This window comes from Vallitalea pronyensis (assembly GCF_018141445.1).
GTDB classification, from domain to species: Bacteria; Bacillota; Clostridia; order Lachnospirales; family Vallitaleaceae; genus Vallitalea; species Vallitalea pronyensis.
In genome coordinates this window covers 4,184,329-4,241,999 of record NZ_CP058649.1, presented here as the reverse complement: position 1 = coordinate 4,241,999, position 57,671 = coordinate 4,184,329, and the positions used below count along the sequence as shown (strand labels likewise).

47 protein-coding genes are annotated in these 57,671 nt (G+C 36.2%); 43 read left to right on the top strand and 4 right to left on the bottom strand.

All coding sequences use genetic code 11. The features are described 5' to 3' along the window. The first annotated feature begins 111 nt into the window (after nt 1-111). From HZI73_RS17730 to orr, 13 genes are all read left to right on the top strand, one after another. Nucleotides 112-1,074, top strand: coding sequence for an AEC family transporter (locus tag HZI73_RS17730; RefSeq protein ID WP_212694709.1), 963 nt, complete (start codon nt 112-114; stop codon nt 1,072-1,074). Between the two features lie 251 nt (nt 1,075-1,325). Then, the gene (locus HZI73_RS17725; RefSeq protein WP_212694708.1) at nt 1,326-3,557 is read left to right on the top strand and encodes an S-layer homology domain-containing protein; all 2,232 of its coding nucleotides are present in this window, start codon (nt 1,326-1,328) and stop codon (nt 3,555-3,557) included. Nucleotides 3,558-3,705: 148 nt separating this feature from the next. Next, nucleotides 3,706-4,206 (top strand): GNAT family N-acetyltransferase, encoded by a 501-nt coding sequence (locus HZI73_RS17720; protein ID WP_212694707.1) that lies wholly within the window; start codon nt 3,706-3,708, stop codon nt 4,204-4,206. A gap of 216 nt (nt 4,207-4,422) precedes the next feature. After that, nucleotides 4,423-5,061, top strand: a complete 639-nt coding sequence (locus HZI73_RS17715; protein ID WP_212694706.1) for a TetR/AcrR family transcriptional regulator — start codon at nt 4,423-4,425, stop codon at nt 5,059-5,061. A gap of 453 nt (nt 5,062-5,514) precedes the next feature. Continuing rightward, on the top strand, nt 5,515-6,747 hold the full coding sequence (arcA, locus tag HZI73_RS17710; RefSeq protein ID WP_212694705.1) for an arginine deiminase: 1,233 nt from the start codon (nt 5,515-5,517) through the stop codon (nt 6,745-6,747). A gap of 128 nt (nt 6,748-6,875) precedes the next feature. Further along, complete coding sequence (argF, locus tag HZI73_RS17705; protein ID WP_212694704.1) at nt 6,876-7,862, top strand: ornithine carbamoyltransferase; 987 nt, start codon at nt 6,876-6,878, stop codon at nt 7,860-7,862. A 639-nt stretch (nt 7,863-8,501) separates the two neighbouring features. Further along, on the top strand, nt 8,502-9,551 hold the full coding sequence (gene ord, locus HZI73_RS17700; protein ID WP_212694703.1) for a 2,4-diaminopentanoate dehydrogenase: 1,050 nt from the start codon (nt 8,502-8,504) through the stop codon (nt 9,549-9,551). Nucleotides 9,552-9,578: 27 nt separating this feature from the next. Next, nucleotides 9,579-9,905: a 2-amino-4-oxopentanoate thiolase subunit OrtA gene (gene ortA, locus HZI73_RS17695; RefSeq protein WP_246552200.1), complete on the top strand. Its 327-nt coding sequence runs from the start codon at nt 9,579-9,581 to the stop codon at nt 9,903-9,905. Beyond that, a complete protein-coding gene (gene ortB / locus HZI73_RS17690; protein ID WP_212694702.1) occupies nt 9,898-11,310 on the top strand; it encodes a 2-amino-4-oxopentanoate thiolase subunit OrtB in 1,413 nt (470 codons plus the stop codon). Before ortA ends, ortB begins: the two co-directional genes overlap by 8 nt. Further along, a complete protein-coding gene (locus tag HZI73_RS17685; RefSeq protein WP_212694701.1) occupies nt 11,310-11,690 on the top strand; it encodes an ornithine aminomutase subunit alpha in 381 nt (126 codons plus the stop codon). The genes ortB and HZI73_RS17685 overlap by 1 nt, the downstream gene beginning before the upstream one ends. A 2-nt stretch (nt 11,691-11,692) precedes the next feature. Then, nucleotides 11,693-13,894 carry a D-ornithine 4,5-aminomutase subunit OraE gene (gene oraE, locus HZI73_RS17680; RefSeq protein ID WP_212694700.1) on the top strand — a complete coding sequence of 734 codons (2,202 nt, stop codon included), beginning with the start codon at nt 11,693-11,695 and terminating at the stop codon, nt 13,892-13,894. 36 nt (nt 13,895-13,930) lie between these two features. Further along, nucleotides 13,931-15,301: a GlmL-related ornithine degradation protein gene (locus HZI73_RS17675; RefSeq protein WP_212694699.1), complete on the top strand. Its 1,371-nt coding sequence runs from the start codon at nt 13,931-13,933 to the stop codon at nt 15,299-15,301. Nucleotides 15,302-15,348: 47 nt separating this feature from the next. After that, the gene (gene orr, locus HZI73_RS17670; protein WP_330619575.1) at nt 15,349-16,425 is read left to right on the top strand and encodes an ornithine racemase Orr; all 1,077 of its coding nucleotides are present in this window, start codon (nt 15,349-15,351) and stop codon (nt 16,423-16,425) included. Between the two features lie 132 nt (nt 16,426-16,557). On the opposite strand, the gene HZI73_RS17665 is transcribed toward orr, so the two are convergent. After that, nucleotides 16,558-16,998 carry a MarR family winged helix-turn-helix transcriptional regulator gene (locus HZI73_RS17665; protein WP_212694698.1) on the bottom strand — a complete coding sequence of 147 codons (441 nt, stop codon included), beginning with the start codon at nt 16,996-16,998 and terminating at the stop codon, nt 16,558-16,560. 356 nt (nt 16,999-17,354) lie between these two features. On the opposite strand from HZI73_RS17665, the gene HZI73_RS17660 reads away from it, so the two are divergent. From HZI73_RS17660 to HZI73_RS17650, 3 genes are all read left to right on the top strand, one after another. After that, nucleotides 17,355-17,582 carry a DUF3892 domain-containing protein gene (locus HZI73_RS17660; RefSeq protein ID WP_330619574.1) on the top strand — a complete coding sequence of 76 codons (228 nt, stop codon included), beginning with the start codon at nt 17,355-17,357 and terminating at the stop codon, nt 17,580-17,582. A 291-nt stretch (nt 17,583-17,873) separates the two neighbouring features. After that, nucleotides 17,874-20,528 (top strand): calcium-translocating P-type ATPase, PMCA-type, encoded by a 2,655-nt coding sequence (locus tag HZI73_RS17655; RefSeq protein WP_212694697.1) that lies wholly within the window; start codon nt 17,874-17,876, stop codon nt 20,526-20,528. Nucleotides 20,529-20,669: 141 nt separating this feature from the next. Beyond that, on the top strand, nt 20,670-21,650 hold the full coding sequence (locus HZI73_RS17650; RefSeq protein ID WP_212694696.1) for a helix-turn-helix domain-containing protein: 981 nt from the start codon (nt 20,670-20,672) through the stop codon (nt 21,648-21,650). A gap of 435 nt (nt 21,651-22,085) precedes the next feature. Here the strand turns inward: HZI73_RS17650 and HZI73_RS17645 are convergent, their stop codons facing one another. Further along, a complete protein-coding gene (locus HZI73_RS17645; protein WP_212694695.1) occupies nt 22,086-22,769 on the bottom strand; it encodes a Crp/Fnr family transcriptional regulator in 684 nt (227 codons plus the stop codon). A gap of 238 nt (nt 22,770-23,007) precedes the next feature. Between HZI73_RS17645 and HZI73_RS17640 the strand changes: the two genes are divergently transcribed. Together HZI73_RS17640 and HZI73_RS17635 are read left to right on the top strand one after the other, a co-directional pair. Next, nucleotides 23,008-23,430 (top strand): DMT family transporter, encoded by a 423-nt coding sequence (locus HZI73_RS17640; RefSeq protein WP_212694694.1) that lies wholly within the window; start codon nt 23,008-23,010, stop codon nt 23,428-23,430. 32 nt (nt 23,431-23,462) lie between these two features. Continuing rightward, complete coding sequence (locus HZI73_RS17635; RefSeq protein ID WP_212694693.1) at nt 23,463-23,918, top strand: DMT family transporter; 456 nt, start codon at nt 23,463-23,465, stop codon at nt 23,916-23,918. A 144-nt stretch (nt 23,919-24,062) separates the two neighbouring features. Here HZI73_RS17635 and HZI73_RS17630 read toward each other — a convergent pair whose 3' ends face one another. Then, nucleotides 24,063-25,028 (bottom strand): calcium/sodium antiporter, encoded by a 966-nt coding sequence (locus HZI73_RS17630; RefSeq protein ID WP_212694692.1) that lies wholly within the window; start codon nt 25,026-25,028, stop codon nt 24,063-24,065. Between the two features lie 337 nt (nt 25,029-25,365). Continuing rightward, a complete protein-coding gene (locus HZI73_RS17625) occupies nt 25,366-26,247 on the bottom strand; it encodes a DegV family protein (RefSeq protein WP_212694691.1) in 882 nt (293 codons plus the stop codon). Between the two features lie 272 nt (nt 26,248-26,519). Here HZI73_RS17625 and HZI73_RS17620 point away from each other — a divergent pair, with 272 nt between their 5' ends. From HZI73_RS17620 to cas3, 25 genes are all read left to right on the top strand, one after another. Then, nucleotides 26,520-28,667, top strand: a complete 2,148-nt coding sequence (locus tag HZI73_RS17620) for a DNA topoisomerase III (protein WP_212694690.1) — start codon at nt 26,520-26,522, stop codon at nt 28,665-28,667. 53 nt (nt 28,668-28,720) lie between these two features. Continuing rightward, nucleotides 28,721-29,542, top strand: a complete 822-nt coding sequence (locus HZI73_RS17615) for a sugar nucleotide-binding protein (protein WP_212694689.1) — start codon at nt 28,721-28,723, stop codon at nt 29,540-29,542. 381 nt (nt 29,543-29,923) lie between these two features. After that, complete coding sequence (locus tag HZI73_RS17610) at nt 29,924-30,625, top strand: hypothetical protein (protein ID WP_212694688.1); 702 nt, start codon at nt 29,924-29,926, stop codon at nt 30,623-30,625. Nucleotides 30,626-30,878: 253 nt separating this feature from the next. Beyond that, complete coding sequence (locus HZI73_RS17605; protein WP_212694687.1) at nt 30,879-31,616, top strand: hypothetical protein; 738 nt, start codon at nt 30,879-30,881, stop codon at nt 31,614-31,616. Between the two features lie 60 nt (nt 31,617-31,676). Next, nucleotides 31,677-32,180, top strand: a complete 504-nt coding sequence (locus HZI73_RS17600) for a hypothetical protein (protein WP_212694686.1) — start codon at nt 31,677-31,679, stop codon at nt 32,178-32,180. 384 nt (nt 32,181-32,564) lie between these two features. After that, a complete protein-coding gene (locus HZI73_RS17595) occupies nt 32,565-35,045 on the top strand; it encodes a GH116 family glycosyl-hydrolase (protein ID WP_212694685.1) in 2,481 nt (826 codons plus the stop codon). A gap of 378 nt (nt 35,046-35,423) precedes the next feature. Further along, on the top strand, nt 35,424-37,199 hold the full coding sequence (locus HZI73_RS17590; RefSeq protein WP_212694684.1) for a bifunctional homocysteine S-methyltransferase/methylenetetrahydrofolate reductase: 1,776 nt from the start codon (nt 35,424-35,426) through the stop codon (nt 37,197-37,199). A 20-nt stretch (nt 37,200-37,219) separates the two neighbouring features. Beyond that, the gene (locus tag HZI73_RS17585; RefSeq protein ID WP_212694683.1) at nt 37,220-39,649 is read left to right on the top strand and encodes a homocysteine S-methyltransferase family protein; all 2,430 of its coding nucleotides are present in this window, start codon (nt 37,220-37,222) and stop codon (nt 39,647-39,649) included. 197 nt (nt 39,650-39,846) lie between these two features. Then, complete coding sequence (locus tag HZI73_RS17580; protein ID WP_212694682.1) at nt 39,847-40,272, top strand: MarR family winged helix-turn-helix transcriptional regulator; 426 nt, start codon at nt 39,847-39,849, stop codon at nt 40,270-40,272. A gap of 11 nt (nt 40,273-40,283) precedes the next feature. Next, nucleotides 40,284-41,093, top strand: a complete 810-nt coding sequence (locus HZI73_RS17575; RefSeq protein WP_212694681.1) for a transporter substrate-binding domain-containing protein — start codon at nt 40,284-40,286, stop codon at nt 41,091-41,093. A 9-nt stretch (nt 41,094-41,102) separates the two neighbouring features. Beyond that, a complete protein-coding gene (locus tag HZI73_RS17570; RefSeq protein ID WP_212694680.1) occupies nt 41,103-41,879 on the top strand; it encodes an amino acid ABC transporter permease in 777 nt (258 codons plus the stop codon). Further along, a complete protein-coding gene (locus tag HZI73_RS17565; RefSeq protein ID WP_212694679.1) occupies nt 41,860-42,594 on the top strand; it encodes an amino acid ABC transporter ATP-binding protein in 735 nt (244 codons plus the stop codon). Before HZI73_RS17570 ends, HZI73_RS17565 begins: the two co-directional genes overlap by 20 nt. A gap of 275 nt (nt 42,595-42,869) precedes the next feature. Continuing rightward, nucleotides 42,870-43,685, top strand: a complete 816-nt coding sequence (gene cmr4 / locus HZI73_RS17560) for a type III-B CRISPR module RAMP protein Cmr4 (RefSeq protein WP_212694678.1) — start codon at nt 42,870-42,872, stop codon at nt 43,683-43,685. Next, nucleotides 43,682-43,966: a type III-B CRISPR module-associated protein Cmr5 gene (cmr5, locus tag HZI73_RS17555; protein ID WP_212694677.1), complete on the top strand. Its 285-nt coding sequence runs from the start codon at nt 43,682-43,684 to the stop codon at nt 43,964-43,966. Before cmr4 (HZI73_RS17560) ends, cmr5 begins: the two co-directional genes overlap by 4 nt. Continuing rightward, a complete protein-coding gene (gene cmr6, locus HZI73_RS17550; protein WP_212694676.1) occupies nt 43,966-44,676 on the top strand; it encodes a type III-B CRISPR module RAMP protein Cmr6 in 711 nt (236 codons plus the stop codon). The genes cmr5 and cmr6 overlap by 1 nt, the downstream gene beginning before the upstream one ends. Nucleotides 44,677-44,758: 82 nt before the next feature. Continuing rightward, a complete protein-coding gene (locus tag HZI73_RS17545; protein ID WP_212694675.1) occupies nt 44,759-46,483 on the top strand; it encodes a Cas10/Cmr2 second palm domain-containing protein in 1,725 nt (574 codons plus the stop codon). Beyond that, nucleotides 46,461-47,549 (top strand): type III-B CRISPR module-associated protein Cmr3, encoded by a 1,089-nt coding sequence (cmr3, locus tag HZI73_RS17540; protein WP_212694674.1) that lies wholly within the window; start codon nt 46,461-46,463, stop codon nt 47,547-47,549. The genes HZI73_RS17545 and cmr3 overlap by 23 nt, the downstream gene beginning before the upstream one ends. Further along, nucleotides 47,550-48,884, top strand: coding sequence for a hypothetical protein (locus tag HZI73_RS17535; RefSeq protein WP_212694673.1), 1,335 nt, complete (start codon nt 47,550-47,552; stop codon nt 48,882-48,884). Next, complete coding sequence (gene cmr4, locus HZI73_RS17530) at nt 48,884-50,236, top strand: type III-B CRISPR module RAMP protein Cmr4 (RefSeq protein ID WP_212694672.1); 1,353 nt, start codon at nt 48,884-48,886, stop codon at nt 50,234-50,236. Before HZI73_RS17535 ends, cmr4 (HZI73_RS17530) begins: the two co-directional genes overlap by 1 nt. Before the next feature lie 53 nt (nt 50,237-50,289). After that, nucleotides 50,290-51,210: a helix-turn-helix transcriptional regulator gene (locus HZI73_RS17525; protein WP_212694671.1), complete on the top strand. Its 921-nt coding sequence runs from the start codon at nt 50,290-50,292 to the stop codon at nt 51,208-51,210. A gap of 52 nt (nt 51,211-51,262) precedes the next feature. After that, nucleotides 51,263-52,003 carry a CRISPR-associated endoribonuclease Cas6 gene (gene cas6 / locus HZI73_RS17520; RefSeq protein ID WP_212694670.1) on the top strand — a complete coding sequence of 247 codons (741 nt, stop codon included), beginning with the start codon at nt 51,263-51,265 and terminating at the stop codon, nt 52,001-52,003. A 32-nt stretch (nt 52,004-52,035) separates the two neighbouring features. After that, complete coding sequence (locus HZI73_RS17515) at nt 52,036-53,694, top strand: hypothetical protein (RefSeq protein ID WP_212694669.1); 1,659 nt, start codon at nt 52,036-52,038, stop codon at nt 53,692-53,694. Continuing rightward, nucleotides 53,687-54,568 (top strand): type I-B CRISPR-associated protein Cas7/Cst2/DevR, encoded by an 882-nt coding sequence (gene cas7i, locus HZI73_RS17510; protein WP_212694668.1) that lies wholly within the window; start codon nt 53,687-53,689, stop codon nt 54,566-54,568. The genes HZI73_RS17515 and cas7i overlap by 8 nt, the downstream gene beginning before the upstream one ends. A 21-nt stretch (nt 54,569-54,589) precedes the next feature. Then, entirely contained in the window at nt 54,590-55,306 is a 717-nt protein-coding gene (cas5, locus tag HZI73_RS17505; protein WP_212694667.1) for a CRISPR-associated protein Cas5, read from the top strand. Beyond that, nucleotides 55,303-57,513: a CRISPR-associated helicase Cas3' gene (gene cas3, locus HZI73_RS17500; RefSeq protein WP_212694666.1), complete on the top strand. Its 2,211-nt coding sequence runs from the start codon at nt 55,303-55,305 to the stop codon at nt 57,511-57,513. The genes cas5 and cas3 overlap by 4 nt, the downstream gene beginning before the upstream one ends. The last annotated feature ends 158 nt before the right edge of the window (nt 57,514-57,671 follow it).

The following is a 57,671-nucleotide window of genomic DNA, read 5'->3' as shown; positions in this document are numbered from 1 at the left end:
TTATAGCATATCGTAATAACAAAAAACACAAAATAAAGGGTTTTATAGTAATTAAACACCACGTATTAAATGTATTCTAAATACAATATAATTTATCTGAGTTAATGACTGATGAACATAAGAAAGGATAACAACATGGAACTATTAGCAAAAGTACTCCCCATTCTCCTACTATTTGGAGCAGGTTTTGTGATGAGAAAGACCCAATTTTTAAGCCAGGATGTGATCAATGGTTTTAAAAAGATTGTCATTGATATTGCATTACCATCGGTATTATTTATAGCCTTTGTTAATCTGGATTTTAAAATAGAATATTTCGGGTTAATTTTATCCGTTTTTATACTGTGTATAGTCATGATGGTATTAGGCTTTTTATTAAGAAAGTTGCCGATTATTCAACATCCCGCTTTACCATTTATTGTATCGGGTTTTTCCTTTGGTTTGTTGGGGATACCTTTATACATTACAGTGTTTGGCGAGGCTAACCTTTTACCCATAGCTGTCATGGGTATTGGTCACGAGTTTTTTATATGGTTTATTTATGTATCCGTTATGAAATTTAGTATGGGGAAGGAAAAATTAAGCTTAGATACCATAAAGGGATTCTTAACATCCCCGTTAATCCTTGCCATTATACTTGGTGTAGGCATTAACTTGTTAGGGTTAAGTCACCTGTTAAAAGATAATTATCTGCTTCATGGCATTTATTTAACCTTAGAAAGCATAAGTAAAATTGCCACACCTCTTATCCTTATGGTTATTGGTTATGGGTTAAGCTTTAACAAAGCTTATGCAAAATTAACCATTATGTTTGTTGCCTTGCGCTTTGTGCTCATGTTAGCTGTGGGTTATCTATTTAAGTTCATCATCATTGACCGATTGATTACATTTGACCACTACATGAACTACGCTTATTTTACATTGTTAATTTTACCACCCCCCTTCTCAGCATCTGTACTTGTAGGCAAATATGGCGGTAGTGACGATCAGGTTAAACTTGTGAATAATATTACAGTGGTATCCACGTGTTTATGTATCGCTACTTATATTGTGTATATGTTTGTTACCCAATAGAAGTGGTACATTAAGTATAACAATCAGGGAAGTACATCATGAAATGATAGGAAATCAGTATAATTAGTACCGATAGTTAATATATGTGTAATAAATAGATATATCAAGATGCTGTTTCAGTGACATTGAGAGAGCATCTTTTTCGATATTACTTTAACTATTCACAGAGCAGTAGATATTGACATAAATTTATGAATTGACATGAAAAGGAAAGAATGATATAATTTCAAAAAAATATGGAGGTTTGTCTAGTGGAATTCAGAAAATTAAATGTTTTTATATGTGGTGTTTTGGTTGTACTTGGGATGATTGTGCCAAGTTATGCAAAAGAGACATTCAGTGGGGAGAAAGAAGTAATTACGCAGGATCAAGCAACGCTTATGACATCTGAAGAAGCCATATCTTTTGCTAAAAAGGCTGTAAAAACATACTTTGACATATCAATAAATGATACATTTAAGCAAAATATTTCTCCCTACAATGGTTTTTTTTATTGGGAAAAGATAGATAAGAATGAAAGTATATCTATCAGAATTGATGAGTCTAGACAAGTATTGGAGGCAAATGTTAACAAAATATTTAATGATAAAGATATAAATGTACCTCTTTTTAGCTTTGAAGAGGCCAAGAAGAAAGCTGATCATTATATGATGGAATTTTTTCCTAAAGAATATAAAACCAGTCATATTAATTTAGATTTATCTCAATATGATAGTGATACACATGGCTATAAAATCATATATAGTCGTTATGTTAATGATGTCTATTGTATGTATAATAGCATAACGATAGTCGTTAATAGTATCTCTGGTGAGGTATCAGGATTTTCTAAAGAATGGGACCATGACCTAGGTACCATTGAAGCTGTAGATCATATTATTTCTAGTAAAGAAGCTGAAAAAATATTTAGAGAACATGTAAAAATGGAATTGTTGTATCGACCATGCCAATATGACTATAATCAACCTGTTGAAGCTATTAAACTTGTATATCGACCTACAATTGATAAAGATTACTTTATTGATGCCAAAAACAAAAAGTCACCAATGAACACGATTAATAGTAACATCGACAAAGAAGCTTCATCATGTGATATTAGTCTTGAAAGAAAGAAAAGCATTTACAAGGCGAAAAGTAAAAGAGGTTTAAACCCATCAGTGATATCAAGTGATAGAGCAAAGAAAGTCATGAAACAATATCTTCAACATGTATATAAAGAACCAATCAATATACGTGATTTAGAGCTTAGTGAAAGTCAAGATCCTCCTTATGAAATATGGCAAGCTACATTTCAAAGCGGACCTATAACAGGAACGATTGACATAAACGCTAAAACAGAAATGGTAGAGTTTATTTCACAATTTGCGTCAGAAGGACCTCATGATTCCGACGAACTCTTAAAGCCTATTTTTACATGGGAAGAAGGTTATGAAAAAGCTGTAGAAGTCATAAGTACACTGTATCCAGATAAGATTATGGAGCTTGAAACGAAACAGCATAAACCTAAACCTACTGAATACGATAGCTGCAATTATGTATATAACCATATTGGTTTTGGTATGATTTATGATTATACTTTTAAACGTTCAGTGAATAACATTCCATTTGAGGACAGCTATATTAGTATTAGTATTAATTCTCTTGATGGAACACCAGACCAATGTATAATTCGTTGGCAAGATTTAGAGTTCCCAAAGATGCCGTTAATAAGTGACAAAGAAGCCCTTGATATATTCTTTGAAACATTTAAGGTACAACTTGTTTATGATCAATTAGATACTTATTCATCTGAAAATAAACGATTAGCGCCTCGATACATCACTGGGTTAGGATTACAAAATAACTATGGCTATACAGGAGATATTGATGCATCCAGTGGTGTTGTCCTCGATGCTAATGGGTATCAACAAGTTCATAATAAAAAGGTATTTTTAGAAAAAATTAAAGGTCATCCGAATCAAAAAGCTCTCGCAATCATGAACAATATAAGCAGATTAGATATTCATTATACGGATTTACAAAAAGAAGTCACCCTAATTGATGTTATTCGCTTGTTAAATGTAAAGGATAATCTATTCGATATTATCACCGATTCAGACTTTGATGAACTATCATTTAAGAATATATCCCCATCACACAAGTATTATAGAGACGTGCAAAATGCTGTATATTGTGGTATGTTAGATAATACAAGTACTTATTTATACCTGGATAGGAAAATAACAAGAGAACAACTGGCAGAGATTATTGTGAACTATATTGATGGACAGATTGATAAGTATGATGATACCTTTCCTGCTAAGGTCAGCGATGTATCAAAAATTAATAATAAATACAAAAGTCATGTAGCAATCTGTGTAAATGAGGGGATAATGTCTCTTGACACAAAAGGCGCATTTAGACCCAAAGACTCATTAACACTAGAGGATGCGGTAGCGATTATCTATGATGCTCTTGTGAAGTTAACTTTAGATAATCAATAAGTACTTAATTTATTCATACTCAGGAGGTAGGGTAAAATCTATGAAGTATAAGCATAACATGTGTAACTGATGTATTAGGAAATGATATGTTCCCCTTATGATAGACATCCAATATCAAATAAAGCATAGCAAATAGGAGAAATGTACAATGAAGATGGTTACAGCTGACTTACAAGATCAAGAGAATATCATGGCATTACTCGAAGCATGTGTCGCCAATATGCGTGCAAAAGAGATTTATCAATGGAATGAAATTTATCCTAATGCAGACATTATGGTTCAAGATATACAGTCAAAAAATCTTTTCATTATGAAAAGTGACCAAGAGTACTACGGTATCATTACATTAAATGAAGATCAGGAGGAAGAATATAACACCGTTAAATGGCAGTATGAAGGTAAGATATTAGTGATTCATCGACTAGCCATTAACCCTACCTATGAGGGACAAGGTATAGGCAGCAACATAATGGCCTTTGCTGAGAATTACGGGAAAGAAAAGGGCTATGATGCCATACGGTTTGACACTTATAGTGGCAACCCTCGTGCGGTTAGATTTTATCAACGTCTGGGGTTTGAAAAAGTGGGTCAAGTATTTTTTCCTCATAGAGAATTACCCTTTTATTGTTATGAGAAAAAACTAACATGAACACGTTAATCGATGATTTCATGAAGGAATGGCATTAAATTTAATTAACGCGTTGATTTACGGTCCTAGTAGTGTTATTATTTTAAAGAATAGGATAAGCTCAATGGATACATGACGCGTTATTTTTATTGGGTTTCAACCATGAATAGGCGTATCCTATTATTCTGATCTGAGCCGATTCAGAAGAATGTGTTATTTTCTAAAGGGGACTGAAACATGAACGAAAAGTTTTTTAAGTTGGATAGTGAGAAGCAAGAGCGAATACTCAATGCAGCATTGAATGAATTTGCATCTTTTGGATACGATAAAGCTTCAACGAATAATATAGTCAAAAATGCTGGCATTTCAAAAGGTCTACTCTTTCATTACTTCAATAGTAAAAAAGAATTGTATTATTTTTTATATAATTATAGTGTTGATTATGCCATTGAGAAATTTAATGGTGAGATGGATTATCAAGAAAAAGATTTATTATTATTTTTAGAAAAAACCCTTTTTATTAAAATTCAATTAATGCGTAAATATCCTAATTTATTTAATTTCTTTATCAGTTGTTATATGGATACAGCTAAAGAAGCAAAAGAACTAAATATCATGAATGATGCAAGGGCACTGGAATTAAAGAATAATGCCTACAAGCATATGGACTATACCTTATTTCGGGAAGATATGGACTTTGCTAGGATGATGGCGACCATTGAAGGTACTTTGGAACAGTTCAGTACCAATGAAATGAGGAAATTACAGATTACAGGTGGCGAATTAGATTTGGATTATATGTATAATGAAATTACAGCCTATACGGCCATGTTTAGACGTCTCTTTTATAAACCTGAACATGGCGGTGGTAAGTAGTCAGTACTAATAAAAGTGAACGCAATAGCTGCCTATTTCAATTGATAAATTGACGGAGGTAGCTATTCTATTTAGCAAGCTGATTATTTTCTTGTCTTATTACTTTAATAAAGTGATTTGATAAAACATATATTAAAATAGAATGTGATTAGCCATATAACACTTAAATAATTAAAGATAAATTTCATTATTAAAATTAATAATTAATCGTAAGCATAAATCAAAAGCCCATAAATAAAGGGTTTTCATTGCATAAATATCCGAAAGACAACGCATATAAATTCGTAACATTTGTAAGGTGGTTTTTATTGAAAAAATATGGTTGTTATTGCTGGACAATTATGTGATAATAGGTATGTAAAAGCCTATATTTCTGACAGATAGACCCTATTTTATGACAGTGAAGACGCTGTCATAAAAATACAAACAAAAATATGTTAAAGGGGGAAGTAAATGTCTTACGATAATCCACTCCACGTAACATCTGAAATAGGGAGACTTGTTTCAGTTATTCTTCATAGACCGTCTCACGAACTTGAAAATCTAACACCAAACCTTATGGAAAAATTATTGTTTGATGAAATTCCATATTTAAAAGAAGCTATTCGTGAACATGATTATTTTGCGTCAACACTCAAGAGACAAGGTGTTGAGGTTTTATATCTATCCGATTTAATAGCTACAGCTATTGCTGATCCCAAGGTTAGAGCCATGTTTATTAATGATTTTCTCAATGAAGCCAACATATATGATGATGGCATGAAATATACATTACAAGGGTATTTTGAAGAAAAAGACGATGCCATGCTCATTAGAAAAATGATGGCAGGTATTCGGAAAAACGAATTGGCCAACATACCAACCCAGTCCTTAGCCTATCTGGTTCATGAAACCTATCCATTTGTGATAGACCCTATGCCTAATTTGTATTTCACAAGAGACCCAGCAGCTATCATTGGCGGCGGTATAGCACTGAATCACATGCGTACAAAAACCAGAAACCGTGAAACCTTGTTTATGAAATACATTATGAAACACCATCCTCGTTTTAAAGATGCAGATATACCTATTTTATACAATCGTGATGCGAAGACATCTTTGGAAGGTGGCGACATCCTTGTACTGGGTAAAGGTGTTCTTGCTATAGGAATTTCTGAACGGTCTGAAGCACATTCTATTGAGACATTGGCTAGAAATATATTTAAAGCAGGGGAAGAATTTCATACCGTTTTAGCTTTTAATATACCTAAAAAGAGAGCATTTATGCACTTGGACACAGTATTTACCATGATTGATCACGATAAGTTTACCATTCACCACGAAATCGAAGGACCTTTGACGGTCTATTCCATTACCAAACAAGAGGACAATCAGGTGCGGATTCATGAAGAGAGTGCAACCTTAGAGGATATTTTGAAGAAATATTTAGGTTTATCGTCTGTTACCTTAATCCGTTGCGCTGGTGGTGATAAAATAGATGGTCCTAGAGAACAATGGAACGATGGCTCGAACACACTTGCAATAGCACCAGGGGAAGTTGTGGTGTATTCAAGAAACTATGTCACCAATCGCATATTAAATGAGAATGGTGTGAAAACACATGTTATTCACAGTTCCGAATTATCACGAGGACGGGGTGGTCCAAGATGTATGAGTATGCCCATTGTCCGAGAAGATAACCCATAAAAATGCTAGGCTCTTCACAAGTGAAGGTTGGCAAATACACAGATGGGACCAACCTATCATGTTGAAGGGTCAAAAATCTAATCATACATGTTAAACTTAACAACTATACAAAAGGAGGATGAACAAATATGGCATTTAATTTAAAAGGAAGACATCTATTATCTTTAGAAGATTATTCGAAGAAAGAAATTGAGTATCTTATTGATCTAGCAAGTGAGTTAAAGCGACAAAAATATGCAGGTATCCGTCCACGTAACTTAGAAGGTAAAAACATTGCTCTAATTTTTGAAAAGCCTTCTACGAGGACACGATGTGCTTTTGTAGTTGCTGCTGTTGACGAAGGCGCTCATCCTGAGTATCTTGGAAAAGGGGATATTCAATTAGGCAAGAAAGAATCTGTTGCCGACACAGCTAAGGTATTGGGACGTATGTTTGATGGTATCCAGTTTAGAGGATTCAAGCATGAGACAGTGGTTGGCCTTGCAGAGAATGCTGGTGTGCCTGTATGGAATGGGCTAACAGATAAGTTCCATCCAACACAGATTTTAGCAGATTTCTTAACGATTTTCGAACATAAAGGCTATCTAAAAGGCATTAAATTTGCTTATGTAGGTGATGGCCGAAATAATATGGCCAACTCATTAATGATTGGTGCTGCAAAAGTAGGTATGGATTTCCGTATTGTATCACCTGCTTCTTTATTCCCAGAAGATGCATTAGTTGCTAAAGCATTAGATTTTGCAGAAGAATCTGGAGCATCCATTACGGTAACGGATTCTGTAGATGAAGGTGTTGAAGATGTGGATGTCATCTATACAGATGTATGGGTATCCATGGGTGAAGAAGAGCATTTTGAAGAAAGAATCAGCTTATTACAACCCTATCAAGTGAATAAAGATATGATGGATAAGGCTCATCCAGAGGCTATATTTATGCATTGTCTGCCTGCATTCCATGATCAAGAAACCATCGTCGGCCGTGAGATTAAAGAAAAACATGGTATAGAAGAAATGGAAGTGACAGATGAAGTATTTAGCAGCAAACAATCGGTTGTTTTTGATGAAGCAGAAAACAGAATGCATACAATCAAAGCCGTTATGGTTGCTACACTATAGATTAAAATAGAATAAAATAACACTATAATCATCCTTTATATTATTGGTCCGATCCTATGTGTATGCATATGGCTTCGGTTTTATATAAGTATGTGACATCATCGTATGCATGATTAAGCTTGTATAATGACAAAATAGTATAGAGGATGATGCATGTTTATGGAAGGAAAAGGGTCTACATAAAGAAAATAGGAGCAGTTTCAAGGAGAAGTAAGGTTGAAAGTCACAAAGTTCTAGGTAGCCATTAATAGACTAACGCATATGGTGACTATGTCATGGTTGCTTTTGATGGTCAAGGGACATTTAGGTGTTTATTTGTTGTATATGGATGGCGATTTTTGATTATATCGCTAATCAGCATGTGGGGTTTCATGATGCAAAACGTGTATATATGGTCAACGTAGATGCATCATTGCATCCATAATAGAATAAATGCAGAACCCCTATGCCATATCATGCCATGATGCTTTACATTTAAATACAATAAGTCTATTTCCTAATGTCTAACATGCACCATAGAATAGATGTATACTGAGTGTAGGGTTATCATCAAAAAGTAGGCATAAAAAATGAAAAACAGCTCACGAATCAATGTATGATTCAAGCTATGTTAGAGTACTAAGGCAAGGAGGAACGAACATGGAAAATATTAAAGTGATTATTTGGGGCTTTGGTGCCATGGGAAGTGGTATGGCCGATATGCTTTTAAAAAAGCAAGGTGTGGATATTGTTGGGGTCTGTGATAGAGACCCACATAAAGTTGGTAAAAGTATGTATGATGTGTTAGATGCTGAGCAAGGTAATCGTCCAGATGTAGTCATCAAAAGTGACATTGAAGACGTTGTGACAGACAAATGTGCACATGTTGCATTGCTCTGTACGGATTCCTATACAAAAGGTGCTTTCGATAAGATTAAGTGGATAGCAGAACGTGGTATTAATGTGATTTCCACAGCTGAAGAGATGGCTTATCCAAGGGCTCAATCACCAGAATTATCGGATGAGATGCACTGGATTGGAAAAGAAAACAATGTGACCATTCTAGGTACAGGGATTAACCCTGGACTCATTATGGATTTATTAGCTGTTGTCTTAACAGGAGCTTGTGCAGAAGTGGAAACCATTGAGTGTGAGCGGGTAAATAGTTTATCACCTTTTGGACCTACTGTGATGGAGGAACAAGGTGTAGGTATAACACCGGAGGTATTTCATAAAAAGACAAAGGATGGTACATTAGCAGGTCATGTTGGTTTTGCAGAATCCATTGGCATGATTTCAGATGCCATTGGCTGGTCATTAGATGGTCCCATAACACAATCCAGTGAACCCATTATCTCCAACGTATACCGTGAGACACCTTATGCAAAAGTTGAAGCAGGAAATGTAGCCGGCGTGAACATGTTAGGGTATGGTATGATTGGTGGCGAAAAAAAGATTAACATGATTCACCCGCAACAAATTGAGCCTGAACTTGAAGGGGTAAATACAGGTGACTATATACGTATAAAGGGTGTGCCCAACGTGGATATGGCCATTAAACCTGAAATACCAGGTGGCATCGGTACCATTGCCATGTGTGTGAACATGATTCCCCATGTGATCAATGCTAGAGCTGGACTTAAAACCATGATTGATTTACCTGTACCAAGAGCAATCATGGGGGATATGCGTGAGCTTATTGAAGACTAGAGCAGCTAGATAATACCATGAAGGACGGTGATTAGAATCGTTGAGACTATAGCAAGAAAAGGCGATTGGATAAGAATATCCAACACGGTTTTGGAACCTCACCAGCGAGCAGAGCATCTACCAGAGGATACAAAAAAATGCCCACTGACCATGTGGGTAAAAGGCTTTTTATTAGATGAAGAAGCTAAGATAAATGATACAGTTACCATCAGAACATATATAGGCAGAGAATTACAAGGGACGTTGGTAGCCATTAACCCAAGCTACCAGCATACTTATGGTGCGTATGTGCCAGAACTGAGTTATATTGGTCATCAGCTTAGAGATATTTTAGGAGGTGACCACCATGAATAGAGATAACAGTTATGCAGGGGTTATGGCAAGAAAAAATCAAATTATGAAACATGCTGTGGGTATGGATTATGCTGAGTTTGAAAAAGACGGCATTGTTTTTGACTATGAAGAAATGATGAGAAAGACAGGGTATAGTCTGGACCAAGTAAGAGCCATTGAAAGAAATGGCAATGTTGGAGAGACACCTATCTATGCATTGAAAAACTTAACGAAGCTTGCCCGAATAATCGGTGGTAAAGGAAAAGGTGCAAGGATTTTTCTAAAAGATGAAGCGGCGAATCCTTCAGGAAGTTTTAAAGCAAGACGTGCAGCCGTTTCTGTTTATCATGCCAAAAAACTGGGTTACAAAGGCGTTATAGCTGCAACCAGCGGTAATTATGGGGCAGCAGTTGCTAGTCAAGCAGCCATGCAAGGTTTAAAATGCATTATCATTCAAGAATGTTATGACAGTGAAGAAAAAGGTCAGCCTGAAATCATAGAAAAAGCCCGTAAGTGCGAAGCTTATGGCGCGGAGGTTATTCAGTTAACCGTTGGTCCTGAGTTATTCTATACCTTTTTAAAAACACTTGAAGATACAGGGTATTTTAATGCATCCCTTTATACACCTTTTGGTATTGCGGGTGTTGAGACACTGGGGTATGAGATTGCCACGTGGTTCCGTGAACATGAAAGCAGAGACCCGGATATGGTCATTGTGACCAATGCTGGGGGAGGTAATCTAACAGGAACAGCTAGAGGCTTACTAAAAGCTGGGGCGAAAGATACCACCATTGTTGGTGCTAGTGTGGACTTAAAAGGTTTGCATATGGCCAGTGATGGGCAGTTTAACCGAAAGTCCTTTACAACAGGTCACACAGGTTTTGGTGTACCCTTTGCCACGAACCCGGATAGATCGGATGTGCCAAGGTCGGCGGCTAGACCATTACGTTACATGGATCGGTATGTGACCGTATCCCAAGGAGAAGTATTCTATATGACAGAAGCTTTGGCCATGGTTGAAGGTCTTGAAAGAGGTCCGGCAGGCAATACCGCCATTACAGCAGCTTTTTGTCTGGCATCCCAGATGGATGACGATCAGATGATTGTGGTACAGGAAACAGAGTACACAGGAGCAGGTAAGCATGTAGCGGCACAGTTGACGTTTGCAAAAGAGAATGGCATACGGGTTGAAAGAGGCAATCCTATTGATCAGATTCCAGGTAAGAATATTATCCTACCTGAGCATCCGAGCTTGATTCAGGTAAAAGAACTGGAAATGGATAGGCTTCGAAAATCCTATCTAAAACATGTATGGAAAGAGACTTTTACGGATGAGGAAATCAAATATATTGCTGCTGAAACCAAGATGACCATAGAAACAGTACACAACATGATACATGCATTACAACAAGAAGGAGGAGTTTGATGGGTAAGAGTCGGTTGGATGATTATGAATCAAGGAGAAAACATTTGGAGAGCTTAACAGAAGAAGCATTAGAACAGAGATTCTGGGAGCTTGCAGGTAAGATTGTGGACCCCATGATTGACATGGCTAAAAGCAATACGTCCCCTTCCATTGAGCGATCGGTTCTTCTTCGCATGGGTTTTTCAAGTATTGAATCCAAAGCCATTGTTTCCACAATTATGGATAAAAGAAGCCATCTTATAGGAAAAGGAGCAGGACATCTGGTTTACCGTGCTGCTCGTGATAAAGATATTGAGATAAGAGATGCAGGTATGCGACTAGCAAATAATGACGAAGAGCTATGGGCTCATTTAGAACAAGTATTTGAGGGAGGAAAGTAGGCATGGAACTAAAACCTAATGAAAAACTGGATATAAGTTATATCTTGCAGGATTTAGAGCATTATGTACCTCGCAGAAAGGGCTGGCATTGGCGGGAAGGTATGGGCGAAGAACGTAAAATTGGCGCATTTACTTATTCGGATACCAGTGCAAGTCTTAAGCAGAGCGAGCCACTACCTGCTGCTCATTATTTTCATGACATTGACCCTCAACCGGATTGTGTCATCACCACAGAGATAGCATCTGGTAGATTCGAAGATGATATTCGACGTATGCGTATGGCCGCATGGCATGGTGCGGACCATCTTATGGTCATTCGTACAGCAGGACAGAGTCATTTTGATGGTTTAATTGAAGGCACACCTCAAGGTATTGGGGGTATACCCATTACACGAAAACAAGTAAGAGCACAGCGAAAAGCATTGGATTATATTGAAGATGAAGTGGGAAGACCCATTAACTATCATTCTTATGTCAGTGGTGTAGCAGGGCCAGAAATCGCCGTTATGTTTGCAGAAGAAGGGGTGAATGGAGCCCATCAGGACCCACAGTACAATGTGCTCTATCGTAACATTAACATGGTACGTTCTTTCGTGGATGCAGCCAATGCAAAGGCGACAATGGCATGGGCAGATATGGCGCAGATTGACGGTGCACATAATGCCAATGCAACCGCTATAGAAGCATGGAAAGTTATGCCTGAGCTCATGGTACAACATGGTCTCAATGCCATCTTCTCATTAAAGTGCGGCATGAAGAAAGAGAATATTTGTTTATCGTCTGTACCACCTACAGCACCTCCGGCACCTTGTATGAAGTTAGATTTACCTTATGCCATAGCCCTTAGAGAGCTGTTTGAAGGGTATAAGCTAAGAGCTCAGCAAAACACCAAGTATATGGGTTCATCCACAAGAGAAGCCACGGTCACCCATACCCTTAATTTATTAATTTCTAAATTAACCAGTGCTGATATACAATCTACTATTACACCAGACGAAGGTCGTAATGTACCATGGCACATCTACAACATAGAGGGAACCAACACAGCGAAGCAGGCTTTAATTGGTATGGATGGTCTCATGGACATGGTTGCCCTTAAACGACAAGAAGGATTCCTACCTGAGAAAATCAGAGAGCTAAAAGAAAGAGCCGTCTTATTCATGGAAGAAATTCTAGACAATGGAGGCTATTTTGAAGCAGTTGAAGCTGGATTTTTTGTGGATTCAGGCCAATATCCAGAGCGCAATGATGATGGTATAGCTCGAAAGATGGATGGTGGAATAGGTGCAGGAACTGTTTTTAGCCGTGATGAGGACTATATGGCACCAGTGACAGCATTTTTTGGCTATAACAATGTGGCTCAATATGATGAGCACGCCGTAGATGACCCAGCTTCCCTAATTGACGGTTGTACATTAGAAGACCCAAGTAAGATTGTATACATTGATGAATTAGATGAAGAAGATAATGTCTATAAACGGATGGAAGCCAAAAAAGAATTCAGAGAAACATCTAAAATCAAGCCAGAGATGGAATGGATGGCAGATGGTACCGTATTTATAACCATGATGTTGCCAACCGATGAACGTACAGCTGAATTTGCAGCGGTGGAATTTGGCAAGAAAATGAATCTGGAAGAAGTAGAAGTGATTCATAAGGAAGTCATGCAGCAAGCAGAAGGCACACGTGTTGAAATCAAAGGCAAAGTGCCCTTTAGTATCGATGTGAATGACCTTGTTATACCACCTAAGCCTGTAATGATGGATGACGAGGAAATTCGAGGATTTGTTAAAGAGCATCCTCTGAAGATTGTTGCTGGAACCATCGGTGAAGATGAACATTCAGTAGGTCTTCGTGAGATCTTGGATATTAAGCATGGTGGTATAGAGAAGTATGGCATCGAGTGTCATTATCTGGGCACATCTGTACCCGTTGCAAAAATAGTGGATGCAGCCATTGAGCTAAATGCAGATGCCATATTAGCATCAACCATTATCAGCCATGATGAGGTCCATTACAAAAACATGAAAAAGATTCATGATTATTGTGTGGAAAAAGGTATCCGTGATGATATTATTCTGATCTGCGGCGGCACACAGGTAACGCCAGAACTGGCAGTGAAGCATGGTATGGATGCAGGTTTTGGCAGAGGTACCAAGGGTGTTGATGTGGCTACATTTATGGTAAAGCATTATAAAAAATAGTGGTGTTATAGCCTATAGAAGGGAGGTAATGAATGGATGAAAGTGGATATTATTTCAGCAGAGATAGGTAGCACAACAACCGTTGTTAATGCTTTTATGGGAATGGGGACAAAAGAGCCCCGCTTTGTCGGTCAAGGGCAATCTTATACAACAGTTACTCAGGGGGATGTAACTGTTGGTTTAAAAAGAGCCTTTGATGACCTTCGACAAAAACTTAAAACAGAACAGCTGGAATATGATGCTTTTTATGCCACCAGTAGTGCAGCAGGCGGTTTGAAAATGACCGTTCATGGTTTGGTTCACGATATGACGGTTAAAGCGGCAAAAGAAGCGGCTCTAGGGGCTGGCGCCAATATCAAATTCATTACCTCTGGTAAATTAAGGCGGACTGACCTAAAGCGTATTCGAGAAATAGAACCTAACATTATTTTGCTGGCTGGTGGTGTGGATTATGGTGAACGGGACACAGCTCTCTATAATGCAGAGCTACTGGTTCAGCAAGAAGCTTTGAAGGATACGCCGGTTATCTATGCTGGAAACTGTCAGAATAAGGAAGAGATTGAACTCATTTTTGAAGAGACAAAGCGTCAGGTATATATCGTCGATAATGTATACCCTAAGATTGATATGCTTAATGTGGTGCCCACAAGACGCAAGATTCAAGAGGTCTTTGAAGAACATATCACCAAAGCACCTGGTATGGAAAAAGTACGGGAATTAGTTAATGCAAGCATTATGCCTACCCCAGGAGCTGTCATGAAAGCTACTCAGTTATTGGAACAAGCCATTGGTGACTTGGTGGTGGTGGATGTTGGAGGTGCTACCACAGATGTGCATTCAGTTACATTAGGCAGCGAGGAAATTGCTCGGATTCTTATTCACCCAGAACCCATGGCTAAACGTACCGTAGAAGGCGATTTGGGTGTTTATGTCAACGTGCACAATGTTATTAATCTTGTATCCCGAGATGAGTTGGAGCGGAGGATGAAGATATCTCAAGATGCTTTGGATGGTCTGATAGCCCATTACAAACCGATACCAGAAACCGACCTTGAGAGAGCACTTATTCGACACTTAACGTTGGAGGCCAGTACCACTGCCATTAAAAGGCATGCAGGGAAAATACGCTATCTCTATGGTCCCAGTGGTAAAAAAGCCATTGCAGAAGGTAAGGATTTAACCAATGTAAAATATGTGATAGGTACAGGCGGTGCTCTAACGCGATTAGAAGGCGTTGAGATACTACAAAACATGCTGAAAGGTAAGGGCGATGAGTTATTGCCTTCTCAAGATGTTCAGATTTTAGTTGACCGTTTATACATTATGGCTTCTTTAGGTGTTATGTCAAAAAAGTACCCACAAGAAGCGTTGACGTTATTATTACAGAGTATAGATATGATAGGATGAATGGCTCCATTAATCAAAGCTTAGTAGTCATGTTATGATGGGAGGTTATGATGCGTTATCCAAGAATAGAAATAGATTTAAATAAGATTAGAAGCAATACACAAACCATCGTGGATATGTGTCATAGACATCATATTGATGTGGTGGGCGTCACAAAAGTGTTTTGTGCAGAAAAAGAAATCGTCGAACAAATGATTGCTGGTGGTATTAGCATAATCGGTGATTCAAGGATAGAAAATTTAATAAAACTGAAATCTTATGATTTACCTAAGCTCTTATTACGTTTACCCATGCTTAGTCAGGTTGAAGCCATTATTGAACATGTGGACATTACCCTTAATTCTGAACTTCGTATCATTCGAGCTTTATCAGAAGAAGCTGCTAAAAAGCAAAAGCGCCATCAGATTATACTTATGGTGGATTTAGGTGATCTTCGAGAAGGTATTTTTGATGAGGAGACATTAATTCGAACGGTAGAGTCTGTTATTTCCATGGAGTATATCGATTTAATCGGTATAGGAACAAATCTTACATGCTACGGTGGTATTTTACCAGATAAAGATAATCTGGAAAGGCTCTTGGCCATTAGATCATATATTGAGAAGACATACAACATACCTTTGAAGGTTGTATCAGGTGGTAATTCCAGTAGTATCTATTTATTGGAATCAGGTAAGATACCTGAAGGCATTAATCAATTAAGATTAGGTGAATCCATTGTACTAGGAAGAGAAACTGCATTTGGACTTAAGATTAAGGGCACGTCACAAGATACTATGATCTTACAATGTGAAATCGTAGAACTGCAAGAAAAGCCTTCCGTCCCTATTGGTGTTATTGGTATGGATGCTTTTGGTCATGTGCCAACGTTTGAAGACCATGGTATGCGTCAGAAAGCCATATGTGCTATCGGGAAACAAGATGTGAATCCAGATGATATCCGTCCTTTAGATCAAGACATTAAGATTCTTGGTGGCAGCAGTGATTACATGATACTGGATGTAACAGATGCCAGTAAGAAGTACCAAGTAGGTGATATTATCAGTTTTTCTGTTTCATATGGCAGTGTTTTAAGTTTGTTTACATCAGCGTATATCAATAAAGTGTATGTGAGTAATGAATAGAAATAGGGGGCTGTCTTATCAAACATGATGCATGATTTGATAAGATAGCCCCTATAGTCATATGTACGGTTCAACAACTTGCAACTGTGGGCTAAGCCCTATGTAGTGTTTTGTATAGGTTTCAAAGTCCTATTAATAATATGTACTGTCTATGATGTTTTTTAAAATGTTAATAAACGTCATATAATCTTCTACGGGAATTTTGTTATTCAGTTCATCGGTGGTCATTTGTGCTATGCCCTGAAGATGTTCCCTTAGCATGCGACCTTTTTTGGTTATTTGAAGATGTATGATCCTTTTATCACTAGTATTCTTAACTCTTTTAACATAATGATGTTGTTCCATTCTGTCAATTAAGCGTGCAGCTGTTGAACTTTTGATGCGCATTTTTTTGGCTAGACAACTTTGATTAATGGATTTTTCTAAACCAATATAATAAAGTGCTATCCATTGAACGCGTGTAATACCTAGTGACATCATTTTATTATTCACATGCTCTTCCACTACTTTTGCAGCGTTACTTATTTGAAAGCCTACACAATCTTCAATATCGAACATTGATTTCTCACCCACTTTCGATAATAGAGATGTGTATAAAACATGTTTCAATCCCTTCATTCATTATAGTGGAACATGCTCTAAAAATAAAGTAGAAGATTTACATATTAACCAAAAATATATAAGGTTGCCATTTATTTACTTGGTACATGTTTATCATATCTACACAAAATTAGAGAGGATAAACATGCATATATAACAAATGTTGCCAATGTGACTTATTCATTAATGACAAGAACCTTTATTGGTTTGAAAGAATATTTGTACAAGATTCTGATTTCTGCTTTGTTTGAAGATTTCTTCAATCCGTGCATATTTTTCCAATATATGCAAAAGATATTACTATAACTTATGAATCAAGGAGGCATATAATGGAAAAAGCTAGAATTACAAAAGTAAGAAAAAATGGTGAAGGTAAAATAACAGATGTGATGCTCAATGATGGTAATGCCTATCCCATTGATGACGCTATTCGTATGACAAGAGAAGAACAAATAGAAGGCGTTAACGTAGGGAAAGCAAAAAATGGCATTGAATTTCTTCGAGCAGACCCAGATGGTAAAGAGGATAATAACTTAGATAACTTACCATTATTCTAAATCTAAAAAGAACCATGAAACCGTATTGAGTGTAACAGCTTAATACGGTTGTTTTATCCTATGGAGAATTGTATTGAAAGAGGGGGCTCATGACTTTTGTATAGCAAAGGGATGATAGGAAACGTACATAATTTTCATTGGCCTTGAACAGAATAATGTTAGAAGATATTTTGACAAAACGGCTTTATTTTTGTGGGATTATTTGGTATTATCGTATAGAGACTCACTTAAAATGTTTAACATCATTCAGAAGTGTGTAGAATGAAACAGAAATAGATAGGAGGATATAGTGTGAAAAAATATTATTCCATGGATGCAGGGGATGCAGCAAAGGCATTAAATGTGGACATAGAAGGCGGTCTTAAAGGCCCCCAAGTAGATGAAAATCTTAATAAATACGGTCCTAACAGTTTAAAAGAAAATAAAGGTCCTTCTATGTTACAGATGATTATTGAACAGTTTAAAAGTTTTATTGTCATTATTTTGATAGCAGCTAGTGTATTGTCCATTTCTATAGGGGAAGTGGTGGATGGTATTGTTATTCTTGGTATTGTTATACTCAATGCAGTTCTTGGCATTGTTCAAGAAAATAAAGCCAACAATGCATTGAATGCACTAAAAGAAATGGCAGCTCCAAAGGCCAAAGTTGTCCGTGACGGCAAAATAACCATTGTTGATTCAAAAGCATTAGTTCCAGGTGACGTGGTCATACTTGAAGCAGGGGATTATGTACCAGCAGACCTGCGCTTAGTGGAAAGTGTGAATCTAAAAATTGATGAATCAGCCTTTACAGGTGAATCCGTGGCTGTTGAAAAAGATGCAAAACGTGTTTTAGAGGAATTAACACATATAGCGGATAGGGAAAATAGTGCCTACATGAGTACAATCGTTACATATGGTCGAGGTAAAGGTATTGTCGTAGGTACAGGAATGGATACAGAGATTGGTAAAATAGCCAGCATGCTCAATGAAGCAGGAACAGAAGTAACGCCATTACAAAAGAAATTAGACAGTTTTGGTAAAATGCTAGGGATTGTTTGTATTGCTGTGTGTGTGTTGATTTTTATTCTTGGTCTTCTTCGAGACGAACCTTTGTTAGAAGTGTTGATGACCTCTGTCAGCTTAGCGGTTGCTGCAATACCTGAGGGATTACCCGCTGTGGTAACAGTGGTTCTTGCTATGGGGATGCAGAAAATGATTAAACGGCATGCTATTATGAAACGCTTAGGTGCTGTAGAAACATTGGGAAGCACCACCGTTATCTGTACAGATAAAACAGGTACACTCACCCAAAATAAAATGACGGTTGTGAAAGTATTTGATGGCACAGATCATTGGGATGTGACGGGAACAGGGTATAAAACAGAAGGTACCATAAAAGGACCTGATAAAGATATCGCATCATTAGATAAAATGTTAATGACAAGTGTATTATGTAATGATTCAAGGTTAAAAGACCAGGAGATCATTGGTGACCCAACGGAAGGTGCACTTATCGTTATGGGCGCAAAAGTGGGCTACGATCAAGATAAACTCAGTGTAGAGTACCCAAGGCTGCAAGAATTTCCCTTTGATTCTGACCGTAAGTTAATGTCCACACTCCATGTCATTGATGGACAGCACACCATGTTTACAAAAGGTGCCCCTGACGTTACTCTATCCAGATGTACCCACATCATGATTAATGGTGTACGAGAGCCCCTTACAGATGCGATGAAGCAAAATATCAGTAAAGAGAATGAAAACTTTGCCAAGAATGCTCTTAGAGTTCTAGGTTATGCCTATAAAGAAGTGGATGAAAATGCTCAGTTACAACAGGAAGAGCAGGACTTAACATTTGTTGGCTTAACAGGAATGATTGATCCTCCTCGTGAAGAAGCAAAAGAAGCTGTAAAGCTATGTAAAAAAGCAGGAATACGCGTGGTCATGATAACAGGTGACCATATAACCACAGGAAGTGCCATTGCCAAAGAATTGGGCATTATTGACCATGACAATCAAGCCATGGAAGGCAGTTATATTAACGATTATGAGGACGAAGATTTTAAAGAAAAAGTAAAAGAAATCAACGTTTTTGCAAGGGTTTCACCTGAACATAAAGTGAGGATAGTGGATTCCATAAAAGCCAATGGCGACATTGCTGCGATGACGGGAGATGGTGTCAACGACGCTCCAGCCCTCAAAAAAGCAGATATTGGTATCGCCATGGGTATTACAGGAACAGATGTCTCCAAAGAAGCAGCGGATATGATTCTTACAGACGATAATTTCGCAAGCATTGTGGACGCTGTTAAGGAAGGCAGAATCATCTATAGCAATATCCGTAAGTTCGTGGGCTTCTTATTATCCTGTAACATCGGAGAGATTTTAATCATTTTCATTGCCATGTTATCCGGTTGGGCTGTACCCTTGGTACCCATTCAGCTCTTATGGGTTAACCTGATCACCGATTCATTCCCAGCCTTTGCATTGGGTCTTGAACAAGGTGAAGAAGACATCATGAATGATAAACCAAGAGACCCAAAAGAACCCATTGTGGACCGCTTCATGAGCATTGCATTGGCTTTTCAAAGTATAGGACTTACCATTGCTGTACTGGTATCGTATCAGTTAGGATTTGCCCTTGCAGGTGATGTGGACAGCGATACGCAACTGACCATTGCCCGAACATTTTGTTTTATCACACTGATTATTGGTGAAATGCTTCGTGCCTACTCAGCTCGTTCAGAAACCATCTCCATTTTTAGGATGAATTTCCTAGGCAATAGGTACTTAAACTATTCCGTACTCATTGCAATCCTCTTGATGTTTATTGTGGTGTATGTACCCCTATTACAACCCATATTCAGCACTTACACCATAGGCATCAATCAATTAGCCGTAGCCGTAGGATTAGGTATCATTCCAGTCGTCACCGGAGAATTAGCCAAGTTTGCAAAGAAATAAATGTAAAATATTAGAGTTGTTAAATTAGCAGACATACATTATATTTTTTCCATAAAAAATGGCATTACCATCTTGACTCTTCCTTTAGGGAATACTTTAAACTAAAATGCATCATGTAATCAAGAAAAGAGGACGAGACAAATGAACAACCTAATCAAAATCAAAGATGTGTCAAGCAAATATGATATTACTGCCCGTACACTACGTTATTATGAAGACATGGGATTGCTGACCAGCACCCGAAGTGATGATTACGCATATAGAATGTACGACGAGAATGCTATTATACGGCTTGAACAAATACTCATTTTACGTAAGCTGAATATTAGCATAAAAGACATTCAACGTGTTTTCAACACTTCGGGTTCCGATGTAGTATTAGAAGTGTTGGGTAAAAAAGTACAGAGTATAGACAATGAAGTTTCGCTTCTACACGAGTTGAAAGAAATCGTGCTGGATTTTATAAGAGAATTAGAAAAAGTGAACTTTGCAGAAAATACCGACATAAAACTGCTGTACAACAAAGCCAAAGACATTGAAACACATTTGGTCAACACTGAATATATTGGCAAGCCTTCCAATATAAACCGTTTAATTGAAATAACGGAAAAATTAGATAAGAAAATCCCTGATATAATGGTCGTTAGTATACCCCAATTCAAAGCAGTAACCTGTGGTGACCAACCCTTTGAAGACATGTTTAAAGAAGGCGGATATATGTACCAACTATGGCAGTATTATCATTTGTATAAGCCTGTGATTTTCGATTGTGTCGATTTCTTGATTACTAAAAATGACAAAGCTGAATGGATATGTGCCGTTAAAGATGGTGTGACCAATGACGATGTAAGTCCTTTTAAATTATACGATTTTCCCGGAGGCTTATATGCCATGGCAGTCAGTATTGATGAAGATAACGAGAGCATACATAAAGTTGAACATAAAGTTGGTCAATGGATTGAAAACACAAATTTTGAGTTTGACAAAAACCGCAATATTATGTTTAACATGCCTTATATATATGAAGATGGAAGAGATGCTGCCTATCAAGACATAGAAAAAGGACTTGGCTATAAACAAATGCAACGATATTTTCCTATAAAACTAAAAGATGGTATTTAAATACATTAACAAAGATAATGAAAAAATGCTATCTCAATAAAAGAAGTGACTACAGGCCATATCAACCAGTGTCACTTTTTTTATATCATAAGTGATATGAAATAAGGTTAAAATCATCTTTATTATACCTTTTTTAATAAGTTCCATAATTAAGCGTTCACTAAGTTGCACTAACTATCTCTTTCAACAGGCAGAGAACATCACCATCCCAAACAGCGGTTTTTTCAACCTAAGACGTGGCACGACAAACAATACGCTATATGCCCTTTATGCACGACTTTTGCAGCTTGTTGCCATACCTTATAAATCAAATAAAAGCAACAAATGCAACGAGAGTGCATAAAGGGCATATAGCGTACACCACAACTCCCGTTGTCCACTCTTATAACTATTCACTTCTTCTCAATCCTCTATTAATTGACTCCGCAAAACCCGCTACACAAGCTTACTCAATTCCTGCAAAGCCTCCACATCAAGAATACGAACCTTCTTCCCATCCACATGAATAATACCCATCTCCTTAAACTGATTCAAACACCGATAAAGGTGACGATAACTTGTCCCCAAGTACTCTGCAATCTCCTTATACGTCTCAGAAAGGGTCAACACATCATTCGTTGGATTAATCATATGGTATTCCACCAAATACCCAGCTAATCGATTTTTTAAAGGATACAAAAGGTTGTAAGTATTCTTAGCAGAACTTATATCAAATTTTTTACTCAGATCCAAACAAACATACTTCAAAAAAGCAGCTCGGTCAAGACAGACTTTTTGTATATAATTAGCAGGATAAGCCAATAATAAGCAATTGTCTATAGCTTCCACATAACTCAGATAAGGCGTATCATTAATCAATTCCATATCACCAAAATTAGTCATGGGATGACAGAATTGAAGCAGTAAAATACGTCCATCATCAGATGTCTTGTAGACCTTCGTCTTTCCCTTTAAAAAAATGTAAAAATAGTTGACAGGCTCCCCGCCTTTACACATAAGTTCTCCCGCATCATAAGCATGGAACGCATAATGTTCACGATAACCTTCACCCATAATTTGAGAGAGATGATGAAGCCGATTATATTTTTCTAATAAGTGGTCGTCCTTATAAATTTTCAAAAAAAGTCACCTCATATGACATATGTCCTATTACTTTAGTTCAAATAAATGATATCGTATTTAGGTAAAGATGTAAATACTCATTTGCATAAAATAGGATAAAGTTTTAACATGTTATTTAATTTTTAAGTGGATAGGGTTAATACTTTACAAAGAATTTATCTGCTACGATAACGTTCATGAGGGGTCATGAAGCCTATATTTATGCAAATGAGTATAAAAAGAGGAGATTAACGACATGTATAAAGCGTTAGCAATATGGAATGGTGTTTTAATAGCTTTGATGGTGTCTTTTAATGGTTTATTGGCAGAATCCATAGGCAATAATGAAGCCTTAATATTGATTCACCTCATTGGACTTATGGGGACAACCATTATCTTTTTTGTAAAAAGAGAAAAATTTGTGAGTATTAAAGGATTATCACCATTTTTATTTACTGCTGGACTTATTGGTATCTTCAATGTAACGTTTAATAACATATGTTTCATTGAACTAGGAGCAGCTTTGACTTTGGGGTTATGTTTGTTAGGACAATTAATAGCCTCATCCATCATTGATCATTTTGGCTTATTAGGTGTTAAGGTGAATCCCCTTAACTTAAAGAAAATTACGGGTATTATCATTATGAGCATTGGCATTGTCATTATGATCGTTATCTAATAAATAGATGGGTATATAGAGGAGGATGAACCATGTACATTATCATGGCACTATCTGCAGGCGTATTGGTGATTGTCTCCATTTCAATAAATGGACATCTAGCTCGAAAAGTTGGATTGGTACAATCGGGGATGACCAATTATATTGTTGGTTTATTGGCTTCACTTGTATTTTATTTGATCGTTTATCGGTCATTTTCACAATTAACATATCAGCATCTTAGTTCAGCGCCTTGGTATTTTTATCTGGGGGGAGCTGTAGGATCATTTATTATTATTATGAATAATCTCTTGATTAATCGTATATCCGCAGTATACGTTACGGTGATTGTTTTTCTAGGTCAGATGACAACAGGTATTTTAATCGACTATCTAAACCTTCATGTTTTTTCAAAGGGTAAAATTATCGGTGGTGTACTGATTGTTGCAGGCTTATTATACTATATATCAGGTGATAAAAAAGCAGAAGTGATATCAGAAATGAATTAGTCGTTTTGTTAAATTATTACTCCATAATAATTTAATTAAAATATGAGGGAATGCATAAAGGTTAGATTATGCATTCCCTCAAAACATATTAAACATCATATGATGGGTTGTTCTTTTAAAACTACAATGAAGTGTACACCTTGTTTACAGCATGTTTCCTGTCACAAGGAAGTATATATATGCAGCATATGCGCCTACCATGAGGACACCATTCCATCTTCTGAATTTCTTCTTATTTAAGAAAGAGAAGAGGACAAGCAGTAAAACGATACCAAATACAAATGGTATATGATAGCTTAACCAACTGGGCTGTATGTCAAATGGCAAGATACTGGATGATAAACCAATAACCAAAATAACATTAAGTATGTTAGCACCTAATACATTACCAATGGATATATCGTGAGCTTTCTTCACAATAGCTGTAATGGCAGTGACTAATTCTGGTAAAGATGTACCAAAAGCTGTTAACGTAACACCGATGATAATATCCGGTACACCTAATTTTTGGGCAATGATTTCACCGTTTTTAACAAGTAAATCTGCCCCAATAACCGTTAAAGTAATACCGACGAGAAACATGATTGTATTTTTAGCAATAATGCCTTTCGTCATGGCAATGGCTTTGTCTTCAGCCACTTCAGCAGGACTCATCTTGGCATCTTTTATGTTATGATAGAGATATAGAACCAATATTCCCAAGAACATAAATCCTGTTACACGGGATATTTCTCCAAATACAAATGAAAACGTGGTCAGCAGTGCCATTAAGAAGACAAGAAACATCCCTGTACGATGAAGTTTCTTTCTTTGAAGGATGGCAGGTGTAGATAAGATAATGGTCAAACCTAAAATAAAACCTGTATTACATGCAATAGAACCAAGGGCATTGCCAAATGCTATACTTGCATTGCCGTTGATGGCGGAACTACTGGATACCATAGCTTCTGGCAGTGTTGTACAGATACTAACAAGTGTTGCACCAATAATAATATTGGGTACACGTAAGACCTTTGCAATCCATATGGTAGCATCAATGAACCAGTCACTTCCCTTAATAATCATGATGAATCCTAGTAAAAATAATAAGTAAGGTAAACTTTCTTTCATGAATCATATCCTCCTGTGTTAAAGATTATTAAGAAACATACGATAGGTCATATATGACCAAGCAGTTCATGTAGTATATGATAATCATGTGGTGCTTGGCACAATTCTATTCAAGACATATTCTTACACAATAAAAGAGACTCCTACCGTAATAAAAACACAGTAAAAGTCTCGCTATCATTTAAATCATACTTAACCTTATAGGTAAGTGAGGTTATTAAATGCTAATCAGCCGGGTTTTACAACCGTCATGACGACTAATTACAACATATTGCTGTAAGCTACTCCCTTAAACTAATAAAATTATACTATACATAGGTTATGAAATCAAGGTTTATTAAACGGCTTCATAATTTTTTATAAAAGCAACCCCTACAGGATCAGGTCCACAGCTTGTTCCAATGGTGGAACCAACACGAAAGAGTGGGATATCACATGGTATTTTTAGATGGTTTATTAATTGATCCACTACTTTCTGGGATTCATCTTTTTCAGCTCCATAAGCCATGCACCAAGAATAACTGCTTAGGGAGTCACCTGTTTCGTCAAAATGATCTTTGGTCATATCAATTACCTTTTTCAAGGATTTTTTTCGGCCTCTAATGGTACCATAGGGATGTAACTCGCCGTCTCGAACGATAATCATGGGTTTAAGCTTGAGAATATTACCTGCTAGAGCACCTACTTTGCCGATTCGACCACTTTTTTGCAAATAGTCAAGGGTCCCAATGGTGTACATAATACGACCTGTAGGAATGAGTGCCTCTATTTTATCTAAAGTTTCTTCTAGTGTTAAATCAGCTTCCCGCATACGTGCTGCTTGAAGAACCAATAAGCCTTGCAATACAGTACATAATCGAGAATCCAGTACAGTAATTGTTGCTTCTGGATATTCATCTAAAATGAGCTCACGAGCATTAACAGCTGATTGGTAAGAACCACTAAATTTTGAAGTCAGGGTCATACAAAGAAGGGATTTGCCTTCTTTTGCATAAGGTTTAAATTTATTCATATAGTCTTGAACAGAAGGCAGTGACGTCTTTGGAAAGTTATGATAAAGTTTCTCATAGAATTCATCCAATGTGATGTCAACGCGTTCGCGTAAATAGTTCTTCTGATCAAAGGATATGTAAAACGGTATGATGTCAATAGAATTTGCTTCAATTAATGCATCAGGCAAATCACAGGCACTATCACACAATATTTCAAATTTTGCCATAGAGCAAACCTCCAATAGATTTTATATGGGATATTATAGCATATTAGATTTCATAATAAAATGTATTCTTAATTATTACGAATGCCCGTTACGTTAGTGTTTATGCTGGTTTAAGGATTTCTCTAGGTGGTTATTAAAACTAGATAAGAGAAGGGGCAGGTGACGATATGAAAGTTGATAGCTTATGGGTTGCATGGATGGGCTATATTGGTAATTGTCCACTGAATATGCTATAATGCTACATAGAAAAAGTGCTGAAAGGAATGGATGATATGAGCAAGAAACTCGTCCTAGCGGAGAAGCCATCTGTAGCAAGAGATATTGCAAAAGTATTACAATGCAGTTCTAGAAAAGATGGGTACATAGAAGGGCAACATTACGTGATTACTTGGGCGGTAGGTCATTTGATTACTTTAGCGGAACCAGAAGATTATGATGAGAAATATAAGAAATGGCGTTATGATCAGTTACCCATTATACCTGAGGGCATTCGATTAAAGCCATATCATAAAACAGAAAAACAATTGAGGATTATCGAAAGACTTCTAAAGCGTGATGATGTGGCATCCATTATCTGTGCAACAGATAGTGGACGAGAAGGAGAACTAATATTTCGATATATCTATGACTATATAGACTGTAAAAAACCCTTTACAAGGTTATGGATTTCCAGTATGACGGATGCGGCCATACAAGATGGTTTCAATCAATTAAAAGATGGTACAGCCTATGATAATCTCTATTATAGTGCAAAATGTCGTTCAGAAGCCGATTGGCTGGTAGGTATTAATGCAACAAGAGCCTACACCACATCCAATAATGTCTTATTAAGTGTGGGACGGGTTCAGACACCTACTCTTGCTTTAATTGTTAACCGTCATGAAGAAATTAATCATTTTGTACCCAAAGATTATGAAGAGGTTTATGCCATATTTGACGATGATTTCAGAGCCATATGGTTTGATGAAAAGCCTTCTGATACAAAACTGTTTGATAAAGATAAGGCACAGAAAATTGTGGACAAGATTATGAATAAAGACGGTGTTGTTGAGAAGGTCACAAAGAAGTTAAAAAAACAGCCCCCACCCCTTTTGTATGATTTAACAGAGCTTCAAAGGGATGGTAACAAGAAATACGGTTATACAGCCAAGCAAGTACTGACCATTGCTCAAGACTTATATGAAAAACGTAAACTCATCACTTACCCAAGAACAGATAGCCGTTATCTCAGTGATGATATGAAGCCAAAAGTGAAAAGCACCATGAATAAAATTAATATCCCGCCTTATGATAAAGCAATTGCCCCGGTACTGCAAAAAGGGGAGCTAACCTTTAATAAGCGGATCATTGATAATAAAAAAGTGACGGACCACCATGCCATTATTCCAACAGATGTGGTACCCCGTATTGCTCAATTGTCACCGGATGAAAAAAACATTTACAACTTAGTGGTTAAGCGTTTTATAGCTGTCTTTTACGATTACTATAAATATGAAACCACAGAAATTATCTTTGACATTGAGGGAGAGAAATTTGTAGCTTCTGGTAAAGTGATTGTGGACAAAGGGTGGAAAGCCCTCTATACAGCTACCAAAGATGATAAAGAGCAGATTATGCCAAAACTGACAAAAGGTGATGTCAAAAAAGTAGTCGATGTGGAAAAACTACAGAAAAAAACGACACCACCGAAACCCTATACAGAAAGTTCTCTGTTAAGTGCCATGGAAAACGCAGGACGATTTACAGAAGATGAGGCATTAAAAGAACAATTAAAAGAATCAGGCTTTGGTACACCAGCTACACGTGCAGGTATTATTGAACGCCTCCTTCAAGTGGAGTACATAAAAAGAAAAGGAAAGACCCTTATACCAACAAAGAAAGGATGTCAACTGATTCAGATTGTCCCAAATGAGCTAAAGTCACCAGAAACAACTGGAAGATGGGAGAAAGGTCTTACCAGCATCAATAAAGGTAATATGGCATCCGATTGTTTCATGGGAAGCATTGAACGTTTTGTAGCGTATCTGGTACAATCGGCAAGTAGAAGCAAAGGTAAGGTGCAGTTCGAGCAAAAGCCCATACCAGAAAATAAAAAGAAAAAGGTAAAGGGCATAGGCACTTGTCCTGTCTGTCAAACAGGTAAAATTCTAGAGAACAGTAAATCATTTTATTGCACAGAATGGCGTAATGGGTGTAAATATTCTATATGGAAGAATACATTAGAACGCTATGGTAAGAAAACCATAGAAGAAGATGTGGTGAGGCAGTTATTAAAGGAAGAGAAAATTGAAGATTACCCCATTACATTACCCCAAACAGGAGAAAAATGCCGAGGTACACTAGCCATTCATCATCAGACGGGTATTGAGATTAAGAATGTGAAACGTATTGCAGAAAAGCAACAGGAGGAGCAACAATAAAATCTTTGAAGTAATTAAGTGGTTTGTTTATCTATAAAAAAGAGGGTTAGATAATGCGTATATTAGTTCTTGGTGCAAGTGGGTACTTAGGAGAGAGTGTATATCACCAGTTGCATAAAAAATATGAGAATGTGCTTGGTACGTTTAACAGTAGTCCAAAAAACAGATTAATACAGCTGTCTGTCTTAGACAAAAAGGCTGTTACTCAAGTTATGACGTCTTATAAGCCACAGGTAATTATATGGTGCATTAAAGAAGATGGCAGGGATGTTACTTTTGATGGGTTAAGTAGTATATTAGATAATATATCCCCTTATGTTAGATTAATTTATGTATCTACCGATGGGTTTATGGGTGGACATGGACAGTATAAAGAAGATACAAAGATGGTCTATTATCAGCACAATCCTTTAGCAGCGTATATCAATCATAAGATTAATGCAGAAAAATATATCATGGCCAATCATCCCAATCACGTTATCATAAGAACTGGACCTATCTATGGCAAAAATATATTGGGAAATTTGGATAAGCGTACCTTACAAATAATGGATAAACTATTAAAAAAAGAAAAAATATATAGAGCATTGAATCTCTACAAGACTTTTGTACATGTACAAGATTTAGCCGAATTAATCATGGAGTTATCCAACCACGATTATCAAGGAATCCTTCATGTGGGTCCAAAAACCAAAGAAAGTTACTATAGTTTTAATAAAAAAGTGGCTCATCAATTGAGATTGGATAGTACTTATCTTATCGAATATGAAATATCTATGGATAAGGCGAGGATTGAGGAAATAGTTCTTGATACATCTATGGATACAACCACATGTCGATGGTTATTTCATACTCATTTTCGATCTGTTTTATAAGACTTGTAGAAGAATAGAAATCTCCAAGTACTATCTATACCAAAGCTCAAAACATAGGAAAAGCAATAGATTTAAATATAAAATAAACGAGGTGATACCATTGACAACTTTATTTGAGTAATGACATCAAAATAAAGTGAAGGAGAAGTGAGATGGATATTATTAAGTTAACCAAAGGTTTCAGGGCCGAGAGTCTTCTGTATATCAAGCGATCAGACAGCTTCGTGCATTGAATGGGATGCCAGTTGACTGGTATTTTATGGAAGAATTAACCATGAATGCAACAAAACTGCTTTTTGATAAAAAAGGTATATCAGGTATTAATTTTTTCTTACAAGAATTTGTAAAATAGATGTATTTTAATAATGGAAAGGAGAATATATGTTGTACTATATGATATTATGGGCTCATCCCAAAAAAGAAGAATTTAAACATACCATTGATAAGGCTTACAGCTTAATAAATATATTAACAAAATTTGATCAGCTATTTATACCTAAATATATTCCAGCAAAGAGTAAAAAACTAGCTAAAGAATTTGATGGAACCAGAGATCATCTCATTAGATTACTAGAAAAGGGTGTTAATCAAGAAAATGGTATTATTTTTGAAGATTTAGGTAGAGGTATTAGTTTTTTTACTTCAAAGATTACAAAGGAATCGGCTTCCATTAGTATGAAGGTTGGTGTATCAAATAAAGATTTTATCAATTCTTTAGTAGTTGATTTTCCACAATGTATCAATTTCACTAAAGCATTTAATGTTAAAGTTGAGGAGATGTTTAAAGCGTGTTGCATGAGTTTTAAGCCATATTGGGGTTGTATTTCTAATAAAGAAACCGTTAAGAAGTATGACTATAAACATTGGAATAATGGGTTACCAACCTCAGTTCATTGGATGAATTATTTTGATGATATGCTAAAGAAAAAATTACCAATGCATAAACTTCAAGAAATGGATCTATATCTGGATAATCTAGAAAAGGGGTGCGTACTACGCATTAAAGATGCACCCATTGATAGTAAATTAGAGTATGATAGGAAACGACTTACTGATATTAACAAATTACTTCATTTAGAATAATGTCAGTTCAAGTGCAAAGTGTAATAACATTTTCTTAGAGTGATATTAAGTCACATCTAAATGTGAAATATCTGATAAGTAAAGTGTGGAGCAGAGGGATATTTTCCTTTTGCTCCTGTTTTAATCGGTTAGATTATTGTTCTCATATAAATGATGCCATATAACGCTCGTTCTCTCTAAGCTATCCATTAGGTAATAGCTCTCTGTAAGCCATAAAGAGAGAAAGAATTAAGGTTATCAAGGAGTGAGTAATATGTATCTTAGAGATATGCAATTAGATGTCCCGTATCCAGCAAGTGCAAGATTAGATATAATCAACAAGTTCATGAGTGCGTATAATTGCACGTATGAACATGCTTTAAGGATTGACTATGATCGTAATTGGAAAACTCCTATAAGACGTCGCTTTCTATTAGAAACTAATTGTACTGTATCTATGTTTTTAAGGATTTTGGGTAAATATAAAAATATAGATACTAAAAAAATAGTTGTTAATTGTGTTGATACTCTTTCAGGTAAAGGTGGTACGGTATTAGGTATATGTAAAATAGAACAGATTGTTGATTATAATGGATTTTTTTTGCAAGATGATTACGAGAAAAAACGATTGACCCTAAATGTGATCAAGCAAACGATAGCTAAAGTAGCCAAAGATAAAGAATGGAATACATCTCCGTTTGAAGAAGTATATGCTGAGATGATCAAGTTACAGTATAATAATCATTGGACTTGGAGAAAGAAAATCAAAAACCAAAATAGATTGTATACAGCGGAAGTATATTTAGAGCATGAGATAAAAGATATCAAAATTTATATCATCATTAGAGATAAACAGGGAGATATAGTGAAAAAACAGTTAGTTATAAGTGAACTACCAGATGAATATGCGTATGTTAAACATCTAGGAAAATTAACATGGTTATCGAATAGTGAGGTTCAGTTAGTCAACAAAAATAGTACTGAGCAATGGAATGTACAGTTAGATTTATAAGTAAAAAAACCTCTTATTTGTAAACATGTCGCGACATTTGGTTATCTAAGGGAGGTAAATATGGATATTCTTGATATAATAATACGAAAAAAGGATTTAAGTAAATTGAGCTTAGTAGAATTATTTAATGAATGGGGTGGTGAAAGATTTCCGAATGAACCCAGAAAATTTGAATACAACTCTAAATTGGTCTTTTATGAATATGAATACATGAGTTATTATAATGATTTCTTTCAAATAGATAATAACATCAATGATTTTATAGCAATTACTTTAAAAGGAGAGAGCCTTTCAGAGTTAAAAGAAGCAGTTTATAAGAAAAAGAAAGGTATATTTGAAAGTGATATAATAGCATTTTTGAAAGAACTCTATAACTTACTTGAAACAGTTTACATTATCAAAATATATGATGAAGAAACAATACACGAAAGATACAGAATTGATGATGCTAAAACAGCTATAGACGTTTTTATCAATAGTTTTGATTGGAACAATCCAAAAAAAGGAATTGTGATCACCAAAAAAGTTGATTTAAAACCCGTTAAGAAAAAACTCATGGAGTAAATAAAACACATTTTTACTGGGATATTGAGAAATTCAAAGACTTTGCCTTCTTACTATCCATTGAAAATGTATAGTTGGAAATACAAGAAAATAGATATGTTTATATAAAAAGTGATATAAAAAATTATATCACTTTTTATATACTAAAATAGTCTTTAGAGCATAGTCAAATACATAAAACGCAACACCCCTTACTATAATATGGCATCATATTTGTGTAACTTTCTATGTGTAGGATATTATAAGCATTTTTTATAAGGATGCTATAGAATAGAACAATACCTATGCAAACAACAATTAATATTGAACAAAACACAACCATTTGCTATCAAACCATATGAAAGGAGAATAGGATAAGTCTTGAACATATCCAATACAAATAATATGAAAAATATGATATCCAAACTACAAGGGATAGATTTTAAGCAAAGCGACATTGTTAGAAAAGATATGCATTTTGAGTATAGAAGTCGGCCATGTCATTATATGGAAGATGTGGACCAATGGGCTACTCGATATGGGGGAGCCTATTATAACTATCTATATTTGATTGAAAATGGGGAAGAAGTAACGCCACCATTAGGTATGCGGTCATCTGTTCCACTTGGGGGTTTTGGAGCAGGCACAGTTGAGTTAAGGGCAGATGGAAGTCTGAGGGATTGGAATATTTTTAATAATGGACCTGCTAGCGGATTGAAAAAAATAGTGGATGAAGCGATGTTTTATGTATGGATTAAGAGGGAAGGCAAAGAGCCTCTATTGAAAACGTTACGTACCCATCCACCGGCGTTTGCCCCTGCTATAGATCAGATTACGTATTCAGGTGCATACCCTATAGCACGGCTAGTATGCACCGACGATGCTTTACCCATGACAATATCCCTATATGCTTATAGTGAATGTAATCTTTATAACGAACAAGCATCAGCAACTCCAGCTGTTACCTTTAGCTTTATTCTAGAAAATAAAGTCGAGGAAGACCTTGAGATGTCGTTGATGTTCGTGCTTCCAAATGTCATAGAAGGCACGTATTGTATTGATGAAAACATGTTGAAGCTTTATAAAGAAGGAACAAAACAAGACAGTGGTGACATGGCATTAATTGTGGAGGGTGAAGGTTTATCCATAACAGGCGTCCAGGCGGAGAGCCTATATGGTATCCAAAGACACTATGGGGCTTATGGCGAGTTCCCCGACTATATGCGCAAACCTCAAAAAGAAAATCCCATTGATGGTGCTGTAGGTCGCATGTATTATAAGCCAAGGATGAAAAACTACGGATGCTTATCGGCTAAAGCTGTGTTAAAACCCCATGAGACAAAACAAGTTAATGTTGTTCTAGCTTGGTACTTTCCACATCGATTTCATGCAGGAGAAAATCTTGGGAATTATTATGCTGATTTATATAAAGATGCTAGGGATGTTGGCGAAAAGGTACTCAAACGTCTTCCAGAAACGTTGGAAGCCATTGAGGTATGGCATAGGATTTGTTATGACAACACTTTACCGGTATGGTTGCAGGAAGCTATGGTTAACAGCCTAGCCACCATTGCTAAGACAGGTATGTGGTTTGGCGATGGCCGATGGCGACAATGGGAATCTTTTTCTTGTCCGGGTGTTGACCCTATCCATATTCAGTTTTATCGGGTAATGCCCTATGCATGGTTTTTTAATGGATTGAGAAGAAGTCAATTATTAGGGTTTGCAGCTTGTCAGCAAGAAGATGGCTATATTCAGGAGAATCTTGGACGCGGTACAGATAGGTTAGATCAACCTATCGGGAGGATGATGGGCGATGGTTGTACAACATTCATTTTACAAGTCTATCAAGACTATCTCTGGACAGGTGACCGTGATTATTTTCATGCCATGTGGCCAGCAGCAAAAAAAGCAGTACAATGGCAGATAAATCGTGCTAAAGCATATGGATTGCCACATCATCTTAATAATACCTATGATTGGTGGACTTTTGAAGAAAAGGATATGGTCAGTTACAATGCATTTTTACATCTGGCTTCTTTATTGGCTGGAGAAAAGATGGCAAAACTCATGGATGATTCTGCATTTGCCTCCGTGTGCCGCCAAGCATTTATTCATGGACAACAAGTAATAAATGATACGTTGTGGAATGGTTCTTATTATTTGGCATGGAAGAATATTAAGGATAAACAGCATCCTGATACCCTATTAAGCGATACACTCTATGGTCAGTTATGGGCCGAAATCCTTGGATTAGGTCTTACGGTTGACGCTGATAAATTAACCCAACATCTTGCCAGTGAACAAGCCATAAATAACAGTCCATATGGTTTGAAGGTGATGCATGAGGAGGGACGCGAGAGGGATGCGCTCAATGGAATGTTATATTCGCCAGATCAAGAGATACCCAGAGATGAGCTTGTTTGGGAAGCTGGTTCTTTGGATTGGTGTGCTCTTAACATCTATAGAGGAGGAGACCTTGACGAGAGCTTAAAAGAAGCAGAAAAGATATACACAAAATGGCAGAATGGATTACAAGACCAATGGGATATACGAGACCTTACGACCGCTTGGAATGGTGAACCCTATTGTAATTCACATTATGCCAGACAATTAATTCTATGGGCTATTCCACTGGCATTGTCCGGGCAGCAGTATACAGCTATTGAAGGAAAGTTGTCCTTTAATCCAAGAGTAACGGAGGCTGCTAAACTGCCTTTTATGACACCTCAAGCCTGTGGAACCCTTGAAATAACACAAGACAATAATTTTGCTTTACGTATTGTATCAGGTTGCCTTCACGTGAAAGCGTTATATATTGGTAAGCAATTGGTAGGTGAAAATATGGTGTTAAAAAAAGATGAGGTTTTTAGAGGCACATTTTAAGTAATAAAATATAGCTTCTTAGGTGAAAGATATGTTTATTAGGCTCATGGACGGGTAACTTTGTCTATGAGCCTAATTTTTTATCTGAATTAAGAAAGCTCTCATTTGTACTAATAAAACTTTCCTAACGGACAAATACCCTTTGTGAAACAAGGCGTAATCTCTTTAGTCTGAACTGTTGAATCATATCATTTATAGACGTTATCTACATAGAAATATACTGGATTTAGATATGGGCATTCACTTCTATAGGATCGCTTCAATTTGGTGGGTTAATGTACAAGATAAAATAAAGACTTGTATAAATAGGTGTTATTCATTATAATAAGTATAAAAAATGAAGCGATATAAGATAGAGAGAATTTTAAGGGTGATTCAATGCATATAAAAGAATATTTGAAACATAACATATTGGTTGTGGATGGAGCGATGGGTACATATTATGCCATGAAAACAGCAGAGGATACCACCCTAGCTGAAAAAGCCAACCTACATAATCCACATATAATAGAAGAGATTCATCAGGAATATATAGCAGCAGGAGCAAAACTTATTCGAACCAATACATTTTCTGCCAATACGGTAAGTTTGAACTGTGATGAAGCCATGGTCAGGGCTGTCCTTCGAGAAGGTTATAGAATAGCTGAACAATGCGCAACAGGTCATGGCATTTTTGTTGGTGCTTCCATTGGGCCTATTCCAGAAAAAGAGCGTGACATGGATGCATTAGTGGTGGAATATAAGATGATTATTGATACCCTATTGGAGCTTGGAAATGAGTTATTCATGTTCGAAACGTTCTCTAGCATTAAATATATAAAAATACTTGCTGACTACATTATGGGTAAAAATAAAGAAGCAGAGATTATGGCACAATTTAGTGTCAATGCATTTGGTTATTCCAAGGAAGGTATTAGTGCCAGACGGTTAATCAAGGATGCAAGGCAAGTACCAGGACTGGTAGCTTACGGCTTTAACTGCGGTATAGGGGTTGGCCATCTCTATAAAGTTATCAAGTCATTGGCCTTAGAAGATGAAAACATCATTGCCATACCCAATGCAGGCTATCCAGATAAAATTTTTGAACGAACGGTATACCGAGATAACGCCAAGTATTTTGCCGAATCCATGATGGATATTCGCCAACTGGGTATAAAAATTCTGGGTGGTTGCTGTGGAACCACACCCAAACATATCGTGTCATTCATTAATCAACTTCATGAAGATTACAGGCCTGTTTCCATTAAAAAACATAAACATATCGTTGAGATTAAGAAAAAAACCAAAAAGAACAATGCATTTTTCAATAAACTTAGTAAAGGCGAATTTGTTGTTGCTGTGGAGTTAGACCCCCCTTTTAACAGTCAGGTTAACCGTATTATGGAGGGTGCTCACCAGTTAAAAGCAGAAGATATTGACATCATTACCATTGCGGATTCTCCACTATCACGGCCGCGAGCGGATTCTGTCATCATTGCAAGTCGTATTCACCGTGAGACAGGCATTGATGTGATGCCCCATATATGCTGTCGGGATAAAAATGTCATCGGGTTAAAATCAACGCTCTTAGGCGCACATATTGAAAATATTCGTAACGTGTTGCTGGTGACAGGAGACCCTATTCCAAGTGAAGAACGAAGTGAAACAACCAGTGTGTTTAACCTGCATTCCATTAAATTAATGGCATTGGTTAATGAGCTCAACGAAGCCCTAGGAGCAGAAGATCCTTTTGTCTATGGTGGCGCATTGAATCTTAATGTAAAGGATGTGCAGCGGATTATACCTCGCATTAAGAAAAAACAAGCCTCAGGAGCCAGATATCTGTTAACACAGCCCATCTATGATGAAAAAGCTCTTGATAACCTTCGTATAATAAAGGAACAAGTGGACATTAAAATATTAGGTGGTATCTTACCATTAGTCAGTTATAAAAATGCAAGGTTTCTTAATAACGAAATAGCAGGCATTGAGATACCGGAGTGTATATGCAGCAAGTTTACAAAAGACATGAGTCGAGAAGAAGCACAAGATGTCGGCATAGAAATAGCTATGGCTATGGCTCGAAAGATTAAAGCAGTTGCAGATGGTTTATATATGATGACACCTTTTAATCGTTTTGAGATGGTGAGTAGGATTATTGAAGGTGTGAAATAGAAGGAAAGGGATGGTGGAATATGACGAAACAGGCATTTAGAGAATTATTGGAGAAGGGGCTTTTCATATTAGATGGTGCCACAGGGATAGAGTTGCAAAAACAAGGGATGCCTCTAGGGGTGTGTCCAGAACAATGGGTACTTGAGAATCCAGATGTCATTAAAAACCTGCAAAAGCGTTATATCGAAGCAGGTTCTCATGGTGTATACGCTTGTACTTTTGGTTGTAACGCTATTAAATTAGCTGAATTTGGTCTTGAAGATCAGATAGAATCCATGAACAAAGCATTGGTCCAGTTATCAAAAGAAGCTGTTGGTGATAACGGATGGGTCATTGGTGACTTATCACCTACAGGTGCTCAGATGTTTCCTCTAGGCCTACGTCATTTTGAAGATATCGTCATAGCATACAAGAAGCAAGTAAAAGCCTTAGTAGAAGCAGGTGTGGACTTATTTGTTATTGAAACCATGATGGATATTAATGAAGCTAGAGCTGCTCTTATAGCTGTGAAAGAAACATGTGATTTACCTGTGATGGTCAGCATGACGTATGAAAAGAATGGTTATACATTAAATGGTACGGACCCAAAAACAGCAGTGATTACCCTTCAAAATTTAGGTGCAGATGCAGTTGGGTGTAATTGTTCCACAGGACCTGATGACATGATTGCCATTGTTAAAGCCATGAAACCTTATGCAAAAGTGCCATTACTTGTTAAACCCAATGCAGGACTGCCACGTTATGAGAATGGTAAGACAACGTTTGATATGGATGCAGAAACATTTGCGAAATACGTACTAGAGTTAGTGGAAGCAGGAGCTAACATCATAGGTGGTTGTTGTGGTTCAACACCTGACTTCATTAAGAAAATATCGGATAAGGTGAAAGCATGTAAGCCATTGCCATGGCAAACGAAGCAAGGAAGCCGTATTACATCTGAGAGAATGATGGTTACGATTGGTCAAGATGAACCTACCATTATTGTTGGTGAGCGCATTAATCCTACAGGCAAAAAAAGATTGCAAGAAGCATTACGTGATAAGAACATGGATTACGTGGTAACGCTTGCTAAAGAACAGCTGGAAAAAGGTGCGGCAATCTTAGATGTAAATGTGGGCACAAGTGGTATTGATGAAGTGGAAGTTATGAAACTTGCTGTTGAACAATTATCCACCTTTGTTAAAGTACCATTATGTATTGATTCTTCTAATATCGATGCCATTGAAGTGGCTCTAAGAATATACCCAGGACGAGCTTTGGTCAATTCCATTTCACTAGAAAAACATAAGATTGAGCGATTACTACCTATTGCTAAGAAGTATGGTGCCATGTTTATCCTCTTGCCACTGAGTGATAAGGGGTTACCCAAAAGTATAGAAGAAAAACATCATATTATAGAGGCTGTATATAACCATGCCAAGTCCCTTGGGTATGAGAAAGAAGATATCATTGTGGATGGACTTGTGACGACGGTTGCATCTAATTACAATGCCGCTGTTGAGACATTAGAAACCATTGAATGGTGCACACGAGAATTTGGCGCAGGGACCATCATGGGTCTGTCAAATATTTCTTTTGGACTGCCTAAGCGACAATTGGTGAATACAGCATTTTTAGCTATGGCTATCGCTAAAGGACTAACCATGGCCATTGCCAATCCATCGGATGAACTCCTTATGCACTTAAAATTAGCCTGTGATGTGTTAGCCACACGGGATAAAGACAGCTTGCACTATATCCAATCTTTTAATGAGGGTAAAAAAAAAGACCATGCACCTGAAGCCATAAAGGCTGAACAAGAGCTTCATACAGAAAAGGAACGCTTAGATACCATTCGTCAAATGGTGGTGCAAGGGGAAAAGGATAGTATCTTAGATAACGTTAAAAAGGCAGTGAAAGAAAATCATCTGCCTAAAACAATCATAGAGGGATACCTTATACCAGCTATTACACGGGTTGGTGAACTATTTGAAGATAAGACGTATTTTCTACCTCAATTGATTATGAGTGCAGAAGCCATGAAGATAGCCATGGATTATCTAGACCCTCTTTTAGAAGATGGGAAAGGACATCAACAAGGTGAGAAGAAAAAAGTTGTCATTGCAACCGTAAAAGGGGATATTCATGATATTGGTAAAAATCTTGTATCCCTCATGTTAAAGAATTATGGTTTTGACATCTATGATCTTGGTAAGGATGTGTCACGGGAAGTTATTGTTGCTAAGGCAAAAGAAGTGGATGCAGATATTATCGCATTATCAGCTCTTATGACAACAACCATGTTAGAGATGGAACATGTCATCCGATTAGTGAAAGAAGAAGGGCTTCGGGCAAAGATTATGATTGGAGGGGCTGTTATTACCAATGATTATGCTCTGGAGATTGGTGCTGATGGGTATAGCGAAGATGCCAATACAGCTGTTAAGTTAGCATATGAACTAACAAGATAAATAATCATGTACTCTTATACATATATGATTGCATAAAGTTTATCTTAGCTAATATACGAAATAAGTAAACGCATAGGTCAATGGGTTGACTTGACTTTTATTGGATGTCCAAGTATAATGATGTATATTATTTGGACGCCCAATTATTTTTTTATGAAGATGCTTGGATATCCAAGTAATTAGAAAGGATGTCATGAATGAGTTCAGATAATACAATGTACTTAATAGGAAGGGCAAGGGTGCTGCTACATGAGTTTATTACAAAAGAGCTAGAAGATAAAGGTATATACAATATTGTTCCATCCCATGGCGATATCATCATAGCGCTTCTACAACACGAATCCTTATCCATGTGTGCATTGGCATGTCGAATCAATCGGGATCCGTCTACCGTTACAACGCTGGTTAAAAAACTTAACCATCTAGGCTACACAGAAGTGTATAAGGATGCTGGTGATAAGCGAACCAATCGTGTATCCCTTACCGATAAGGGAAGAAAACTAGAAACCATCATTGTGGAGATATCTGAGAAACTCTATCGCCAACAATGGGATCATATTAGTGAACATGACATGATTATATTTAGACAAGTATTGCAACAGATTATTCAGAATTTTACATAGGAGGATACAAGATGAAAAAGTTACTAGTTATAATAAGCATTGGGTTATTGACAAGTATGTTATTAATAGGCTGTTCATCCAAGAAAACGGATACAGCTGAAGAGGATACATTGATTGTAGGCATGGAGCTTGCCTACCCACCTTTTGAAACCAAGGATGACGAAGGAAATCCTATGGGAGTTAGTGTAGACCTAGCAAAAGCTTTGGGTGAACATCTAGAACGACCTGTTAAGATTGAAAATACCAATTGGGATGGACTTATACCATCACTACAGACTGGAAAAATTGATGTGGTGATATCGTCCATGACTATCACAGACGAGCGAAGTAAGATCGTTGATTTTTCTGATGCCTATGCCCGTTCTTATTTGGCTTTATTGGTTAATAATAAGTCAGGTGTCAAGAGTATGGAAGATCTTAACCAAAAGGATAAAGTAATAGCTGTTAAAAAAGGAACAACGGGTTATATCTACGCCAATAAGCATCTGGAGCAAGCAACAGTTAACGGTTTTTCATCTGAGAATGCATGTGTGACAGAAGTTATACAAGGAAAAGCAGATGCATTCATCTATGATCAGTTGACCATCTACCGTCAAAATCAGCAAAATAGCGACACCACAGAAGCTATTCTTATACCCTTTCAAGACAGTGAAGGTTGGGGAATGGCAGTTAAAAAAGATAATGAAGCATTGCTAAGCTCCATTAATACTTTCATCGCAGAATACAAATCCGATGGAGGATTTGATGAATTAACAGATAGATATATGAAAGAAGAGAAGGAAACATTTGATGCATTAGGATTTCCTTGGTTCTTTGATTAAGGAGACATTATGAGGCAGAGAAGAGATAAACAGCCCAAAACAATCAATAAGGTATGCAGTATGTTATTGGTTGGGTGTATTCTGATAGGTTTTTTATGGTTGTCTATCAGTAGGATAGGGTTAAAACTTGATTTTACTACATTATTTGACTATAGGCAGCGTTTGTGGCAAGGGTTCAAGATGAGTATTATTATATCCATCGGTAGTCTGGTAGTCAGTTTGTTAATTGGCACCATAACCGCCATTGGTCAGCAATCCAAGATACTATCCATACGTTATCTGTGTAAGGTCTATGTCCAGATTATCAGAGGGACACCTTTGCTGGTACAGATTTATTTTTTCTACTATATCATAGGAACGGCTTGGGGTGTAGATAATCGTTACATAGCAGGTATTTTGATATTATCCATATTTGAAGGGGCTTATATCTCTGAGATTATTCGAGGCGGTGTCCAGAGTATTGATGCAAAGCAATATGAAATAGCTAGGGCTATTGGTTTGACCTCCTATCGAACATTACAATTGGTGACTTTACCTATTTTAATGGCAAGGATACTGCCTGCATTAGCAGGCCAGTTTGCATCCATCATAAAAGATTCATCCTTACTATCGGTTATTGCCATCATTGAGTTGACACAAACCATACAAGAAATATCCGCAGATAATTTCCGCATGTTTGAGAATTATATATTTATCGGTTTGTTGTATTTCATAATGACTTTTGCAATCTCCTTGCTATCAGGTATCACGGAGAGGAGGGTGAAATATGCATATAAAGCTCAATAACATTTGCATGCAATTTGAAGATATGATGGTATTGGACCATATCCAATATGAAGAAGATATACACTCCTTAGCAGTTATTGGTCCCTCTGGAGGAGGTAAATCCACGCTGTTACGTATTATTGGCGGTCTTCTTATTCCAAGCAGCGGTGACTTCTATATGGATGGTAAACGAATTGATTTTCATGAGAAGGCCTTACACCAATACCGCAGAGAGATAGGCTTTGTCTTTCAAACAAAAGGACTGTTTGAACATCTATCCGCTATGGACAATGTGACATTACCCTTAATCTATACATTTGGTATTCCAAAAAGTGATGCCATTAAGACAGCAGAACGCTTATTCGACCAATTTGGTTTAACAGGCGAAACACACAAATACCCCCATCAGCTTTCTGGTGGACAACAACAGCGAATAGCCATAGCTAGAGCTGTAGCCATCAAACCCAAACTGCTCTTACTGGATGAGCCAACCTCCGCATTAGACCCTGAGTACACCGCAGATGTACTGGATATGCTAGGGGAACTTCAAAATGAAGGTTTAAAGACCATTATCGTAACCCACGAAATGGGTTTTGCCAAGAATGCTTGTGAAAAGGCCATGTTTCTTGCAGGAAATCGTATTATTGAGAGTGGTAAGAGTACGAGATTGTTTCAAGAGCCGGAGTCGAAGGAGTTGAAGGGGTTTTTGGATAAGATTTTGGAGTGGAAGGTGTAGGGGTACGTATTGGTTTTGTGAGTGGTTTAGCAGACAAATATAATATTGGTTTGGATAGAGTATGATTAGGTATATTTAATGTATGTATTAGAATAAAAATAATGTAAATTTAGATAGAAGTTCCTTATTGTTTAGGGGCTTTTATTTTTTTACTATTTTACAGTTTTAGATTAATTAAAGAATATTGTTAAAATGCATCGGTATTTGTTTGAATTTATACTTTTTTATGATAAAATAAAGACATGTTCATAAAATAAAGAAGGAGAATGCATAATATGAAAAAAAGAGTATTACTTCAACTACACACATCTATGCATATTGGGGATGAGCAGGGGTTAGGGGTTGTAGATATGCCTATTTATCGTGAGAAGCATACAGGTTTCCCCATTATACCTGCGTCCACTATAAAAGGGGTTATTAAGAGAGATTATGGTAACGATATAGGTAGTATTTTTGGTTCAGAAAAAAAAGAAGGTACAGTTATATTTTATGATGGAAGGTTATTGTTGTTCCCCATAAAATCGCTAAAGGGTCTATATATGCTCATAACATGCCCATACATTATGAACCACTATAACAATGAAAATAAGCAGTATAATTTAGAAGACAATGAAGCCTATGTATTAGAAGGAAATATTGGGAGGATGAAAGATATATCCAACTTCAAGTCAGAAAAAATTGTTTTAGAAGAATTCATATTTAAAGTAAAAAGATTTGACAATAATAAGGTCTTATCATTAAGCAGTGAATTTAATGATACTGTAAATAAAAGGTTGGTCATGGTTTCGGATAATACGTTTAGTCATCTTGTGCAATTGTATACAGAAATAAACACAAGAGTTAGTATTAATGATAAAGGAGTAGTTGAGAATGGACCATTTACTCAAGAATTTATACCTAAAGAAGCTATGTTTTATGCAGATATTGAAGATTTAGAAAAGAAGAGCGGACAAGAAAAGGATAAAGGAGCAAAAGAGGAATTACCTATCAACCTATTATCAAAAGAGTTGACGAATGGAACTTACATTCAAATCGGTGGTAATCAAACCCTTGGTAAGGGATTAGCGAGATGTGTGGTGATAAATAAATGATGACAAAGAATCAGGTAATGCAGTCAACCATTAAAGCATTTAAGAAGAAAGAGCAACTAGAATTATTAAGAAGAATACCTAGTCTGATTAGACGTAACGGTTTAGTCAATACATTAGCCTATTTGGAAAAGAAAAATGAAAATGAAATACATACTTGTTTTATGAAAGTTATTAAGGAATATGAACAAGCTGAAGTGGATACTCTATTGTTAACGCGATTAATGTACCAATTTGCAATAGACTTGCACTTGATGGTTACCATACAAAAGAAGGAAGGTTAATGATGATTAAAAAGAAAAAAAATGAACTAAAAGAGCTATATGAATCTTTAGAAAAGAAAGAAGCTAAGAATGCTCACTTAGTTTATCATAAGATTCTCTATGAAGCACATAAAAAAAACAGCCGCGCAATACAAGAAGCATTTGTCTATCCTTCAAAAGCAGTTTTTAAAGATCTATTAGTTGAGATGAATAAGCGTATACAAGATATTACCAAATACTATTCAACAAGAGGTTATAAGGTATTTCATAGAGATTACGAATTAACAAGACATCTTTGCATTGGTCTAGGAGAAGCATCAACCCATGAAAATAATATTCAATTAGATCATGTGTATGGCATCCCTTACATACCTTCAAGTGCTATTAAGGGTTTAGTCCGACACTACTACAGTGAAAAAATGGACATAAAAAGCATGGAAAAAGAACTAACAACGAAAGAAGCGTATATAAATAGAATATTTGGTGATGAACTTCAACAAGGTAGAGTTATATTTTTTGATGCCTATCCAATAGAAAATTTTACGTATTGTGAGGCTAGTATTCCTAAGCTTAAAAAAACACAATTTCGGATCCATTGGTGTATAGCAGATTCTGAGTATCTTAATATGGGGCACATATTAACAACAGCATTGGCAAAACAAGGTCTAGGAGCAAAGAAGAAAGCCAAGTATGGAAAATTTAAAGAAGTACCACTAGTCAAGTATAAGTGATCCAAAATATAACAGGATTAAAACGAATACATATGTTAAGAACTATGTGAAAATCTAGGAATCTATAAAAGGATGATTATATATGGAAGATAACAAGTATATTCACGTCATTAAGCTAGGCTCGGTTCAACCATTTATCACACAATCTAAAAAGCTAAAAGAATTGAAAATTAGAAGTCAATTTATAACCTATTTGATGGATATAATCGTGGCTATTGTAAAACAATCGGGGGCAGAGTTAATCGTTCCCAGCATTAAAGGTGATGATGTGCAATATCAATCATTACCCAATCAAATTATATACATGACTAAAAATTATCATGAACTGGACATCCGTGAGGAAATGATAAGACAGATGCAACCAGACAAGTTCATGATGCAGTATATTCAGAACGAACTTGATGTATGTGTTGCTAGTATGCCAATTGAAAGCTATACACAAAAAAGCTACCATGATCTAATGAATCGGTTACATGGTATAAGACAGCGTCGAGCATTTCATTACATAGCAGAACGACCCGATGAAGATAAAGATAAAATTATAAAATGTAAACGTTGTAATAGTCGATTCATAGCGAAATCAGATGATAATCTTGTTGATGAAGACTACCTATGCCTTATTTGCAACCATCACTATTTAAAAAAGATGATGAGGAAAAAACAGCATATTAACATGGAATCAACCATTCAAATCGCTTCATCCCATTGGTGTGATGAGGATAGAGAAGCTAAAATCATTCAGTTTTATAATAACCATGTAAAGGATGAACATGAGTCGCTACTATATAAACAGAATATAACGGAGCATGGTATTTATGTAAAAGATACTATGATGAGCCTTATTGCGAACGAGCATGATAAAGCAAATTTAGAAGAGCTGCACTTATATCCTAATACAGTTTCTCGTCACTATGCCGTTGTAAAAGCAGATATTGACAATTTAGGTAAATGGATGAGTGGTCATTATCTTGAAAAGGGACCTTCTAACTATAAAGAATACCAAGAAGAGTTGTCCAGTAAAATTAGTGCTTTTGCGAAACAAATCCAAGATGATTTGGCTAAGCGTAACCAGAACCAGAGGGAGATATTACCTATCTATATTGGCGGGGACGATATACTCATATTTTGTAACATATGTCAGCTTAATTATGTGTTACAGACTATTAGAACTAACGTTGAGCGGTTGAATGACAATTTTAGTTTTGTTAAGAATCAAGACTTTAGTTTTTATAAGAATGAATTAACGGTATCCACGAGTATCGTTATTGCCCATTACAAAATACCACTTAGCAATGTGCTAAAATTAGCTTCAACCCAATTAGACATGGTAAAAAAACGCTATACCAGTCGAAAAGCCATGAAAGATGGCTTGGTATTTACCTATATAACTGCCAGTAGAACGGAAACCACATGTTATTGCAAAGGACAAGAAGAGCAAGAGGAATTATTTGATTTAATAAGCTTATTTGAGAATGGACAATTATCTAAACGCTTTGTTTATTTGGTAAGTGAGCAATTAAAAAAATATGAACAGGTATCCAGTAACCTCATTGATGACACGTTTATACTAGGTAAAATGGCCATACGAAGGATCTTACATCATCGCTTTGATATAGAAGAAAGTGATTTGAAAAATATGGAAGACAAGCTTCTAGCCTTATATGAACGACAATATGCCTATATCCGATCTCAAGCTTCATTAGACACAACTAATTTCCTTCATACATTAGCCTGCTGTCGGTTAATGGGAGAAGAACGAAAAAAAGCAGAGGAGGCGATTGCTTATGTACGTCAGCATCAAGCCTAAAGACGGATTAGTCTTTAACAATGGTACTTCCTTTAAGCCAGAAGATAATGCTTGGATTACAAGTATGCAGCAACCACATCCTTCCACCTTATATGGTGCCTTGTTTTCCTTATTATATGTACATGATCAAGATGTTAGAGATGCACTAAATGATATAAAAAAAGAAGACCCTCAATACGATGAAAAATTAGAAGGATGTTTGAAAAAGTATTTGACAATCAAAAATATTTATCTGACAGATGGCAAGGATATCTATATACGTGTCCCACAAGATGTCTACTGCAATGGTTCAGAACATGTAGGTTATGGTAAGTTTGTAAAGGATGGTAATGATATGTTGTTGCATCCTCCTAAAGGTGACCTGAAGCCTGTTTCAAGCTATGACTACTATATGACGTTAGGACAATTTAGAACGTATGCAAGAAGAGACTATTTATCGAGTGTTACATCTTGGGAGGAGCTATGGAACTATGCTCCTAGAATGGGTATTCAACTTCAACAAAATAAAAAACAGGCAGAAGATGGTATGTTGTTTCGAGTGGATATGTTAGAAAAGGTCTGCTTTGATTTGGCATATTTGGTAGAGATAGATGTTAAGAATACATCAAAATTTCCAGAAGAGGGTATCTTAAAATTAGGAGGAGAAGCCAAAACCTGTTATTACGAGAAGATAGCCAAGACTCCTTATGCTATTACACAGTATAAGGGTTATGAAAAAGAAACCTATGCGCAACATGTAAAGATGATGACTACAACCCCAACGGTTTTCTGCGAGAAGGAAAAGGGTATATGCTATTCAACACCCAAGCTAAAGGGATTTCAAATAGTAGGCGCTGCCATGGATAAGCCTATTATGATAGGTGGCTATGATATGAAGAAAAGGATGCCTAAGACAATATATCATGCTGTTCCAGCAGGAGCTATCTACCTGATGAAAGGGGAAAAAAGCATGTCATTAAGCAACATACGAAAGATGCTTCAAGAAGAACTGCGTGAGAAGGTAGTAGATGATTACAAAGGTTTTGGACAATTTATGTTAGTACCTTATACAGGGGAGGCGTTATAGATGGGAAATAAAGAGGATGCAATCATGGTGGTATGCGCCACCCTTAATCAAGTGGTTAATTATATAGGGTTAGAACATTACATGGATAGATACACTATAAAACAAATCTATATGATTACGGAGATGGCTTCTGAAACATCGCAAAACAAAGTCTATAAATTTGATCATGCTACATGGAACAAAAATTTTAAAAATGAAGTAAAGAAAATTCATAAGGGAACCATTGAGAAGATTGGTATTAATCAGAGCAATAGCATTGAGAGCGTTATTGATAGTATAGAACGTGAATTACAGGATGTAGATGAACATACAACTATATTATGGAATATGACAGGGGGACAACGGCATGTTATTTTTGCATGTGAGAAGTACATAGAGAACAGACTGGGTGTTCTTCATCATGCTACCATTGAAGGACAGAATGATAGAAACCATAAGAACATAGAGCATAAGCAATGTGGTAGGACGCATATCCGATTCTATTTAGAAGGAAATTACACCCGTCTATATGAAAATAATAATTATATGAAATGGGAGAGTAGACCCTATCAATCAGCATTAACATTAGAACAGGTATTAGGTCTAGCAGGCTTTAAGACAAGAGAAAATAATCCCAGAAAAAATATATTATTAGAGGAAGGTTGGAATGATGCTGGTTTACCTTCCATAGACATGATTCAAGCATTGGTAAAGGATTATATAAAACCTCAGAATAAACAATTGCGACAAGAGCTTATTCAATCATTACGTAAAGATAAAAGTAAAGTGGCTAGTAACATTAATGATCTCAAATTATTTGAATACAAAGATGATGTTAACCAAAGGCAAAAAAAGAAGAATTTTGGTCATCTACTCGAATATATGACCTTATATTGTATCTATGAATATATTATGGCCAATAATATAGCGCATTTTGTTGATTTAAGACATAGTTTGAATGTCAATAGATATGGCTCCAATGAAAAGACAAACAATAGAAACGATTATTGTGAGTTTGATATTATTCTTATGACCAAGTCAAGGAAGTTATTTATTTTTGAATGCAAGGCAGGTTCCATGCCATCTAGTACTGGTAAGGGCAGACAGATGACAGTCTATGCAACGTCAGGTGTTTATGGTACGCCGATACTCGTTACACCTCTACTAAGTCAAGAAACGGATATGCTTGATGTGTCGTCAAGTACAAAGAATGAATTGGATAAGGATACGTATAAATATGTAGCAGAAACAACACGAGCAGCCAAGCGCATAGGACTGGATATATGGTTCTTGGATAAAATAGAAGAAAATATGGATGAATTAATTAAAGATATTGGAAAAGGGGATGAAAGTTAATGAATAGTAATATCTTGATAATAACTCTCGACACACCTACCCATGCAGGAGCAAGTGTCGGTGATGTGGGTATTGACAAGCCCATACAACGAGAAAGAGTGACAGCCATACCCAAGATAGAATCTTCTACTTTGAAAGGCAGTATTAGAAGGAAGACAACTGACAGTGATACCTACTTTGGTAAACCCGATTGTCCCAGTTCTATTATTATAACGGATGCCAGATTATTATTCTTTCCTGTTCGCTGCAGCCATGGATTATACATGTATATAACTTGTCCCTACATACTAAGTACATTTCATCAGGTTGTAATACAACATAGTAAAAAAGAAATTCTCAGTCAAGCGTTTATGGAAAGTCTAGATAATGTATTATCAGGTTATCTCTACTACTTACCTAGAGATTTGGAGGAAGACAACAAGCTATCACATGACAGCCATAGTCACACATTCTATCTTGGAGACGAAGCCTATATCGGTGTACCTACACAAGGTATGAAAGAACTGACTCATCTCGGACTTAAAAAGATGGACTATAAAAAAATAGCTTTAATATCCAACGAAGATTTTAGTTACATGGTTGAACACTATACAGAAATTACCATGAGAAATCGTATAGATGAAGAAACAGGTGTCACCAACAAGGGCGCACTATTCTCAGAGGAGTATCTACCTAGGCATACAGTGATGTATGCTGAGTTGATGGATACCACAGATAAAAAAACATTTGAATTACATAAAAAAATCCAATTAGGTGGTAATACCACACTAGGTAAGGGACTTATGTCACTGGACAAATGGAAGCTTTCAATAACCCAAGATGTGAATACAAATCAAAAAGAATCCAACGTCATACCGATGATTTCTTCAGACCAGAATATGAATGATAATATAAGAGATCGACATGTCCATGAATCCATCAGTGCATATGAGTCTGTTAATGCATATAGGGAGCAAGTCTATACGATACTATCAGAAACAGAAAGAGAAAAAGCCCTTAAAGAATATAAGAGTCATATAAGAAGACTGCCTTCCTTAATACAAAAAAACGGTTTGCTGAATACCATGCTCTATGTAAAAGCTAATACAATGAAAAAAGATAAAGCAGATGAAAAGAAAGAGCATAATGATACAGCAATAAATAAACAAGCCATCAATGTATGGAAGTATGTATATGAAGCTATTTGTGAAGGTGTTTTAGATAATCAGAAGAAAACAGATGATACTGCTGATGACCCGTTAATTACTACCATTTTAGATGCTTACAACAATCATCAAGGTCACATTATGACCACAAAAGTTCTTCATTATGTTGTTTGTCTGAAAAGATTAGTAGAAGGACTTATTGAATAAGAAAAGAGTTGATAAACATGCCGACCCATAAAATAACCAATTGCATACATCTAATGAATCTACTTAGTGTACATAAAAAAATGACATGTGAGCAATTGGCCACGGCACTTCAAGTAGACCCCCGTACTGTACGTCATTATATCACGGATTTATATGATGCAGGTATACAGATAGAAACCATAGCAGGTAGGTATGGGGGCTATCTGCTTAATGATCACCCTGTTAGGATACTATCAACCATGAACAGTGAAGAATACGCCGCCTGTATACAAGCGGATAAATTTCTGAAACAGAAGCAATTTGTCAATTATGAAGCCTTTCAAAATGCCATCCGTAAAATTACATTAGCCAACGAGGCTAAAGAATTAAAAGCTTATAGCTTACAATCACTTGGTCAACATATCAGTAATGAAGAAGCATGTGCCACAGATAAAGCCTATTATCACCAAATTGAAGAAGCCATTAGGCTAAAACAAAAATTAAGCATGGTCTATCAGTCCCTTAGCTCTGGAGAAAATAAGCGCACCGTACATCCTTACAGCACATTTGAGTTTCAATCATCCTTATATATTTTGGGATACTGTGAGAAAAGATGTCAAGTGCTTTACTTTAAGTGTTCAAGGATAATCAAATTGGTTGTGTTAGAAGAGCTTTATGAAGATGTACAGGATTATGACTTAGAGAAAATCTTAAACAAGAGTTTAGGTCTTTTCTATGGTGATGTCTATCATGTAAAAATGATAATAAAATATCCCATGTCCTATATCATCAAAGAAAAGCAAATTGCTCAAGGGCAGAAAATTCGTGAATTAGAAGATAAAAGTATTCATTTTGAGGCTGCATTATCTGGGCTAGAAGATATTAAACGCTGGGTCCTTAGCTTTGGAACAGATGCAGAAGTAATTGAACCTGTTGATCTTAGAGAGGTTATAGCTAAAGAAATAGAAAATATGGCAAAAAAATATATTGAATAGGTACAAGAACTTTCCTCTTTACATGTTACACTACAGAAAAAGGAGATGAATAATGAGAGTATATATAACATTTGAAAGCGATAAGCCAATTACCTTACCACTACAATATAATCATATTGTACAAGCTGTTATCTTAAATTACCTTGGCAATGAATCCTATCAAGAGTTTCTTCATAATGAAGGATTTCAATATGAGAAACGTAAATTTAAGATGTATACATTCTCAAGGTTATTTGGACAATTTATAGTCAATAAGCGTGATAAGAGAATCGTCTATAATAAAGAAATACATCTTGTTATAGCATCCATGGACCCTAGGCTTACCACTTGTTTTTTAAATACAGCATTTATGAAAGAAAACATACAATTCGGGCAGAATGAGGTAAGAATTAAGGAGGTAAGAATCGATCAGTCCAAGGTCACAAGTCCACTTCGGGTATATACAAAATCACCTATTACCATATATAGCACCCTAACACATGGTGATAAAAAGAAAACATACTATTATTCACCTTATGAACCAGAGTTTGAGCCAATGCTAAGAGACAATTTAATCAAAAAATACATAGCACTCAATGGGAAACAGCCAGAGGATACACAGTTTGTTATAACCCCACTCAATAAGAAACGCTTAAAAGAGCGTATTATCTTATATAAAGGATTCATTATTAAAGGATGGGATGGGGGATTTTTATTAGAAGGGAGTGAAGCTTTGCTTAATCTTGCCTATCATGGTGGCGTTGGCAACAAGAATGCTCAAGGTCTAGGTTGTCTAGAGATTATGAAGAACTAGATAAATATAGAGAATTAGGAGGTGATATCCATATGGAATATCGCATCAAGATGCGTTATCATTGGTGGTTTGATAACGGGTTAGTAGGTTTATATCATATTGCAAGAGGGTTAGCCAAAAACTATGATATACACATCATAACAGAAGATGATGGCTTACTATTCAAGTATGACTCCGAGGAAAACTTAACACAGTTATTAAGAGCAAGCTATGAGCATATGGGCAATCGTTATTATAACGTATCCTCGAAAGCTCAAAAAGAAAAGTGTGACTATGTAGCTTATAATAAGGAAAAGGATGAGGTCTATGCTTTGCCTAAAATCCAACCCATTCAGCCAATAGCTAGTCTAATTAGCGGAAAAAGTTATAAAGATAGTAGTGAGTTGTATGAATCGTTAGATTATGGTTTGAAGGAACGCATAGATGACTACATAACGAAACATAATAAATCGCTGTATGTTAAGAAAAAAGTGCTTACTGGTCGGACATATTGCCATGATGATAAGTTGTTAATTAATCCTAAATCAAATAAGCAGAATAAAACATGTTCTATTTGTGGGAAAAAAGTTGATAAATTAATTGATATGAATCAACTGATCTACATACTCACAGCTAGCAAAAGTGCATCTTTATCATTTCATTCAAATGTTAGTCAAAAGTCTATAGATAAAGTATGCTGGGAATGTTCTTATCTAGGACGGTTTGTATATGAAGCTTTTCATATTAAAAATACATTTCGTAATAAGAGTAAACAAGTTATGTTGATGTCCCTATACACATCTAATTTTAATCAATTATTAGATGTACATGACCATATGGGTGGACAATCTACTCTAAGAGAAATAAGTGATGACAGTTTTATAAGTAATATAAAAGGTCAACTCATTAATTACGCCCGAACAAATTCTGAGTTATTATGGGCAATGATCGTGGATAAATACCAAGTACTTCGAGATGAATGTATAGAAGATGATGAAGAAAGGTTTGAAGAAGAAGTATTAAGAGGCTATATCTTGCGTCCTATCCAAATCATGATGTTGTTCTTAAGTGATAAGGGACAGACACTATTAGCAAGAGATAGGATTATCTATAACGATACAAGCTATATGTTCCGTCTTATCCATATGCTCCACGAGCAGGGTATAGAGCTAGACAGTTTATTCATGGATTTACATGAGAGCTATAAAGAGAATGCTGACAATTTATTAAGAAGTAAGATTCTAAGTAAATGCCTTTACAAACAAAGTGTATTGCTTCATCTTGAACAATTATGTTTTCAGAAGGTCATGCGTCAAAGGTCAATTAACATAAGGAATATGATAGAATTTGTTAAGTTATATGAACTTAATATAAGGGAGGATGTTATGAATAAAGAGCAGATTGAAGTAGCCGTCAAACTAGGAAAACAAATTGTCCTGCAAGCTACAGAATCACATCAAAAAAATGATAGCTTAGGTATACTCAAGAAGATAAAAGGTGATTTATTCACATTAAGAAAAACACGTACGGTCACGGACTTTCTAAAACAAATCAATACATTGCAGTTTAGGTATAATATTTCTGTTAACAATGCCATCAGTGAAGGTGTTCTCAATGATGTACCCTTTGAAGAATTCAAGGCTTATTGCATCATGGGTGCTCTTAATGTCTATAACATGAAACAGAAAAAGGGAGGAAAAGAAGATGAATAAAAAAGCAAAAGCAATCACCATAACATATGTCACCAAGGCAAGCTATGCATCACTCAATGGGTCAGATAAAGAAGCTGATAATATATCCAGTATTAAAAAAATTAGAATGACAGATGGTATGGAATATCCCTATTGTTCATCACAAGCCATTAGAAGGGCATTGCGGGAACAATTAGCTGTGTTGGGTTTTGATTTATCTGAAGGGGTACAAGGTAAACAAAAAAAAGGCGCTGGTACAACCAAATGTGAACCCCAAAACTATATAGATGATGATCTATTCGGGTTTATGAATGCAAGTGAAAGTACTGTTAAGCGGACAAGTCCTGTTAGAGTAACTTCTGCCATAGCACTAAACCCCTATTTAGGTGATATGGATTTTGGTACAAATTACATGTCAGTAAAAGCAGGAGGAAATCCTAATATTTTTGAAACCGAAATTCACTCTGGTTATTACTATGGTACAATCCTTATCGAATTAGATCGTATTGGTGTAAAAGGTAACGATGGTTATGAGCTGGCTATTAGCAATGAGAAAAAAACCAAGAGAGTTTTAGGTCTTGTTGATGCTATTCAAAACTTGTGGACTGTAGGAAGACAGAGCAGGTTTTTGACAGACATGTCACCAAAATTTGTAAGTGCAGCATTGTTAAGGGTTAAGAATCCTATTTTCATGGAGTGTATACGTTTATCTGAGGATCTAATCATTCAAGAAGATATTCTTATGAACACGACCAAAGATTTTGAAAATGTAATCCTTGACCATACGCTTGGTGAAAGAAAAGGTTTCTTCAATAAGGATAATGATAACTATGTCGATATCGGTGAAAGTTTTCAGAAAATCCGCCAATGGGTTAATGAAGTTTATGGAGAGTAGGGATGCGATATGTTTGGACTTATGGTTAAATTAGAGGCTTCAACAGCATCATATCGAGAACCTTATGCACAACTTTATCATGAAACGTTACCTCTACCAACACCTACTACATTAGTTGGTATTGCAGGTGCTGCACTTGGATTAAATATGCAGGATGCTTTATCACTATTTAAAGAGCATAGAATCCTTGTTGGTACCATAGGAACACATGATGGTACAGCAAAAGATTTATGGCAATACAATAAGGTAAAACAAGGTGGAAAAGTTGATAAAGATATTATTATCAGAGAATTTCTATACCATGTGTCTATAACGGTATATTATGCCTCTGAAGATGAAACGATTATTTACCGTTTAAAAGATGCTTTTCATGACCCTGTCTACGCTATAACTCTTGGTTCAAGCGATGATCTGGCGAGAATTAAGGATATTAATAAAATGGACCAAATAAAAGAAAGCAGGAGTAAATCCGTTAAGTACACTTGGGTATACCATATATATCGTTCTAATATGACACTTGATTGGGATTACATTAATCAAGTACCATTATCAGAAACAATACAACCACCTGTTATAAAGAATATACCCGTTAACTTTACCTTTGATAAGGATGGAGCTCGAAAAGCAGAGGAACATATAAACATAGCCTATATGAATCCATACACGCTACTGGATGAGGAAATCATGGTCCGTGAATTTGGTAACGATTTGGTTCCTATGTATAGGTATACATCATGATAGAAAAACATCATCAATACTTAGCGAAAACACTTATGGGAGAAGAAGGCACGTATGATTATCATGTTCAGCGTTGCCATGATGTTTTTTCACACATTATAACAGAATTAGAACCGTATTTAGAAGGACTAATAGCGGAATCGGGCATGTCCATGAAAGTATTTATACAACGTATGAAGCAAACGATTATTTTCCATGATTTAGGTAAATTATCACCGTTATTTCAAGGTATGCTCAGTAAAAAAATAGAAGGGAAAATCGTTGATCGTATGGATCATTTTCGCCATGAGGTTTTATCTACGCTTTATTTATATCCTCTTTTAGAAGATGGCTCACTCAACTTCCCATTTTTTTTAATGGCAATATTGGGACACCATAAGTCTATTGACAAGCAGTTGCAGTGTTTTGAGCGGGAAAGAAAGCGAGAGTCATGGCCATTATTAAGCACTGAAGACATAGCCTATATTCATCATTATTATGGTGATTATTTAGATGGCAAGATTACAGATAAAAAACAAAAGGATTGTCAAAGGCTATTACGTATTGTTTCACATAGGCTTATATCAAGAACGTATCTTAATAAAGGATTAGATATTGAATCTTTGCGATTGTTATATAGTATTACTCAAGGTATACTATGTTACTGTGATTGGCTGGGTTCAGCGGATAAACCATTAAAGTCCATCACATTAACTCAAGATGATTTTATCAAACGCTTAAAAAGCAAGGTTGAAGAGCAGGGCAGGACATATCAGCATAGACCCTTTCATCAATTATGTGCTAACGAAAAATCCCATGTTCTTGCCATTGCACCAACGGGTGCAGGTAAAACGGAAGCATCACTGATATGGGCTCTTGGAGGTAAATGTCATAAGATTATATTTTTAATGCCCACTATGGTAACCAGTAATAGTATCTATGAGCGGTTGAGCACCAATTATTTTGACAGTGATATGTGTGGGCTATCCCACTCTGGTATTCAGACATATTATGCACTTAATATACCACAGCATGATGCTTTTCAACTTGTTCAAAATAAGGCTTTCATACCTCATGTTATGGTATCCACAGTCGATCAAATGCTTAGTACAGGTTTTAATACGGGTCATTGGCAGTTTAAAGAAATGGCATTAGTAGGTAGCCATGTTATATTTGATGAAATACAGGCTTATGATACCTATACGATTGCACTTATTACAGAGACAATAAAGAAGATTGTCACATTAGGTGGAAAAGTAATGATTATGAGTGCAACGATGCCAAAATTCCTAAGAGAGCATTTTGCTAAACTTCTTTCAATAGAAAAGCCAATCATTGCACATGAATTAATGAGCAGGCGTTCTAACAAGTGGTGCTACTTAGAAAAGACCATTAACCAGTTAGATGATTTGATAGGAGAAGCTCTTGATGCTGGAAAGAAGGTAGCACTCATTATTAATGATGTAGAAACAGTAAAGGAACAATATAACAAGTATAAAGACAAGTATCGTACAATGTGCCTGCACTCACAATTCACTATGAAAGATAGAACAGAGAAAGAGAATATTTTACTTAGTCAGAATGATATACAACTGGTAATTGGTACACAAGTTCTAGAAGTATCACTTGATGTAAGTTTTGAAATAATGTTTTCAGAATGTGCTGCTATTGATAGTCTGATTCAAAGAGCTGGACGATGTAACAGGCATGGCGAATATATGGGTTCTTGTTTCTATGTATTTGACTATTCGGAAGTTTCGGAGGTTATATATGGAGAAAACATACTTAAAAGAACAAAAGAAGTTATTTTGAATCAATGTGGACGATTATCTGAAGAAGAAATTGGGGATATGCTTGAGAGCGTATATCACGACTTTAACTTATGTGATGAAGATTATATAAGAGGGCAATCGATCTATAGCAGGGTAGCCTATGACTTTTTTATATGTAACCTACCAATGGACGAAGAACAACTAAAGACAAGATTATTTAAATATGCGAAAGAAGTCATTATCCCTATTCAATTTATGGATACTGTGAAGGAATTTGTTGCACAAAAGAAATATGCTTTCATTAAGTTATATGAAGTACCTGTTAGTGCAAAATGGTATTATCAAAACAAGAAGAATCTATACGTGGAAAATGAGATGGGTTTACCCATATTTTGTGTGGATTATCGCAGTGATTATGGTATATTAGTGGATAATTCTTCCGCTGAATTTATTTAATGTTGTAATTAGAGAATGGGGCTGTCTCATAAAAAGCAATTTTGTTGACTAGAAGTCTCTGGCAACTATAAGAGGTTAAGCTTTTCAGACCCCTAAACGTCCGTGTTTAGTAGTGCAACATGTCAATGTTGCTTGAACAGGGGTCTCGCCGTCCATGG

Coding starts and splice junctions, on each gene's coding strand:
- HZI73_RS17730 (WP_212694709.1), top strand. CDS start 112: ATGAACATAAGAAAGGATAACAACATGGAACTATTAGCAAAAGTACTC.
- HZI73_RS17720 (WP_212694707.1), top strand. CDS start 3,706: ATGAAGATGGTTACAGCTGACTTACAAGATCAAGAGAATATCATGGCA.
- HZI73_RS17715 (WP_212694706.1), top strand. CDS start 4,423: ATGAACGAAAAGTTTTTTAAGTTGGATAGTGAGAAGCAAGAGCGAATA.
- arcA (WP_212694705.1), top strand. CDS start 5,515: ATGTCTTACGATAATCCACTCCACGTAACATCTGAAATAGGGAGACTT.
- argF (WP_212694704.1), top strand. CDS start 6,876: ATGGCATTTAATTTAAAAGGAAGACATCTATTATCTTTAGAAGATTAT.
- ord (WP_212694703.1), top strand. CDS start 8,502: ATGGAAAATATTAAAGTGATTATTTGGGGCTTTGGTGCCATGGGAAGT.
- ortB (WP_212694702.1), top strand. CDS start 9,898: ATGAATAGAGATAACAGTTATGCAGGGGTTATGGCAAGAAAAAATCAA.
- HZI73_RS17685 (WP_212694701.1), top strand. CDS start 11,310: ATGGGTAAGAGTCGGTTGGATGATTATGAATCAAGGAGAAAACATTTG.
- oraE (WP_212694700.1), top strand. CDS start 11,693: ATGGAACTAAAACCTAATGAAAAACTGGATATAAGTTATATCTTGCAG.
- HZI73_RS17675 (WP_212694699.1), top strand. CDS start 13,931: ATGAAAGTGGATATTATTTCAGCAGAGATAGGTAGCACAACAACCGTT.
- orr (WP_330619575.1), top strand. CDS start 15,349: ATGATGCGTTATCCAAGAATAGAAATAGATTTAAATAAGATTAGAAGC.
- HZI73_RS17660 (WP_330619574.1), top strand. CDS start 17,355: ATGGAAAAAGCTAGAATTACAAAAGTAAGAAAAAATGGTGAAGGTAAA.
- HZI73_RS17650 (WP_212694696.1), top strand. CDS start 20,670: ATGAACAACCTAATCAAAATCAAAGATGTGTCAAGCAAATATGATATT.
- HZI73_RS17640 (WP_212694694.1), top strand. CDS start 23,008: ATGTATAAAGCGTTAGCAATATGGAATGGTGTTTTAATAGCTTTGATG.
- HZI73_RS17635 (WP_212694693.1), top strand. CDS start 23,463: ATGTACATTATCATGGCACTATCTGCAGGCGTATTGGTGATTGTCTCC.
- HZI73_RS17630 (WP_212694692.1), bottom strand. CDS start 25,028: ATGAAAGAAAGTTTACCTTACTTATTATTTTTACTAGGATTCATCATG.
- HZI73_RS17625 (WP_212694691.1), bottom strand. CDS start 26,247: ATGGCAAAATTTGAAATATTGTGTGATAGTGCCTGTGATTTGCCTGAT.
- HZI73_RS17620 (WP_212694690.1), top strand. CDS start 26,520: ATGAGCAAGAAACTCGTCCTAGCGGAGAAGCCATCTGTAGCAAGAGAT.
- HZI73_RS17615 (WP_212694689.1), top strand. CDS start 28,721: ATGCGTATATTAGTTCTTGGTGCAAGTGGGTACTTAGGAGAGAGTGTA.
- HZI73_RS17610 (WP_212694688.1), top strand. CDS start 29,924: ATGTTGTACTATATGATATTATGGGCTCATCCCAAAAAAGAAGAATTT.
- HZI73_RS17605 (WP_212694687.1), top strand. CDS start 30,879: ATGTATCTTAGAGATATGCAATTAGATGTCCCGTATCCAGCAAGTGCA.
- HZI73_RS17600 (WP_212694686.1), top strand. CDS start 31,677: ATGGATATTCTTGATATAATAATACGAAAAAAGGATTTAAGTAAATTG.
- HZI73_RS17595 (WP_212694685.1), top strand. CDS start 32,565: ATGAAAAATATGATATCCAAACTACAAGGGATAGATTTTAAGCAAAGC.
- HZI73_RS17590 (WP_212694684.1), top strand. CDS start 35,424: ATGCATATAAAAGAATATTTGAAACATAACATATTGGTTGTGGATGGA.
- HZI73_RS17585 (WP_212694683.1), top strand. CDS start 37,220: ATGACGAAACAGGCATTTAGAGAATTATTGGAGAAGGGGCTTTTCATA.
- HZI73_RS17580 (WP_212694682.1), top strand. CDS start 39,847: ATGAGTTCAGATAATACAATGTACTTAATAGGAAGGGCAAGGGTGCTG.
- HZI73_RS17575 (WP_212694681.1), top strand. CDS start 40,284: ATGAAAAAGTTACTAGTTATAATAAGCATTGGGTTATTGACAAGTATG.
- HZI73_RS17570 (WP_212694680.1), top strand. CDS start 41,103: ATGAGGCAGAGAAGAGATAAACAGCCCAAAACAATCAATAAGGTATGC.
- HZI73_RS17565 (WP_212694679.1), top strand. CDS start 41,860: ATGCATATAAAGCTCAATAACATTTGCATGCAATTTGAAGATATGATG.
- cmr4 (WP_212694678.1), top strand. CDS start 42,870: ATGAAAAAAAGAGTATTACTTCAACTACACACATCTATGCATATTGGG.
- cmr5 (WP_212694677.1), top strand. CDS start 43,682: ATGATGACAAAGAATCAGGTAATGCAGTCAACCATTAAAGCATTTAAG.
- cmr6 (WP_212694676.1), top strand. CDS start 43,966: ATGATGATTAAAAAGAAAAAAAATGAACTAAAAGAGCTATATGAATCT.
- HZI73_RS17545 (WP_212694675.1), top strand. CDS start 44,759: ATGGAAGATAACAAGTATATTCACGTCATTAAGCTAGGCTCGGTTCAA.
- cmr3 (WP_212694674.1), top strand. CDS start 46,461: ATGTACGTCAGCATCAAGCCTAAAGACGGATTAGTCTTTAACAATGGT.
- HZI73_RS17535 (WP_212694673.1), top strand. CDS start 47,550: ATGGGAAATAAAGAGGATGCAATCATGGTGGTATGCGCCACCCTTAAT.
- cmr4 (WP_212694672.1), top strand. CDS start 48,884: ATGAATAGTAATATCTTGATAATAACTCTCGACACACCTACCCATGCA.
- HZI73_RS17525 (WP_212694671.1), top strand. CDS start 50,290: ATGAATCTACTTAGTGTACATAAAAAAATGACATGTGAGCAATTGGCC.
- cas6 (WP_212694670.1), top strand. CDS start 51,263: ATGAGAGTATATATAACATTTGAAAGCGATAAGCCAATTACCTTACCA.
- HZI73_RS17515 (WP_212694669.1), top strand. CDS start 52,036: ATGGAATATCGCATCAAGATGCGTTATCATTGGTGGTTTGATAACGGG.
- cas7i (WP_212694668.1), top strand. CDS start 53,687: ATGAATAAAAAAGCAAAAGCAATCACCATAACATATGTCACCAAGGCA.
- cas5 (WP_212694667.1), top strand. CDS start 54,590: ATGGTTAAATTAGAGGCTTCAACAGCATCATATCGAGAACCTTATGCA.
- cas3 (WP_212694666.1), top strand. CDS start 55,303: ATGATAGAAAAACATCATCAATACTTAGCGAAAACACTTATGGGAGAA.